Source organism: Gibbsiella greigii, from assembly GCF_039540155.1.
GTDB lineage: Bacteria > Pseudomonadota > Gammaproteobacteria > Enterobacterales > Enterobacteriaceae > Gibbsiella > Gibbsiella quercinecans.
The window spans coordinates 171,722-229,392 of sequence record NZ_BAABEM010000005.1; the positions used below are offsets into that span (position 1 = coordinate 171,722).

Genomic DNA, 57,671 nt, shown 5'->3' on the forward strand with positions numbered 1-57,671 from the left:
CGTGGTTTTACCCGATCCCAGAAAACCGGTTAGAACGGTAACGGGAATACGATTATCTGTGTTCATGCGCCGCCTTCCTTATCCTTTTTGTTTGGTTTTGTTATGTTATAACATATCAAAACACAATCAAGCTAATCTGCATTCTTTTGTTCAGAGAAAAGGGGGCAACAAAGCTATTTTCCTTCGCCTTATCCGGTAGTCTGAGAGGGCGCTGGCTTCCCCGGCACGGGGAAGGGCACATACAGACGAAAAAAAACCGTATCCTGTTGCCAGTGATACGGTTTCTTAATTCCCCGGACACCCTAAGGTATCCCAGGAAGATGAATGGGTGGGGCGTGCAGGATAACTCGCTTTGCTCGCCCTTCGGGCCGTCGCCGCAAGCGGCTCCGTTGCCTCACCAGTGAGGCTCGAACCTGCTGCAGGTTCGAATCGTTAAGTTCGGCACATAGCAAAAAAGCGCCTTTAGGGCGCTTTTTTACATTGGTGGGTCGTGCAGGATTCGAACCTGCGACCAATTGATTAAAAGTCAACTGCTCTACCAACTGAGCTAACGACCCGCAGAAGTGGTGGGTGATGACGGGCTCGAACCGCCGACCCCCTCCGTGTAAAGGAGATGCTCTACCAACTGAGCTAATCACCCACTTCAGGGCTTCCGGGTTTGCATGAGTGATGATGGTGGGTGATGACGGGCTCGAACCGCCGACCCCCTCCGTGTAAAGGAGATGCTCTACCAACTGAGCTAATCACCCTCATACTCAATGCTTAACAAGATGGTGGGCGATGACGGGCTCGAACCGCCGACCCCCTCCGTGTAAAGGAGATGCTCTACCAACTGAGCTAATCGCCCCGTCTTGTTGGAGTCGCATTATAGGGATAGTTCAATGTGAGTCAACGCTTTTTAAAATGATTTCAACCGTTCGCCGCAAATTTAGACAGGCTGCGAACTTTATCGCCAGCGCCGCCGATTATTTGCACTTTAGCGGCGTAATCACGCCGGAATTTAGATGAAATTCCCGCTGGCAACCTTGCGTCGGCGTTGAGGAATTGCCCCGTGGTGATACAATGTTGCCCACTTTTTTCAATTCCGAGCATGTGTCGGCATCCGTCGGCGCGCATTGCGTAATAAGGCAAGTGATCCCAATGAAAATCAAAACCCGTTTTGCACCTAGCCCAACCGGCTACCTGCACGTCGGTGGCGCCCGTACCGCGCTTTACTCCTGGTTATACAGCCGCCACGCGGGTGGTGAGTTTGTGCTGCGCATTGAAGATACCGATCTGGAGCGCTCAACCCAGGATGCCATCGATGCGATTATGGATGGCATGAACTGGTTGAACCTGGATTGGGACGAAGGCCCGTATTACCAGACCAAACGCTTCGATCGTTATAACGCGGTGATCGATCAAATGCTGGAGCAGGGCACGGCCTACCGCTGCTACTGCTCTAAAGAGCGGCTGGAAGCGCTGCGCGAGCAGCAGATGGCCAACGGCGAAAAGCCGCGTTACGACGGCCGCTGCCGCGACAGTCAGTGCAATCACAGCGCTGATGAGCCGCATGTGGTGCGTTTCCGTAACCCGCAGGAAGGCTCGGTTATCTTTAACGACAAAATCCGCGGCCCGATCGAATTCAGCAACCAGGAGCTGGACGATCTGATCATCCGCCGCACCGACGGTTCGCCAACCTATAACTTCTGCGTGGTGGTGGACGACTGGGATATGGAAATCACCCATGTGATCCGCGGCGAAGACCATATCAACAACACCCCGCGCCAGATCAACATCCTGAAAGCGCTGGGTGCGCCGGTGCCGGAATACGCCCACGTTTCCATGATCCTGGGTGACGACGGTAAAAAACTCTCCAAGCGCCACGGCGCGGTTGGGGTGATGCAGTACCGTGACGACGGCTACCTGCCGGAGGCGCTGCTGAACTATCTGGTGCGCTTGGGCTGGTCCTACGGCGATCAGGAAATTTTCTCTATTGAAGAGATGAAAGCGTTTTTCACGCTGGAAGCCATCAGCAAATCCGCCAGTGCTTTCAACACGGAAAAGCTGCAGTGGTTGAACCACCACTACATTAACCACCTGCCGGCGGAACAGGTTGCCGTGCACCTGGCGTGGCACGTTGAGCAACTGGGGATCGACACCCGCAATGGCCCGGAGCTGAAGGATATCGTCAAGCTGCTGGGCGAACGTTGTAAAACGCTGAAGGAAATGGCCGCTTCCTGCGTTTATTTCTATCAGGACTTCACTGAATTCGACGCTGACGCGGCGAAGAAACACCTGCGCCCGGTTGCGCGCCAACCGCTGGAAGTGGTGCGCGCCAAGCTGGCGGCGATCGCCGATTGGTCGCCGGAAAACGTGCATAATGCCATTCAGGGCACCGCCGATGAGCTGGGCGTGGGGATGGGCAAGGTCGGTATGCCGCTGCGCGTAGCGGTAACCGGCGCAGGCCAGTCGCCGGGCGTGGACGTGACCGTGCATGCCGTTGGCCAGGCGCGTTCATTACAGCGTATTGACCAGGCACTGGCCTTTATTGCGGCGCGCGAAGCGCAAGCTTGATAGCCAGTGGTTGTGCCACAAGCCCTGCGGTGCCATCCGCGGGGTTTTTTTATGCCTGCCGGGCAGGCTCTGCCCCCGTTGTCTGCCCAAAAACGGCTTCACAGGGCCAAAAAAGCCGCTGTGGAAGAAGCCATAATTCCTGATAAATATCAGCCTGTTTTAAAAAATAAGTGGCGCGTTTAGTTTTCAAATTACTGAACTGATTTTTTGTATTCTGCTATTTTTTAATCCCCGCCATCTATCGCACTATTTTCCTACTAATCGGGCCGGTGATGACCGGCAACAGTTGATGTGGGAGACAGCAACGATGGAAAACCAATATCACCAACCTCAGAACGGCAATGAAATGCCGCGTTTTGCCGGGCGTGCAACCATGATGCGCCTGCCTTATTGCAGCGGGCCACAGGGCCTGGACGCCGCGTTTGTCGGTATTCCGTTGGATCTGGGCACTTCCCAGCGTGCAGGCACACGTTACGGGCCGCGCCATATCCGCAGCGAATCGGTCATGATTCGCCCTTATAACATGGCCACCGGCGCCGCGCCGTTCGATTCCCTGCAAGTGGGGGACCTGGGGGATGTGCCGATCAATACCTATAGCCTGCTGAAGTCGGTGGATATCATCGAAGACTACTACACCGAGCTTAACAAATGGCCGCTGATCCCGCTGACGCTGGGCGGTGACCATACCATAACCTTACCGATCCTACGTGCGCTGGCGAAAAAGCATGGCCCGGTCGGCTTGATTCACGTCGATGCCCACACTGACACCAATGACGAGATGTTTGGCGAGAAGATCGCCCACGGCACCACCTTCCGCCGGGCCGTTGAAGAAGGGCTGCTGGATTGCAAACGCGTGGTGCAGATTGGCCAGCGCGCGCAGGGATACACCAGTGAAGATTTTCAGTGGGGCGTCGATCAGGGCTTCCGTTTGATCCCGGTCGAACAGTGTTGGTACCAAAGTATGACGCCGCTGATGGCGGACGTGCGCGCCCAAATGGGCGACGGCCCGGTATACCTTTCCTACGATATCGACAGCCTGGATCCCGCCTGGGCGCCCGGCACCGGCACGCCGGAAGTCGGGGGCTTGACCTCAATACAGGGGCTGGAAATTGTGCGCGGCTGCCGGGGGCTGCAACTGGTGGGCTGCGATCTGGTGGAAGTGTCGCCGCCGTATGATATCAGCGGCATGACTGCCCAGATGGGGGCCAATCTGCTCTATGAAATGCTTTGTGTGCTGCCGGGCGTGGCGCAACGATGAGCCAGGTTAATGAGGTTCAGGCCGCGGCGCAGCGCCTGGTGGCGGCATTCGCCCGTAACGACACGCCGGCTTATTTTGCCGCCTTCACTGAAGATGCCACCTTTATCCTGCACACCCTGGAAGCGCCGTTGCTGAGCCGCACCGCCTATTTGGCGCAGTGGACGGCCTGGCAAAACGCGGGCTTCAGCGTGCTGAGCTGCGTTTCCAGCAATGCCCACGTGCAGGTGCATGGAGACGCGGCGGTATTCCATCATAACGTCGCCACCCAGGTCAGTATTGCCGGGCAGGAGAGCCTGTTGAACGAGATTGAAACCATTGTGTTCAGGCGCACGCCGCAGGGCTGGCTGGCCTGCCACGAGCATTTGTCGGCCTGCAACTGAAATAACGGCGCAACCCCTGAAGCAAGCTGAGGTAATTATGTCACAGTCAACCATGTCCATCGAAACCTTCGGGGTCGAGCAAATACCTGACGATCGGCGTGACGCCACGCCGCTGGATCTTTTCCGCCTGACCTTTGGCGGCGCCAATACCTTTGCCACCTCGGTGCTTGGCAGTTTCCCTATCTTATTCGGGCTCTCTTTCCAGGCCGGCCTGATGGCTATTCTGATCGGTGTCGTGGTGGGGGCGCTGATCCTGGCGCCAATGGGGGTGTTTGGTGCGATCAACGGCACCAACAATGCGGTGTCTTCCGGCGCCCACTTTGGCGTTCACGGGCGCATCGTGGGCTCTTTTCTGTCGCTGCTGACGGCGGTGGCGTTTTTTTCGCTCTCGGTCTGGAGTTCGGGCGATGCCCTGATCGGTGGCGCCCGGCGCCTGGTGGGCGTGCCCGAGAATGATATATCGCTTGGCCTGGCCTACGGCGTTTTTGCCGTGCTGGTGCTAACGGTGTGCATCTATGGCTTTCGCTTTATGCTGTGGGTCAACAAAATCGCCGTCTTCGCCTCCAGCCTGATGTTCCTGCTGGGGTGCTTTGCCTTCAGCAGCACCTTTGATTCTGGCTTTGGCGGCAGCCTGGCGTTGGGCGCGCCTGGTTTCTGGGCCGCGTTTATCGGCGCGGTACTGTTGACCATGAGCAACCCGATTTCATTCGGCGCTTTTCTGGGGGATTGGTCGCGCTATATCCCGCGCAGCACCCCCAAGATACGGATTATGGGGGCGGTGTTTGCCGCGCAGTTGGCCACGCTGATCCCGTTCCTGTTTGGGCTGTGCTCCGCCACGGTGGTGGCCACACACGCGCCGCAGTACCTGGCGGATAACAACTACGTTGGCGGGCTGCTGGCCGTCTCGCCGGTCTGGTATTTCCTGCCGGTATGCCTGATCGCGATCATCGGCGGCATGTCCACCGGCACCACCGCGCTTTACGGCACCGGGCTTGATATGTCCAGCATGTTCCCCCGTTTGCTTAGCCGCGTGCGGGCGACGCTGCTGATCGGCGTGGCCGCCATTCTGTTTATTTTTATCGGCCGTTTTGCCTTTAACCTGGTGCAGAGCGTTTCCACCTTCGCCGTGCTGATCGTTACCTGCACCACACCGTGGATGGTGATCATGATTATCGGGCTGGTTGAGCGCCGCGGTTTCTACCACGCGGACGATCTGCAGGTCTTCACCCGCGGCCAGCGCGGCGGGCGTTATTGGTTTCACCATGGCTGGAACTGGCGTGGGCTTGGCGCCTGGATCCCCAGCGCGGGGGTAGGGCTGTGCCTGGTCAATATTCCCGGGCAATTCGTCGGCCCGTTGGGCGAGCTGGCCGGGGGGATTGATATCAGCCTGCCGGTGACGCTGGGCCTGGCGGCGCTGGCCTATCTCACCTTATTACGCATCTTCCCAGAGCCGGCGGCGGTTTACCGCACAGCGCGCAGTACGCCGCAGGCCAGTCTGAATAACCCGGAAATGACGGAGCCGTTGCCATGATTTATCCCCTCTACATAAACGGCCAATGGCGCCAGGGCCGTGGGTCGACCATCACGGTATTCGAACCGGCGCAGGGCCGGCCGTTGGCCGAGGTTTCCAGTGCGTCAACGGAGGATATTGATAACGCTGTGTGCGCCGCCCGAGCGGCGCTCCCGGCCTGGCGGAAAACACCGGCCGCCGAGCGTGCGCGCCTGTTGCGTGGCTTTGCCGAGCAGCTTGGCCAGCGCCAGGCCGCGCTGGTTGAACTGCAGATGCGCAATAACGGCAAGCCGCGCCATGAAGCGCAGGTGGACATTGATGATGCCATCGCGACCTTTGCTTACTATGCCGGCCTGGCCGAAACGCTGGACGCGCGCCAGAACGTTGGCGTTGAACTGCCGGCACCCGGCTTTACGGCACGTCTGCGCTACGAGGCGCTGGGCGTGGTTGGCCTGGTGGTGCCCTGGAATTTCCCATTGGTGACCAGCGCCTGGAAAATTGCGCCGGCGCTGGCCGCCGGCTGCACCGTGGTGTTGAAAACCTCCGAAATAGCACCGCTGGCCGAACTGGAATATGGCGCCATCGCCGATGAGCTTGGCCTGCCGCCCGGCGTGTTGAATATCCTCAGCGGTGATGGCAACGCCGGCCAGGCGCTGTGCCAGCATCCCGGCATCGACAAACTGTCATTTACCGGCAGCACCGCCACCGGCAGTGCGGTGATGCACGCTGCGGCACAGCGTTGCCTGCCGGTAACGCTGGAATTGGGCGGCAAGTCGCCCATCGTGGTGTTCGACGATTGCGATCTGCCGCAGGCCGTGGAATGGATCGTCGCCGGCATCTGTTGGAATGCCGGGCAAATGTGCTCGGCCACCTCGCGGCTGCTGGTGCAGGAGGGGATTGCCGATGCGTTATACGCCCGGTTGGCGGCGGCGTTGCAGGCCCTGCGGGTTGGCGATCCCCACACTGATGATGTCGAAATGGGGCCGATGGTCAGCGAGCGGCAATGGAACACGGTGCAGGCGTATTTTTCCGTTGCGCGCGATGAGCAACTGCAGTGCCTGGCGGGTGGGGAAGCGCTGCCGCCGCACAGCCGGTTGTGGCGGGAGGAAATTTTCGGGCCGGTGATTTGCGCGCGGCGCTTTAGCGATGAAGCCGATGCCGTTCGCCAGGCCAACGACTGCGACTATGGGCTGGTGGCCACCGTGGTTAGCAGCGATACAGCGCGTGCCGAGCGGGTGGCTGATGCGCTGGATGTGGGGCATGTGTGGATTAACTCGCCGCAGGCGGTGTTTGTCGAAACCTCGTGGGGCGGCACCAAGGGCAGCGGTATCGGCCGTGAACTGGGGCCCTGGGGGCTGGCGGCCTATCAATCCGTCAAGCACGTCACCAGCAAGAACCAGGGCGGTTGAACGTCACGTCGCTCTTAGCCACGGGCGGCGTATTTGTGATTAAATGCCCTGATTTGGCGGCTTTTTCAGCGCTTGAAGGTGGAATTCAATTTAGCCGTTGACATGGTTTATCGGGTTTCATATTATGCGCCCCGTTCACAGCACAAAGTGATTGTGGAACGGGGCTATAGCTCAGCTGGGAGAGCGCTTGCATGGCATGCAAGAGGTCGACGGTTCGATCCCGTCTAGCTCCACCAACCTTTCTTCTCTGGCAGGGTTGGTTGATACCGTAAACACCGGTTAATGTGTACCACATCTGTGGGGCTATAGCTCAGCTGGGAGAGCGCTTGCATGGCATGCAAGAGGTCAGCGGTTCGATCCCGCTTAGCTCCACCAAAATTTAGAAAGCCGGCCTTAGGGTCGGCTTTTTGCTTTCTGAATTTCAAACAGGGTGTTTGTCACTCCGCCTGGTTTATCTTCAAGCTTTCTTCTGGCGTACTAAAAAGAAACCCCCTGCAGGCGCTACGCCTGCAGGGGGCAACATCCGTGGTGCAGGGGGCGGTTAGCCCAGAACCAGGCCGGCGATAGAAGCCGACAGGATGCTCACCAGAGTAGAACCGTAAACCAGCTTCAGGCCAAAGCGGGAAACCACGTTGCCCTGGTGTTCGTTCAGGCCTTTGATGGCGCCGGCAACGATACCGATAGACGAGAAGTTGGCGAAGGATACCAGGAACACGGAGAGGATCCCCTGGCTGCGTGGTGACAGTTCGGTCGCGACCTTCTGCAATTCCATCATGGCGACAAATTCGTTGGAAACCAGTTTGGTTGCCATGATACTGCCGACCTGCAGCGCTTCATGCTTCGGAATACCCATCACCCAGGCGAACGGGTAGAAGACGTAGCCCAGAATTTCCTGGAAGCTCAGGCCGAAGATGGCGCTGAACAGGGCGTTGACGGCGGCGATCAGCGCAATGAAGCCGATCAGCATAGCGGCAACGATAATCGCGACTTTGAAACCTGCCAGAATATATTCACCCAGCATTTCAAAGAAGCTCTGGCCTTCGTGCAGGTTGCCCAGATGCAGCTCTTCTTCTTTACTGGTGTCGTAAGGGTTGATCAGGGAAAGCACGATAAAGGTGCTGAACATGTTCAGTACCAACGCCGCCACGACAAATTTGGCATCCAGCATCGTCATATAGGCGCCGACAATCGACATGGAAACCGTCGACATCGCGGTGGCTGCCATGGTGTACATGCGCTTTTCCGACATCTTGCTCAGAATGTCTTTATAGGCAATAAAGTTTTCAGATTGGCCAAGGATCAGGGAGCTTACCGCGTTAAACGATTCCAGCTTGCCCATGCCGTTAATTTTTGAGAGGACGGTACCGATGATGCGGATGATAAAAGGCAGTACTTTGATGTATTGCAGAATACCGATTAACGCAGAAATAAAGACGATCGGGCAAAGCACCTTCAGGAAGAAGAAGGCCAGGCCTTTATCGCCCATACCGCCGAACACGAAATCCGTCCCTTGTGCTGCGAATCCAAGCAGTTTGTCGAACAGTCCTGCGAATCCTTTCACAAAACCCAAACCAGCTTCCGAATGCAGGAAAAAGTAAGCCAGTAAGATTTCAATAACCAAGAGTTGAATGATATAGCGAATGCGGATGCTTTTACGATCGCGGCACACCACCAGTGCCAGGAACGCGACAACCACCAACGCTAACGCAAAGTGCGCAATATGGGACATATTTGCTCCAAATTTGAGGCGGGCTGAGTTTCGGCTGTCATTTTATGTAACGCCGGGTGTAAAAACGAGACTTCCTTGGCAAATATGAGAAATTATACTGGAATTAGTACAAAATTTAGTACGTGAAAGCATCAAGAATCAAGATGTTAATCATTTCGCATGCTATTTGCGTGCCCAGAGGCATGATCGCCGATAAAATTTTGGATAAACAAAATCATTCAGGATGCCTCAAGGCGGCAAGTCAGTAAGTACCCAGGCGTATAGTTCGGTGGGGTTGTAATCGATTACAACAGAATATCGTCTATCTGCCGAAGTTCTGTTTCGCTGAAGCCCTGCTGGGCCAACATGCCGATCGCATCGTCAATTTGGCTGGTTTTACTGGCGCCAATCAATACCGAGGTGATACCGGCGTGGCGCAGCACCCAGGCCAGCGCCATCTGTGCCAGCTTTTGCCCGCGCTGCTGCGCCAGCAGATTGAGCCGCTGCACCTTTTCCAGCTTTTCCGCGCTCAGGCTTTCCGGCTTCAGGAACGGGCTGGCGCTGGCGGCGCGCGAATCCTGCGGGATCCCTTGCAGGTAACGATCGGTTAATACGCCGCCGGCCAGCGGCGAGAAAGCAATCGCTCCCACGCCATCTTCCTGCAGTGCGCCCAGCAGCTCCGCTTCGGCGCCGCGTTCAAACATCGAGTATTTGGGCTGGTGGATAACGCAGGGCGTGCCAAGCTGGCGCAGAATGCGGAATGCGCGGCGCGCCTGTTCGGCCGGATAGTTAGACAGCCCGATATACAGCGCCTTGCCCTGACGCACCAACAGATCCAGCGCGGCCAGGGTTTCTTCCAGCGGCGTGTGCGGATCGGGGCGGTGGTGATAGAAAATATCGACGTACTCCACGCCCAGGCGCTTGAGGCTTCGATTCAGGCTGGCGACCAGATATTTTTTGGCGCCCCAGTCGCCGTATGGCCCCGGCCACATGGTGTAGCCGGCCTTGGTCGAGATAATCAACTCGTCGCGGTAAGGGCGCAGATCGCTGTTGAGGATACGGCCAAACGTTTTTTCGGCGGAACCGGGCGGCGGGCCGTAGTTATTGGCCAGATCGAAATGCGTAATGCCCAGATCGAAAGCGTGGCATATCAGGCTGCGCGCCTGTTCGTTGGGGCTGGTGTCGCCAAAGTTGTGCCATAGCCCAAGGGAAACGGCGGGCAGCTTTAAGCCGCTGTGCCCGCAGCGGCGGTAGGTCATATCCTGATAACGGAACGCATTTGCCTGATACACCATCATTTCTCTCCTGTTAAATCGGCAACCGCCAGAGTGTATGCGTTTACACCGGGGTCGGAATGCGTGCGCGATCACGCTTGAACACGCTGGGATTATTAATGTTTTTAATGCGGTTGCCGGTTTGCCTGCCGGGCGAGCAGGGATGTAACGCCTGCTTGCCAGTGGCTTTTTGCCGGGAATGTTCGAAATTTGCGTCAGAACTCTGATACTTACTACTGATGACTGTTACTGCGCTGGCCTGTGGCCGCTGCGGTGTCTTGCAAAAACCGTAACTTTCCGGGCTTGGGATCAGATGCGTGGGCAGCCGAAACCTATTTGATGACAGGTGAGGCGCATGAGTAATAACTATACGGTAGCTGACTACCTTCTTGACCGGTTGGTCGAGATAGGCATTGATCATTTTTTTGGGGTACCAGGAGATTACAATCTGCAGTTTCTCGATCATGTGGTCGCGCACCCGCATATCGCCTGGGTAGGGTGTGCCAATGAGCTTAACGCCGCTTATGCCGCCGATGGCTATGCGCGTTGTAAGCCGGCGGCGGCGTTGCTGACCACGTTTGGCGTAGGCGAGTTGAGCGCGGTAAACGGCGTCACCGGTAGCTATGCCGAATACCTGCCGGTGATCCACGTGGTGGGCGCGCCGTCGCTGCGGGTGCAGCACGCGGGTGAGTTGGTGCACCACTCATTGGGAGATGGCGATTTTGGTCACTTTGCCCGCATGGCGCAGGAAGTGACCGTGGCCCAGGCCAGCCTGACCGTGGAGAACGCCGCAAGCGAAATCGATCGCCTGTTGGCCACCGCCCTGTTTGAACACCGCCCGGTGTATTTGCTGTTGCCGAGCGACGTGGCTGAAGCGCCGTTGCCAGTGGTTCATCCGGTGCCGTTGGCGCAGCGGCAACCCACCCTGTGTGAAGCCGCGTTGCAGGCGTTTATCGCCGCCGCGCGGGAAAAATTGCAGCCGGCGCGCCGGGTTTCACTACTGGCGGATTTCCTTGCCGAACGTTTTGGTGCGGCGCCGCTGCTGGCGCAGTGGCTGCAACAGGTGGATATGCCGCACGCCACGTTGCTGATGGGCAAAAGCGTGTTGGATGAGCGCCATCCTTATTTCGTGGGGACTTATGCCGGCGCACCCAGCGCGCCGCAGGTGAAGCAGGCGATCGAAGGCGCCGAAGTGGTGATTAACGTCGGCGTGCGCTTTTCCGATGCGATTACCGCTGGTTTCAGCCACGATCTGCCGGCCGAAAAATGTATCGATATTCAGCCGTTTGAAGCGCGGGTCGGCCGGCAGCTGTTCAGCCAACTTCCCATGCATGCCGCCATCAAGGCGTTGCATCAGCTCACGCTGGAACTGGCGCCGCGCTGGCAACTGCCGGTGATCGCGCGCCCGCCGCTGCCGGATCCCGGCACGCCACGCTTGGATCAGCAAGGGTTCTGGTGCCAGATGCAGGATTTCCTGCGGCCGGGAGATATTGTTCTGACCGAACAGGGCACGTCCAGCTTTGGCGCCGCGAGCCTGAGCCTGCCGTCCGGCTGCCACTTTATCGTCCAGCCGCTGTGGGGCTCGATTGGCTATACGCTGCCGGCGGCGTTTGGTGCCGGTATGGCGCAGCCGGAGCGCCGGGTGTTGCTACTGATCGGCGATGGCTCCGCGCAGTTGACCGCCCAGGAGCTGGGATCGATGCTGCGTTACGGGCTGAAACCGATCATTTTCCTGATCAACAATGACGGCTATACGGTTGAACGGGCGATCCACGGGCCGCAGCAACCCTATAACGACATTGCGCCGTGGAACTGGGCGCAGTTGCCGCAGGCGCTGGCCGGGGAGCAGCCCTGCAAGATCCTGCGAGCGAGCGATCGGCAACAGCTGCGCCAGGCGCTGAGCGAAGCGGCGGATTGTGCGCAGTTAGCGTTTATCGAAGTGGTGCTGCCGAAGATGGATATTCCACCCCTGTTGGATATGGTGTCTCGCTCCATGAATGCACGCAATTCGGCGATCTAGGCGCTATCCAGCAGTTGCTCCAGTAGCCAATACCCCGCCGGCCCCGGCGGGGTGAGTTTCGACCATACCACATCCACTGAGATCATCTTCGGCCAGCCGCGCGGGCGCAGCTCGGTCAATTTTTCATGGCTATATTGCCGCACCAGCCAGCGCGGCAGTACCGCCCAGCCAAAGCCCTGTTCCGCCATTTCCAGCAGCATCAGGTAGCTCGGCGCCGACCACACCGGCCCGCCCGGCCTGGCGGCTTCGGTGCCGGTATAGGTATTCAGATACAGTTGGCGGGTGCGGGCCAACTGCTCCGGGGTGGGGGCGGAAAGCTGCGCCAGTGGGTGCTGACGGGCAACGAACAATCCCATTTCTGTTTGGTTAGGCAGACGGGCGAAGGCGATATCCGGCGGGTAGTTTTTCTGCGTTTCGACCATGCCCAGGTGGGCGCGGCCGCTTTGCAGCAGATCGAGCACGTCGCCATCTTCCGCGATCATGCACTCCAGTTCAATATCCTGATAGCGCTGTTCGAAATTCATCATCATCCGGTCATGGTGCTTGGGCTGGTAGGTATCGGAAAAGACGATGGTCAGGCGTGGTTCGACATTGCCCGCCAGCCGAATGCTTAGCGCGTCAAGCCGTTCGCTGGCGGCGAGGATTTCCTGCACCTGGTTGAGCACCTTGCGCCCGGCGGCGGTCAGCACCGGCTGGCGCCCCTGGCGATCGAACAGCGTCAGCGCCAGATCGGCTTCCAGGTTGGCGATGGCGGTGCTGATGGTGGACTGGCTCTTGCGCAGCTTGCGGGCCGCCGCGGAGAACGAGCCAAGGGCGGCGGCCTCGACAAACGCCTGTAATGCTTCTGGGGAATAACGCATGATCTATCTACTATATCGATGGAACCTATTTTTAACCTACCCGAAAAAGCGATGATAATCACCTGACTTTAAACTCTAATATACCCAAAATAATTCGAGTTGCAGGAAGGCGGCAACGCAGCGAATCCCCAGGAGCTTACTGGAGTAAGTGACTGGGGTGAGCGAGGAAAGCCAACACACCTGCAACTTGAAGTATGAAGGGAATAGTCAGAAAACAGGTGATGTATGCAACTGCAAAACAAGTCTTTCATTGAGCGTATTATTCATGCCGTCGGCTTCGAGGCCATTGCCTTGTTGATCTTCGCCCCGCTGGGCGCGTGGCTGCTCAACCGCCCGATGCTGCAGGTTGGGGCGTTGGCGGTGATGCTGTCGACGCTCGCGATGGTGTGGAACATGGTCTACAACACCGCGTTCGATCGCCTGTGGCCGGTAAACCGGGTGGCGCGTACGCTGAAAGTGCGGGTGTTGCATGCGTTTGGCTTTGAAGGGGGCTTTGTATTGATCGGTGTGCCCATCGCGGCCTGGATGCTGGATATTCCCCTGCTGCGGGCGTTTATACTGGAGATCGGCTTTTTCCTGTTCTTCCTGCCGTACACCATGTTCTACAACTGGCTGTATGACACCGTGCGCCAGCGCTGGTTCGAAGCGCGCGCACCGATCAACTCGGGCACGAAATAAGGCATCGTCAGCCTGGCATGCCTCAGGTAAGATCGGCGGTATATTCGATGGAGCCGAGGGGAGAGTAATGAAAGTATTGGGCCTGCTGGGCGGCATGAGTTGGGAGTCTACCATCCCGTATTACCGCATGATCAACGAACAGGTGAAGGCGCGGCTAGGCGGCTTGCATTCGGCCAAACTCGTGCTCTATAGCGTCGATTTTCAGGAAATTGAGCGGCTGCAGCACCAGGGCGACTGGGCCGGCGCCGGCCAACTGTTGGCCGCTGCGGCCGCATCATTGCGTGCCGCCGGCGCCGAGGCCATCGTGATCTGTACCAACACCATGCACAACGTGGCGGACGTGATCGAACAGGCCAGCGGCCTGCCGTTGATCCACATCGCCGATGCCACTGCGCAACAGGTGCGCCAGCAAGGGATCCGCCGCGTCGGGCTATTGGGCACACGCTTTACCATGGAGCAGGATTTTTATCGCGGGCGCCTGCGGGACCAACATGGCATTGAGGTGGTGACGCCGGCGGCGGCCGACCGCGAGATTGTGCACCGCATTATTTATGATGAGCTGTGCCGCGGGGAGATCCGCGACGCTTCGCGCGAAGAATACCGCCAGATTATCCACCGCCTGGAACAGCAGGGCGCGCAGGGGATTATCTTTGGCTGCACGGAAATCGGCCTGTTGGTCGGGGCGCAGGATGCGGCGGTGCCGGTGTTCGACACCACCGCCATCCATGCGCACGCCGCCGCGGAGTACGCGCTGGCCTAGTCGTCGTGGGGCGGGCGGCGCGTGTTAATCAGCATCAGCGGCTTGCCCGCCAGCACCAGCCAGGCGGGCAGCATCACCAGGCATAATACCGGCAACAGGTGCAGATCCGGCACCACGGCGAGCGCGACAAACAGGCTTAGCCACCCCTCACGTGTGACTACCAGCGCCAACCCCATCACGGCGCAGGAAATGGTGATCGCCGCCGGCACGGCCGGCACGTGCGCATGCAGCATCAACCCTAGCGCCACACCGATGAACAGCGCCGGGAAAATCCGCCCGCCGCGAAAGCCGCAGGCGGCGGCGATCACTAACGCCGCCAGTTTCGCCACGGTGATCGCCAGCAGCGTGTGAACCGACAGGCTATCGTCACCGGCCAACCGCTGTATCTCATTCATCCCGCTAAAAAGCGTAAGATCGCCACCCACCAGACTCAATCCCCCCAGCGCCAGGCCGGCTAAACCCAGCCTCAGCACCGGGTTGCGCAGCGTGTTGAATACGCGGTGCACGCGCGGAAAACACCAGACGGCGATCATACCAAGCGCGACGGCGATCAGCGTGACGATAGCACCGCTGAAAACATCGCCCAGCCGGGGCGTATCGTAGGGCGCGAGCGTTAAGGCGAACTGTGGGGCGGCAAAGGCTTGCGCGGTGAAGGCGCCGGCCGCGGCGGCCATCAGCGGGGCGAACAACCGTTCCCACAGCGGCGCTTCGCTGGCGTTGCCCAGCGTTTGCGCAAAAATCAGCGCTACCGCCACCGGCGTGCCGAACAGGGCGCCGAGGGTGCCGGCGGCGGCGAGGATGATCCAGTCCATCTTCGGTACATTGGGCAACAGGCGGCTGCCGAGCGCGGCCGCCAGCGCGATGTTAATGGCGGTGATAGGGTTTTCCGGCCCCAAGCTGACGCCACCGGCCAGGCCGAGCACCATCGCCAGCACCAGGCCGGGCAACGCGCCAAGCGGCAGCGGCGGGCCGATCAACGATTCAGCCGCCGGATCCGGCCCGGCGTGTCCCGGCAGATAACGAATAACCAGCCCAACCGCCATACCGGTTGCCGGCAGGATAATCAGCGGCCAGCCGGCGCTGCCGGGCGCAATGTGCAGCAACGCAGGGAGATGCTGCCATAACAGAGATTGCAGCGCGCCGGTGGCGGCCAGCAACATCATCAAAACCAGACTGGAGGCGGCGCCGATGACGACGGCGGGCAGGGCGAACGCCAACATGGCATAGGCGCGGGGATGCAGCATGCAGGCTCCTTGTTAAGCGGACAACGGAGTGTTGAAATACCGGCGTGCGCACCCGGCATTCGCCGGCGGCGCAAAGTGATAATACCTGCCGATTGTGCCAATGTTGTCTCACGGTTAACAACCAAACCCACGGCGTTTTTTTGCCGCAATTTGTTTCAATCCGCAGCGGGTAGCGATTTGCTGAACCGTTTTTGTGATCTGGATCGCTATTGGATGGTTGGTCTGCGGATGGTGATTGTTGTTTTCGCGGCGGGATTTTACAGTGTGGGGAGTTAGGGGCTTTATTTACTTTGCGGAGAACACACTGATGACCTATGCCCTCGTTGGGGATGTCGGCGGTACCAACGCTCGGCTGGCGTTATGCACCGTGGCGACGGGTGCCATTACCCAGGCGAAAACCTATTCCGGCCTGGAGTTTGATAGCCTGGAAGCGGTTATTCGCCAATACCTGAAAGAACATGACGTGGCGGTGCAGGATGCCTGCATCGCCATTGCCTGCCCGGTCACCGAAGATTGGGTGGCCATGACCAACCATACCTGGGCATTTTCGATCAAGGAAATGAAGGCCAATCTGGGGCTGAATCATTTGGAAGTCATCAATGATTTTACCGCGGTGTCGATGGCGATTCCGATGCTGGGCGATGACGACGTGATCCAGTTCGGCGGCGGCCAGCCGCAAAAGGGCAAGCCTATTGCGGTCTATGGCGCCGGCACCGGGCTTGGCGTGTCCCACCTGGTGCACGTCAACCGGCGCTGGGTTAGCCTGCCGGGCGAGGGCGGCCACGTGGATTTTGCGCCGAACAGCGAAGAGGAGGATTTGATCCTTGAGGTGCTGCGCGCCGAAATCGGCCACGTTTCGGCCGAGCGAGTGCTCTCGGGGCCGGGGCTGGTGAACCTCTACCGGGCGATCGTTAAAGCGGACAACCGCCTGCCGGAAAAACTGGCGCCGAAAGACGTCACCGAGCGTGCGCTGGCAGACAGCTGCACCGATTGCCGCCGCGCGCTGTCGCTGTTTTGCGTGATCATGGGGCGTTTTGGCGGCAACCTGGCGCTGAATCTCGGGACGTTCGGCGGCGTTTATATTGCCGGTGGCATCGTGCCGCGCTTTATGGCGTTTTTTAAGGCTTCGGGCTTTCGCGCCGCATTTGAGGATAAAGGGCGCTTTAAGGATTATGTCCACCCGATTCCAGTGTTCATGATTACCCATGCGCAGCCGGGGCTGCTGGGCGCCGGCGCCCATCTGCGCCAGACGCTGGGGATGCATTTGTAACCGCTGGCCGTTACCCAAAAGAAAAAGGATGCCGCCGTTTGGCCGCATCCTTTTTTTTGGCGGGTTCGAATCAGGCGTTAGCCTGCGCCAACTGCGGGCGTTCGCCGCTTTGCGTTTTGTCGCTGCTGCCGTGCGGCGCCTTAATGAACAGCGTAATCAGCAACGAGGCGATGGACAGCGCCGTAATCACAATAAAAGTGGCGTGGAAGCCGCCGAAGTATTTGGCGATGAAAGAACCCGCCATGGCGCCCAGCCCAAACCCCTGATAAATGATGCCGTAGTTCTTACTGTGGTTTTTCATCCCGAAGAAGTCACCGATAATGGCCGGGAAAACGGTAATGTTGCCGCCGAAGCAGAAGGCCACGGCGCCCACGCACAGGAAGAAAGCGGTATGGCTGAGGTGGAAGACGCTCAGGGCAACCACCGCCAGAATGGTAACCAGCATAGTGAAGCTGATCACCCGCATGCGGCCGACTTTATCCGACAGTGTGCCCAGGATGATGCGGCCGGCGGTGTTGCAGATGGCCACGGCGGAAACGGTGTTGGCCGCGGTGGCCAAATCCATGCCGGTCAGTTGCACACCCATGTCTTTGACAATGCCGATCAGGTACAGGCCGCTCATGCAGGCGCTAAAGAAAATAGCGAACAGCAGATAGGCTTCTTTGGTCGCCAACATTTGGCGCACGCTGTAATCACTGTGCGGTGCGCTGGATTGGCCCGCTGCACTCTGGGTGCTGGCCGGCTCTTTCAACCACAGCGAGCCGAAAACGATCAGCGCCATAATGATCGCGCCCCAGTAGAAGAATGCCGCAGACACGCCGGCGCCGGCGATCAGCGCGGAGTTCACGTATTTAAACAGCAGGCTGCCACAGCCGAACGCGCCGACCGAAATGCCTGAAATCAGCCCTTTGTTGGCTGGGAACCATTTGATCAGGTTCGATAGCGTAGAAATATAGGCGATCCCCACCGCCAGGCCGACGATCACCCCGGCTAGCAGGTAAATCATGGTCAGTGAGCTGACGTAGGCGCTGGCGATCAACCCCAGGCCAACCAGCACCCCGGCCGCCAGGGTCAGGTTGCGGATGCCGAAACGTTCTTGCAGCTTGCCGGCAAACAGCGTGGAGAACGCCAGGAAGAAGCTGGTGATGGAGAACGTGGTGGCCACATCGCCCAGCCCCCAGTGGAACTTATCCACCAGCGGTTGGTTGAACAGGCTCCAGGTGTAGATAGTGCCCAGGCCCATCTGGCAAATGATGGTGCCAAAAACGATTAAGCTACGATTTACCGGTTTGATGCTCATCGGCCGGTCTCCTTCCTCTGTAATAACGCGCCGGAATAGCGGCGGGTGGTTCGGGGCGGGTAGCCTGCGAAAGCCCCGCGGTATGGGCTTATTATAAAGGGGGCGTCGGTATGGAATGCCGGTTCGGGAATGAGCTGCCGCCGCAGAGGAATGAAATGCATCAGAGGCTGCATGAAGTGCCGATTTTGGGCCGAAAAGGGCGCGAAATACCGCCGTTGACATGTGATCTACATCAAACATATCAACAATTTATTGGGTGCCGGCGGCGGTGAATTGTATGAAAAATGTGAAGATTGGGGCGCTAAGACGTAAATTGGTATTGTTCCTATAGAGCGGCGCAGGGGGCCGCTCTATGTTGTCTGCAACCGGACCATGTCCGCAATGCAGGAGTAGAAAGAATGAAGAAAGTATTGCTATTACTGGCCGTGCTGTTGCCATGGCCAATGATCAGCCATGCGGATATCTCCATCGGTGTGAGTGTGCCAGGCGTATCGTTGCATATCGGCGATCGCGATGACCGTGGTTATTACTGGGACGGGGGGCGCTGGCGCGAGCCCGGTTGGTGGCACCGGCATTATCCGCCGCGTGACGGCTATTATTATGCGCCGCCGCCACGTGTCTATTACGTGCCGCCGCCACCGCCGCCACGTGGATGGCGTGATCGCCCGCCGCACCGGGATTATCACGACCACGATCATCACCATGATCGCGACGATCGCCGTGGTCCGCCGCGGTAGTAACGAATTAGATGCGCATTAATTTGCGGAACTCTTTCACTTTGCTGCGGCTGACCGGCACCTCAAACTCCAGGTCGCTCAGCCGCAGAATATAGGTGTTGTTGAACCACGGAACGATCTCGCGGATTTTCGATAAGTTGACGCAGTAGGAGCGGTGGCAGCGGTAAAAATGTTCTTCCGGCAGCCTGCTGTAAAATTCGGTGATGTTCATTGGCATGACGAATTCTTCACGCCGGGTATATACCCGCGTGACCTTTTCATCAGCGGCGGCATAGTAGATATCGTTGATATCCGTCACGATGATGCGTTCATCTTTCACCAGGTTGATGCTGTGACCGCCACGGCTGGCCGGAAGGGCTTGTTCCGCCGCGCTGGCGGCCTGCCGGCTGTGCAGCGCCTCAAGTTTTTGCAGCATGGTGACGATGCGTGCCTCATGGTACGGTTTGAGGATGTAGTCAAAAGCTTCGATCTCGAAGGCTTCAACCGCATGTTCCTTGTAGGCGGTAATAAAAATAATCGCCGGGCGGTGGGCGAATTTACTGATGTTCTGCGCCAGCAGCACTCCGTCCAGCGAGGGAATATTGATATCCAGGAAAATGGCGTCCACCTGGTGGTTTTGCAGGTATTTCAGCACGTCCAGCCCATCTTCAAAGGTGGCTTCAATGGTGATATTGCTGTGCTTTTTTATCAGGTAGCTCAACTCTTCCTGCGCAAGGAATTCATCTTCGACAATAATGGCTTTCATGGTTGTTCCCCCGCGGTTTCTGCCTGCAGTTTGCTGCCGTTTCTGGTGACATAAAACACAATTTCGGTGCCCGGTTCCAGGCGGCGGATACACAGCCCCTTGCCGTACAGTAGTGAAACCCGGTGGTGCACGTTCAGCAGGCCGATGTTGTGGCCTGGCACTTCGTTGCGCGCAACGCGGTCGATCACCTGCTGCTCAATACCATTGCCGGTATCTTTTACCGAAATCCGGATGCATTCCCCCTGATCTTTCACCGCGATCACCACCACCCCTTTCCCCTTGCAGGGCTGGATGCCGTGAACGATGGCGTTCTCTACCAGCGGCTGGATCAGCAGGCTGGGGATGCGCACCGAAATATCATCATCAATGTCGTAAATCACCGTCAGCTTGCTGCCGAAGCGCGCCTGTTCAATTGCGATGTAGTCCTGGATTTGGTGCAGCTCTTTGCGGATATCAATAAATTCGTCGTTTAATTCAAGATTGTACCGCAGGTAGCGCGACAGGTTGATAATCAGCTGGCGCGCGGTATCCGGGTTCAGACGAATTGACGAGGAAATGGCGTTCAGCGCGTTGAACAGGAAGTGGGGGTTGATTTTGCTTTGTAGCGCGCGCATTTCCGCTTTATCCGCCATTTGGCGCAGGTGTTCAATGCGCGAAACTTCCATCTGGGTGGAGATGATTTGCGACAGGCCGACGGCCATGACCTTCAGCGTATTGGTGATCTGGTGCGCGTGGCAGTAGTAAATTTTCAGCGCACCGGACACGTTGCCTTTTTCCCACAGCGGGATCACCAACTGCGAGTGGATCTGCGGCGTGGCCGGGTTTTCCAGGTTGTTTTTGATGATGATTTTGCCGTGCCGGATGCTTTCGCGTGTTACGCGGCTAAGCCCTTCGCGCCCGATGGGGTAGGCCTCCTGACCAACCCCAACGTAGGCCAGCACCTGGTGCGTATCGGTCATCGCCACCGCGTCGGCCTTGATGTCATGGCGGATAATTTCACAGATGGTGGCCAGCGCTTCGCTGTTAACGTTGCGGAAATAGGGCAGGGTTTTGCGTGCGATATCCAGCGCCAGCTTGGCCTGGCGGGCGGCGATCACTTCTTTTTCATCTTCCACGCTTTGCACCAGCAGCACGATCAGGCCGATACACACCGTGCCCAGGATCATCGGCAGCGCAATCTTGGAAACGATATCCAGCCCGAGCGATGTGGGGGTTGCCCACAGCACAATCAGCAGCATAGTCAGGCTTTCGCACAGCATGCCGCCGACGATCCCGGCGCGCCAGCGCTGCTCTTTTTTCACCTTCAGGTTGATATAGCCGGCGCTGATGCCCGCGATAATGCTGGTGATCAGGCAGGGCACAGACGTAATGCCGCCAATATCAATTAAATAGCGATGCAGCCCGGCGATCACCCCGGTGATGATGCCAACCCACGGGCCGAACAGAATGCCGCCGGCCATGATGGCGATCACCCGCACGTTAACCAGCGAGCCTTCAACGTTGATGCCGGAATAGGTACTGAACAGGGCGAACAACGAAAAGATGGCCGTGACCGCCGCCAGTTCCAACGGCGTGTGTTCTTCTTTCTGCAATAGCTGGCGGAACAGCCGGGTGCGGGTGAGGAAGAACAGGCAAATCAACATCAGGGCGGCGCGATCAAACACCGCAAGCAGCATTTCAAAAAACGGGTGCACAGGGCGCTCTCGCTGTAGCAAAAAGAGAAAGCGAGTATATATGAGAGCGTGCGGCGGGCAAACCGCCGCACGGTGCGGGTTATTGCAGGCCGGCCGTATTTTGCCCAACGGCGTTCGTTTTCCCGCGCGGGAACACTTCACTGTGCAAAAATACCATATCGTCGGCGGCCTATCGCAAATAGAGGAAGCCTTAGTTAAGAAAAGGGGATGTAGTTTTTGCCCGATTGGCTGCGCTTTTCCATCACCGTATCGCACCGCTTACCTGCGGAAACGCCATCCCGCAGGCATGACGTAATGTTTCCTGCCACGCTAATAACAGGTAATTACTCACAAAGTCCGGTTATGTTGTTGTTTTACGGGTGTTAGTCAGTCTTTGCGATTATTGAGGTAATAAATAAATGCTATTCATACGGAACTTCCTCTTTTAGTTTCTGCCAGTGCGCTCATATAAACGTTGCGTTGGGTATGGCTGCCGATGACCAGCCTTGAGGCGTGCCGGCGTGGACATCGTGACAAGGTAAAATTATGTTTCTGGGGCTCGACAGCCCAGCCGCGCTGGGTTATGTTCAATTTCCGGCCACGAAAACGGTGGCCAGCGTCGCTCGGACGGTCCGGGCGCTAACGTATCCCCCGAGGAACCTATGGCTGATAATCACAGTCCGCGTCGTTTTACGCGCATCGAACGTCTCCCCCCTTACGTATTCAACATCACCGCCGAACTGAAGATGGCTGCGCGCCGGCGTGGTGAAGACATCATCGACTTCAGCATGGGTAACCCCGACGGCCCAACGCCGCCGCATATTGTGGAAAAACTCTGCACTGTGGCCCAGCGTGACGACACCCACGGCTACTCGACTTCACGCGGCATCCCGCGTCTGCGCCGCGCGATTTCGCGTTGGTATCAGGATCGCTATCAGGTTGAGATCGATCCGGAAAGCGAAGCCATTGTCACCATCGGCTCAAAAGAAGGGCTGGCGCACCTGATGCTGGCCACGCTCGATCATGGCGATACCGTGCTGGTGCCAAACCCGAGCTACCCGATCCATATATACGGCGCTGTGATCGCCGGCGCCCAGGTGCGCTCGGTGCCGCTGGTGGAAGGCGGTGATTTCTTTGGTGAGCTGGAGCGCGCCATCCGCGAGACGATCCCGCGGCCGAAAATGATGATCCTCGGCTTCCCGTCCAACCCAACGGCGCAGTGCGTCGAGCTTGATTTCTTTGAGCGCGTGGTGGCGTTGGCGAAGCAATATAACGTGCTGGTGATCCACGATCTGGCCTATGCCGATATCGTTTACGATGGCTGGAAAGCCCCGTCGATCATGCAGGTGCCCGGCGCCAAAGACATCGCGGTGGAGTTCTTCACGCTGTCGAAAAGCTACAATATGGCGGGTTGGCGCATCGGCTTTATGGTGGGCAATCAGGAATTGGTCAGCGCGTTGACGCGCATTAAAAGTTACCACGACTACGGCACGTTCACCCCGCTGCAGGTGGCGGCCATCGCCGCCCTGGAAGGGGACCAGCAGTGCGTGCTGGATATTGCCGAGCAGTATCGCCAGCGGCGCAACGTGTTGGTGAAAGGGTTGCATGAAGCCGGTTGGATGGTGGAAAACCCGAAAGCCTCGATGTACGTGTGGGCGAAAATCCCGGAACCTTACGCGCACATGGGCTCGCTGGAGTTCGCCAAACGCCTGCTGGCGGAGGCGAAAGTCTGCGTGTCGCCGGGCATCGGCTTTGGCGATTACGGCGACGATCACGTGCGCTTTGCGCTGATCGAAAACCAGGATCGCATTCGCCAGGCGGTGCGCGGGATTAAAGCGATGTTCCGCGCAGACGGGCTGCTCAAGCCAGGGGCGAAACACAGCATGGCCGCCGCCGAGAAATAATTGGCCGCCAGCGGCCGGCAATAAAAAACCCCAGGGGGCTAACCTTGGGGTTTCTTGCATTTGAAAGGGGCTGAATGCCCCTTGCCTGGTGATTAGCGGCTCAGGAGACCATAAACATGAAGGTGCCAACCCATGCAACCAGCATAAACGACACGCCCATCAAAAAATATTTCACGGAATAACTCCCGTTTGGAGTTCCTCGCCAGCAACGATCCCGATTGTTGTGCTGAGATTTTATGGGTTTTCGCGGCCTGCCGGTGGTTGTTCAAATCAGGAACAACAATGCCTGCGGCTGCAAATCACCCTGTTGCCGTGTTTCCTTGTCCTTGAGGTTAACGTGAGCCACGGCAGGATCGGCGCTAATGTACTCTCAATGCCGGAATGATTTCAATACTGTGTATTTGATCACATTTATTGATGGTTTCTTAACCGTTTCTGCCCGATGGACTGTGTGCTAGTCGTGATGGGGCGGCTTGCGGCGCAACAGATTCGGCGGCAGAAGCAGCGCGCACATTATCGCTATCAGGCTAATGAGCGGCAGCCAGTGTGCCAGCGGGCCGGGGGAGTAATTCTTAAGCACTGCGCAGCCATAGCACACCAGGGCAATCGGCCAACCGGGAAGGCCAATGTGATTAAAACGCCAAGCGATTTTGGCGATGAACCAGATCACCAGGCCGTAACAAAACAACGACCACGCCAGGATGCACAGCAGATATAACAATACCGAGAAAAACGCGGCGATATCGCTTTGCATCGGTGCGCGAAAAGCATTTTTGTCCAGATAAGGCGACAAGAACGACAGCAGTGCGAAGCCGATAATGAACACCATCAGCGAGATTGCAAAGCGCCTGCGGGGAATACGGCCGTGGTACGCCGCTTTGGCGATGTGTCTGAGATCTTCCAAAATAACCGTCCATTGTTATGAGCACTGTGATGACAGGTGGCGCAGCCTGCGCCAGCCGGTATTTTATAGCCAGCGGGGCGGGCGTCAACGTGGCAACAATGCTCATTTATCTAAAGTTGAGGTTTGGCCCTATCGCCGGCGGCAGAATCCAGTTTGTTCACACCGAACAATGCATTAACATAACGCTTACTCTCACTGGCATGGCTACGATGGATATCCGATGCGTCACTTGGCTGCTCTTTTACCTTTGATCACCTTGCTGGCTGCCTGCAGCAGCAATCCGAAACCGACTATCGCCTCCCCGCAAACGGCGGCGGCTAAAAACGGGGGCTTTCTGCTGACGCCAGAGCATAGCGTTAGCCCGCTGAGCGGGGATTTCGCCGCTAATCCGGCGACGGAACGCTTTATCGATAAAATGGTGCGGGAACATGGTTTTGAGCGCCAGCAACTGCACGACGTGCTGGCGCAGGCCAAGCAACTGGATTGGGTATTGCGCCTGATGGATCAGCAGGCGCCGACGGCGCTGCCGCCATCCGGCCCGAACGGCGCGTGGCTCCGCTACCGCGGCAAATTTATTACGCCGGATAATGTTCAAAACGGCGTAGTGTTCTGGAACCAGTATCAGGACGCCCTGCAACGTGCCCAGCAAATATATGGGGTGCCGCCGGAAATTATCGTCGGCATTATTGGGGTGGAAACCCGCTGGGGGCGCGTGATGGGGAAAACGCGCATCATCGATGCCCTGGCGACTCTGGCCTTTGCTTACCCGCGCCGCGCCGAGTTTTTCAGCAGTGAACTGGAAACATTCTTGTTAATGGCCCGTACAGAGCAGGACGATCCGTTGGATCTGCGTGGCTCGTATGCCGGCGCCATGGGCTATGGACAATTTATGCCTTCGTCATTCAAAAACTACGCGGTTGATTTTAACGGCGATGGTCATATCAACCTGTGGGATCCGGTGGATGCTATCGGCAGCGTGGCCAACTACTTCAAGGCGCACGGCTGGCAGCCAGGCGCCGGCGTGGCGGTGGCCGCCAATGGTCAGGCGCCCGGGTTGGCAAACGGCTTTAAGACACGCTATAACGTGGCCGCCCTGCGCGAGGCCAGTTTAACCCCACAGAGCCCGCTGGCCGGGGAGCAAGAAGTGAGCCTGCTGCGCCTTGATATGGGCAGCAGCTATCAATATTGGTTTGGCTTGCCGAACTTCTATGTGATTACCCGCTATAACCACAGCACCCACTACGCCATGGCGGTATGGCAACTGGGTGAGGCAGTCAGCCGCGCCGCCCGCGGGGTGAATTAAACTGGGTTATTGCGTTATCCTTCCTGCAATGTATAAAACACGCCAGCCCCTCGGGGGCTGGCTAATCCTATTCCAGCCTGCCGCTCGCCAGCGTGATGAACGTGATGAAGATGTGCGGTAAGTCACCTTTTGCTTGAATAGCGTAATTATTTGCGCCAAATCAAAACCCGCTTCGTGCTACCATTGTCATACAAAATAAAAGGTCTTTTAGCCATTTAATTTACGTGGGTAATACGTGTCCACATTGTATGAGCTTCATTTGAATGTAAGCATGGAGGAGCCCGATGCGGGTAAGCAGAAGGCAGTTTTTTAGGATTTGTGCCGGCGGGATGGCGGGTACAACCGTCGCCGCCCTTGGATTCACCCCCTCAATCGCGTTAGCCGAAACACGCCAATATAAACTCTTGCGTTCAAAAGAAACCCGAAACAACTGCACCTATTGTTCAGTGGGCTGCGGGGTGATCCTCTATAGCATGGGGGATGGGGCCAAGAACGTGCGCGAGAGTATCTTCCACGTGGAGGGCGATCCGGATCACCCCGTGAGCCGCGGCTCACTGTGCCCGAAAGGGGCTGGGGTGCTGGATTATATTCACAGTGAAAACCGGCTGCGCTATCCGCAGTACCGCGCGCCCGGCACCGATCGCTGGCAACGCATCAGTTGGGAGGAGGCGATTGAACGCATCGCCCGCCTGATGAAAGACGATCGCGACGCCAACTTTGTTGAAAAGAATGCGCAGAACGTTACCGTCAACCGCTGGACGACCACCGGCATGTTGTGCTCTTCGGCCGCCAGTAATGAAACCGGGCTGCTGGATCAAAAATTCACCCGCGCGCTCGGCATGGTGGCGATCGATTGCCAGGCCCGTTTGTGCCATGGCCCGACGGTTTCAGCCCTGGCGCCCACCTTTGGCCGCGGTGCGATGACCAACAACTGGGTCGATATTAAAAATGCCAACCTGGTGTTGATCATGGGCGGCAATGCGGCGGAAGCGCACCCGGTGGGATTTAAATGGGTGATAGAAGCGAAAACGCAAAATGACGCCACCGTGGTGGTGGTGGATCCGCGCTTTAACCGCAGCGCCGCCGTGGCGGATCTCTATTCGCCGATCCGCGCCGGATCCGACGCCGCTTTCCTGCTGGGCGTGATTCACTATCTGATTGAAAATAATAAAATTCAATCGGAGTACGTGAAGAATTACACCAATGCCAGCTTCCTAGTGCGGGAGGATTATACCTTCCACGATGGGCTGTTCAGCGGTTACGATGCAGAAAAACGGCAATATGACAAACACACTTGGTTCTATCAGCTTGATGCACAAGGCTATGCGCGGCGTGATAGCACGCTGACCGATCCGCGCTGCGTGTGGAACCTGTTGAAACAGCATGTCAGCCGTTACACGCCCGAGCTGGTCAACCGTGTTTGCGGCACACCGCAAGACGACTTTCTGAAAATCTGCGCGTTATTGGCCGAAACCTGCGCCCCCGACCGCACCGCAACCATTCTGTACGCTCTGGGGTGGACGCACCATTCCGGCGGCGCGCAGATCATCCGCTGTGCGGCGATGGTGCAGCTGTTGTTGGGCAATATCGGCATGCCTGGCGGCGGGGTCAATGCGCTGCGCGGCCACTCGAACATTCAGGGCTATACCGATCTGGGCCTGCTCTCCACCAACCTTCCCGGCTATATGCCGTTGCCTTCTGAAAAGCAGGCCGATTACCAGAGCTATATCACGCAAATCACGCCGGCCAGCCTGGGGCAGAACGAAGTCAACTTTTGGCACAACACGCCCAACTTTTTCGTCAGTATGATGAAAAGCTTTTGGGGCGATAAGGCCAGTGCGCAAAACCAGTGGGGCTATGACTGGCTGCCGAAGTGGGATCGCCTGTATGACGTATTGACGCAGGCGGAATTGATGGCTCAGGGCAAAATGAACGGCTATATCGTTCAGGGCTTTAACCCGTTGGCGGCGTTCCCGGATAAGAATAAATCGGCGCGGGCGCTGGCGAAGCTGAAATACATGGTGGTGATCGATCCGCTGGTGACGGAATCCTCCAATTTCTGGCAGAACCACGGCGAGATGAATGACATTAATCCGGCGGATATCCAGACCGAAGTGTTCCGCTTGCCGTCCTCCTGCTTTGCCGAAGAAGACGGCTCGATCGCCAACTCCGGCCGTTGGCTGCAGTGGCACTGGGCTGCGGCGGAGCCGCCGGGCGAGGCGTTGCACGACGGCAAGATTATCGGCCGCCTGTTTACCCGGCTGCGCGACATGTACCGCCGGGAAGGCGGCGCCAACCCAGAGCCGGTGCTGAATATGGCCTGGGATTATCATGATCCGGCCGATCCCACCCCAGAAGAGATCGCCCGCGAAGCCAACGGCAAAGCCCTGGCGGATATTACCGATGCCGCCGGCAATGTGGTGGTGAAAAAAGGGCAGCAGATTAGCGCGTTTTCCCAGTTGAAAGCGGACGGCTCAACCAGCAGTTTCTGCTGGATTTATGCAGGGAGCTGGACGGAGCAAGGCAACCAGATGGATAGCCGCGACAATAGCGATCCTTCCGGGCTGGGCTGCACGCCAGGCTGGGCCTGGTCATGGCCGGCCAACCGCCGCATTTTGTATAACCGTGCATCGGTGGATCCGCAGGGCAAACCCTGGGATGCCAAACGCGAAATCATCCGCTGGGACGGCGCCAAATGGGTGGGGTTTGACGTGGCAGATTACAGCCAGGCCGCGCCAGGCAGCGGCGTCGGGCCGTTTATTATGAACCAGGAAGGCGTCGGCCGTTTGTTCGCGCTGGATAAAATGAACGACGGCCCGTTCCCGGAACACTATGAACCGGTTGAAACGCCGATCGGCACCAATCCGCTGCACCCGGCTGTGGTTTCCAACCCGGCCGCGCGTATTTTTGCTGACGATTTGCAAAATATGGGGCGTGCGGAGGAGTTCCCCTATGTCGCCACGACGTATTCGATCACCGAACTGTTCCGCCATTGGACCAAACATGCGCGGCTAAACGCCATTGTTCAGCCGGAGCAGTTTATCGAGATTGGCGAAGCGCTGGCTAGCCGCAAAGGTATTGCTCAGGGCGACGAAGTTCGCATCTCGTCCAAACGCGGTTTTATCAAGGCGAAAGCGGTGGTGACCAAGCGTATTCGGCCGCTGCTGATTAACGGCAGTGAGGTGGAAACGATCGGCATTCCTTGCCACTGGGGCTTTGAAGGTGAAACCCGCAAGGGGTTCCTGGCGAATACTCTGACACCGTCGGTGGGCGATGCCAACTCGCAAACGCCGGAGTATAAGGCTTTCTTAGTGAACGTGGAAAAGGTGTAAGGAGCCGAATTTATGTCCATGCAATCCCAAGACATTATCAAACGTTCGGCCACCAATGCGATGACGCCGCCGCCGCAGGCCCGTTCCCATAAGGAAGAAGTCGCCAAGCTAATTGACGTTTCCATCTGCATTGGCTGCAAGGCTTGCCAGGTGGCCTGTTCGGAATGGAACGATATTCGTGACGAGGTGGGGCACTGCACCGGCGTTTACGATAACCCGGCCGATCTGAGCGCCAAATCCTGGACGCTGATGCGCTTTAGCGAAACCGAACAGAACGGCAAGCTGGAGTGGCTGATCCGCAAAGACGGCTGTATGCACTGCGCCGAGCCGGGCTGCCTGAAGGCTTGCCCTTCGGCCGGGGCGATTATCCAGTATGCCAACGGCATTGTGGATTTTCAGTCTGAGCACTGCATCGGCTGTGGCTACTGTATCGCCGGTTGCCCGTTCAACATCCCGCGCCTGAACCCGGACGATCACCGGGTATATAAATGCACCCTGTGCGTCGACCGCGTTACCGTGGGGCAGGAGCCGGCGTGCGTGAAGACCTGCCCAACCGGCGCCATCCACTTCGGCAGCAAACAAGACATGCTGGATCTGGGGGCGCAACGGGTTGCGCATCTGCAAAAGCGCGGCTATGCGAAGGCCGGCGTTTACAACCCGCAGGGCGTGGGCGGCACCCATGTGATGTACGTGTTGCACCATGCCGATCGGCCGGAGCTTTATCACAACCTGCCCAAAGAGCCGCAGATCGCTATGCCGGTCAACCTGTGGAAAGGCGTGTTGAAACCCCTGGCGGCCGCAGGCTTTATCGCCACCTTCGCCAGCCTGATTTTCCACTACATCGGCATTGGGCCAAACAATGAGACCGAGGATGACGATGAGGAGAATGGTCATGAGTAAAAGCAAGATGATTGTTCGCACCCGGTTCATCGATCGCGCCTGTCATTGGACGGTGGTGATCTGCTTCTTCCTGGTGGCGCTCTCGGGGATTGCGTTGTTCTTCCCCACGTTGCAGTGGCTAACGGAAACCTTCGGCACGCCGCAGATGGGGCGCATTCTGCACCCGTTTTTCGGCGTGGTGATTTTCCTGGCGCTGGTGTTTATGTTTTTCCGCTTTGTAAAACATAACATCCCGGAAAAGGAAGATCTGCCGTGGATCAAAGGCATCGTCGAGGTGTTGAAAGGCAATGAGCACAAGGTGGCGGACGTCGGCAAATACAATGCCGGGCAGAAGATGATGTTCTGGAGCATCATGAGCCTGATTTTTGTGCTGCTGGTTACCGGGGTGATTATCTGGCGGCCGTATTTTGCGCCGTTCTTCCCGATTATGTGGATCCGCATTGCGTTGTTGATCCACGCCACGGCGGGCATCGTGCTGATCCATGCCATTTTGATTCATATGTACATGGCCTTTTGGGTGAAAGGTTCGATAAAAGGCATGATTGAAGGCAAGGTCAGCCGCCGCTGGGCGAAGAAGCACCATCCGCGCTGGTATCGCCAGATCGAAGCCAAAGAAACACAGGAAGAAAAGGGCGGGGTGTAAGCGCCTGCTCCGGTGCCGGGTTCGCCGTTGCCCGGCACCGTATTCACTTCAGCCCGGCGTATTTGCGCGGGCCGCGCCTCGTTTCACAATTCAGTCAATACTCGCCCAATTTCGAATGAAAATTCGCCCATATTTGCTAGAATGGCTGTTACGCGAAATTTTTATTTTATTTCCACATGAGCACCGCCATGCCGAATAATCAAACGCAACTGTCTCTACTTCAGGAAGATATCCGTAGCCGTTACGATACGCTGAGCAAACGTCTTAAACAGGTCGCGCGCTATATATTAGACAACAGCAACAGCGTGGCTTTTGATACGGTGGCATCCATTGCCCAGCATGCCGACGTTCCTCCGTCGACGCTGATTCGCTTTGCCAATGCTTTTGGCTTCAGCGGTTTCAACGAGATGAAGCAGGTTTTCCGCCAGCACCTGATGGAAGAGACGGTCAGCTATACGGAGCGCGCTCGCCTGTTCCGCCAGACTTCCGTACAGGAAGGGAACGCCGCGCCGGAAAAACCGGCAGAGATCCTGAACGTTTTTTCCATGGTGAACACCCAGGCGCTGCAACAGCTCCCAGCCCAAATCAAGCCGGAAATGCTCGATCAGGCGGTCGCGTTGCTTTCGCAGGCGGAAAATATTTATGTTATTGGCCTGCGCCGTTCATTCAGCGTCGCCAGCTATTTGACCTATGCCCTGCGGCACCTGGAACGCCGGGCGTTCCTGATCGATGGTCTTGGCGGCATGTTCTCTGAGCAATTGAGCATGGTCAGCCCTAATGATGTGGTGATCGCCATCAGTTATTCGCCTTATGCCCAGGAAGCCATCGAACTGGTGGCGCTGGGGGCGAAGCGCGGCGCGCGCCAGATAGCGATTACCGATAGCCAGGTTAGTCCGCTGGCCGCTTTCAGCGACGTGTGTTTTGTGGTGCGCGAGGCGCAGGTGGATGGCTTCCGCTCCCAGGTCGCTTCCATGTGCCTGGCGCAAACGCTGGCGGTTTCCCTGGCGTTGACCAACGTTGGCTAATTAATCTGCTTGATGCTGTGCCAAACCCGTACGTGCGGTAGGGCAGCGCGGTGATCCATTAGAATCATCGCGTTGCCCGGCACGCAGCGCTATTTTAATTCAGCGGTGGTAGCGTGCTTGCCGCGCAGCTGTTGCAGTTTAAGCGTGGCGATATGTTCAATATCTTCCAACGATACGCCTTTGGTTTCAGGCACGTAACGGGCGATGAAGATGTAGCAGACCAGGTTAAAGACCACGAATATCCACATCGAGAAGGCCCCGCCGAACTGGGCCTGTAAAAAGGCGTTCTCGTTGATAACCGGGAAAAACTGCGAAATAAGAAAATTGGCGATCCACATCAGGCTAACCGCCAGCCCCATACCAATGCCTTTGATTCTTTCCGGGAATATTTCAGAGATGAGCACCCAGCACCCCACGCTCCAACTGGCGGCGAACAGCAGCATAAAGAACAGCATGCCGAAGATGGTGATATAGCCGGTGTCATGGTTATACAAGCCATAGGAGGCGATCAGTAGACCAATGATTGATCCGATGGTGCCTATTTTCATAATTGGCAAGCGGCCGTGGCGATCGAACAGGATCATACCGATAACGCTGCCTACCCCGTTACATACGGCGATAAAGATCGTTTGAAACATCACCGTGTTGGGGCCACTGCCGCTGCTTTGCAGAACCAGCGGCGCATAATAGTTCATAACGTTAACGCCGGTAAATTGCTGAAGCACGGCGATGCAGCAGCCGACGATTAAAATGTATTTCAATACCGGCGATGCCCGCAGGCTGAGGTTTTTCGCTTCGCCTGGCTCTGTTTTTTGGCTGCGCATGGTGTCGAATACACCGCGAACTTCGCTGGCGCTGTAGCCGGGATAAACCCGCGCCAACACCTGAAGCGATCTTTTCTCGCCTTTGTTATTCCTGGCGCACCAGGCAGGGGATTCCGGCAGAAACAGCGTGATCACCAGCATCGCGATAGAAGGCACCAGTTGGGTGAGCAGCATCGTGCGCCAGCCATGCTCTATCAGAAGCGTTTCCGTCATCGCTTTGCCAATCATGAAATTTACAATAAAAACAATTACCTGACCAAGCACGATTGAGATGTTGTAAATGCCCAACGCTTTGCCGCGGATAGCTGCTGGGGAGAGCTCTGACATATACATGGGCGATGCGGTGCCCGCCATGCCGACAGCGAAACCGCAAAGAATACGTGAGACGGAGAAGGCGGTGAAACTTTCCGCCAGCCCGGAGCCAAGCGCAGAGACGATAAAAATCGCCGCCATGATCAACAGCGCTGTTTTGCGCCCCCAGCGATCGGCGATCTTACCGCCGGCCAGCGCGCCAAAAATACAGCCGACAATCACGCTGGATACGGCCCAACCGGTTTCGGTTGGATTGAGGCTATAAAATTTCTGTATCGGTACCACCACCCCGGTAATCACCCCGGTTGAATAACCGAACATAAGGCCCCCCAGTGCGGCTACACAGCACAGTATGTAGACGTACATAGAGTTATATCTGATGTCGTTCGACATTTTCATTAATCTCCGTATAGGCAACCCAGATGGGTAGCGGTGATATAAATTTACTTTTTTAATGGAATCTATGATCTTTTTTTATCAATTATGAAATAAATATTTTTTTATCTGGATCACGAAACCACCAAAATGTGATTTTGTTTCTGGAAAGGTGGCGGTGGTGAAGTGCAGCCTACGGTAGCGATTGGTGGGTGCTAGCCTGGATGGTGTTAGCCTGTGGCCACTGACTACTGCTTTCCCTTAGCTCGGCGTTTGGTGCTGGTTTATGCCTTGCCAACTGATGGAGGGCAGGGAACGAACCGGTACGCTGTTTGTCATGTTTGACCATTGCGCTGCGGTGTAAGTTATCGCCGGCGGATATGCGTGGTTGCTGTCTTTTTCGGGTGCATTTCCTTGCCAGACCGTTTTCCCCACTTTTACTTAAATAGAATTTAATTTTCATTAAAATTCAATAAATCTCTCTCAATTTTGCCACCTAATCCTGCTACTTGGTCGTTTAACTATGAACTTGTTGTTTTTATTTTTAATAAATTCAATTGGTTAGTAAGATATTGCTTTGTGACCCCCTAAAGTTTGTGAGTCTGATAACAAAACAAATATTTTATTATTAATCTTATTTGAAATAAAAGTTATGTTTAGCCTGTTCTGATGAAACACCTTGGGGGGTTAAAGCTAAATGATGTTTTCTGTTGTTTTTCATGATGTTCCTGTTTTAACCCTCGTTTTGGGCGCAGTAAGTAAAGACCAACACTTGGAGTTCTTATGTCATCCACAAAACATCAACATAAGACAGGGTACATATTGAGTATCTGTGGTATCGCAGCACTCGGCGGCATCCTGTTCGGTTACGATACGGCGGTTATTTCCGGCGCTATCGGTTCTTTAACGTCTTACTTCAGTCTTACACCCAGCGAAACCGGCTGGGCTGTCTCTTCGGTCATCCTGGGGTGTGTGGTGGGGGCGTTTGCCGCCAGTATCCTGACCAAACGCTATGGGCGCAAAAAAGCGCTGATTATTTCCGCCCTGCTATTCACCCTCTCTGCCGTTGGTACCTCAATAGCCGCCACGTTCACGCAATTCGTTATCTTCCGCATTATTGGCGGGCTGGCGGTTGGGCTGGCGGCAACCGTGTCGCCGATGTATATGTCGGAGGTGTCGCCGCGCGATATGCGTGGGCGCGCATTGAGCATGCAACAGTTCGCCATCGTCTTCGGCCAGATACTGATCTTCTATGTGAACTATAAGATTGCCAGTCTGGCCACCACGGAGTGGCTGATTGATATGGGGTGGCGCTATATGTTCGCCTCCGGCGTTGTTCCCTGCGTGTTGTTCTGCATCTTGGTCTTTCTCATTCCCGAATCGCCACGCTGGTGTGTGATGGTGGGGCGTGAAAAAGACGCTCTGGCGATCCTTACCCGCATGTCGAATGCGCAACACGCGGAGAACCTGCTGCAGGAAATCAAAGAGTCTGTCAGCATCGATCAGCAAGACAGCGTACAAAAGCTGAACTTTAAGGATAAAAATGTGCGCTACATCCTGATGATCGGTTGCTGTATCGCCATGCTGCAACAGGTTACCGGCGTTAACGTGATGATGTATTACGCGCCGATGGTGCTGCGTGAAGTGACGGGCAATGCGCAGGAAGCCCTGTTCCAGACGATTTGGATCGGTGTTATACAGCTTGTCGGCTCGATCATCGGGGCGATGATCATGGATAAAATGGGGCGCCTGTCGCTGATGCGTTTTGGTACCCTGGGCGCCATCGTTGGCCTGTTGATCACCTCATTTGCTTTATACACCAAGGCAACCGGCTATCTGGCGCTCTTCGGGATGCTATTTTTCATGGTGTTCTATGCGCTGTCGTGGGGTGTCGGCACCTGGGTGCTGGTATCGGAGATTTTCCCAAACCGTATGCGCTCGCAGGGCATGAGTATTTCCGTCGGTTGTATGTGGGTGGCCAATTTTGTGGTGTCGCAGGGCTTCCCGATGATTAATGAGCATCCGTACCTGTATGCGACCTTCCACGGCGCTTTCCCGATGTGGGTATTTGCCGCATGTTGCGGCCTGTGTTACTGGTTTATTTGCCGCTATATCCCTGAAACCAAAGGTATCTCGCTAGAGAAAATGGAACAGATTGTTATGGCCAAGCAGTATAAGAGCAACATTTAGCCGCGTTAAGCATGCGTTCTGAACCAGCGGGGAAACCTGTTGATTGCAACGTGTTAAGTAACAAATCAGGCGGGTGTCTGGGCCACGGCGAAGCAGGTTTCGCTATCGGTTCCGTTACCCGTCTGATTTGTTGGTTTTCGCTGCTGGATAATTCCACCGGTACAGATCTTTCCATACATGCTCGCCCGTTGACGGGCGGCAACATTGGCAACCCCTTTTCCCGCTGGCTGAACACACACTGGTCGCCAGGCTAGCGGCGCAAAAAAGCCCATGGAACATGATGAATGAGCCATGGGCCGCCAGGTGGAGCAATAGTGAAGCGGTTGTTTATTTGCCCTGCGGCGCCCGCGGGTAGGCCGCAGAGTTCACCCAGGCGTGATCTTTCTCCCAGCTGAACTTCCATTGGCGCACTGGCCCGGCCATGACATTCAGGTAGTAGTTATCATAGCCGGCAATGGTCGCCACCGGGTGGTAGCCCTTGGGCACCTGCACCACATCGCGATCGTAGGCCGCCATACAGACATCCAGGCTGCGATCGTCGGTATAAACGCGCTGCAGGCAGAAGCCCTGCGGCGGATCAAAACGGTGGTAGTAGGTTTCCTCCAGGTAGGTTTCCACCCCTTCAATCGGCGTATCGTGCTTGTGGCTTGGGTAGGAGCTGGTGTCCCCTTCATCGGTATAGACTTCGACGACCAGCAGGCTATCGGCCGGCCGATCATCCGGCAAGATATTGTGCACCAGCCGCCGGTTACGGCCTTTCCCCCGCAGTTCCACGCCGACCTGATCGGGCGTAATTAAACGCACGGGCAGGCCGCCGTCACCGGGGGCGCTGCATACCGCCAGCTCCAGCTCCGTGTCGGCGGTAACCTGGGCCGGGCTATGGTGGGGTAAATACACCGAATAGGCCGGGATGCGTTCAAACGGGCTCATGCGTTGGCCGATGTGTTCAAAGGTGCCGGCCGCGGTGGCGATGCTTGCCAGGCCGGAAACCAGGACTAAGCAGCGTTCTCGGTCGTCTGCGGGCAGGTTCAGCTCTTGCCCGGCATTCAGGCGGTAAACCTCAAAGCCGACGTATTCCCAGCCCGCACTTTGCGGCGTAATGTTTTGGATACGCCCTTTACCTTCGGGAGGGCATTTACTGAGCAAAGTTGCCATACGTTCCTCCTCTGTATCTGCTGGTTAACCCAGCGTTGGCATACTGAATTCGGAAACGGTCTGTTGGCCGCTGGGCCAGCGGACGGTCGCCGTCTTCATTCGGGTATAAAAACGCACGCCATCCGGGCCATGTACGTTTAACGCGCCGAAGACGGAGCGCTTCCAGCCGCCAAAGGAATGGAAGGCCATGGGTACCGGCACCGGGATATTCACACCAACCATACCAGCTTCGACGGCCTGCACGAATTCCCGCGCACAGTGGCCGTTGCTGGTGAAAATGGCGCTGCCGTTGCCAAATTCATGGCCGTTGACGGTGCTGATGGCGGTTTCATAATCGGCTACCCGCACAATCCCTAACACCGGGCCAAAAATTTCCTCTTGATAAATGGTCATGGCGGGCGTGACGTGATCGAACAGCGTGCCGCCGACAAATAACCCTTGTGGGTGACCATCCACCTGATAATCCCGACCATCAATCACCAGCGTCGCGCCTTCACTTACCCCTTTGTCGATATATCCCACGACTTTTTGCTGATGCGCACGGGATACCACGGGGCCCATTTCGTTTTCCTGCTCACCACGCAAATCGCCGGGGCCGATACGCAGTGCGGTGATGAGCGGTTTCAGCCTGGCGATCAGCTTATCGGCGGTATCGTCGCCGACGGCCACGACAATCGGCAGCGCCATACAGCGCTCACCCGCTGAGCCAAAGGCGCCGCCCATGATGGCATTGACCGTGGCGTCCAGATCGGCATCCGGCATGACGATAGCGTGATTTTTGGCCGCGCCAAAAGCCTGAACGCGTTTCCCGTGGGCGCTGGCCGTCTTATAGATGTGTTCCGCCACGCCGGAGGAGCCAACGAAGCTGACCGCCTGGATGCGTGGATCGCGCGTCATCAGGCTGGCTGCTTCATTGCCGCAATGCACCACGTTGAATACGCCATCGGGCAGCCCCGCTTCCTGCAGCAATTCTGCAAGGCGTATCGCCGCAGAAGGCACCGGCGCAGGCGGCTTGAGCACAAAGGTATTGCCGCAGGCCAGCGCGATGGGGAACATCCACATCGGCACCATCGCCGGGAAGTTAAATGGCGTAATGCCTGCAACCACGCCGAGCGGTTGCATTAATGAGAAGCTGTCTACGCCTGAACCCACATTGGCGGAATACTCACCTTTGATCAGATGTGGGATGCCGCAGGCAAATTCCACCACTTCCAGGCCGCGCGTGATTTCACCCTGTGCGTCAGAGTACACCTTGCCATGTTCGCTGACGATAAGCTCCGCCAGAGCATCGCGATGCTGTTCCAGCAGCGCCTTGAATTGAAACAGAATGCGCGCCCGGCGCAGCGGGGTGGTTTTACTCCAGGCTGGAAAAGCCTGGTGCGCATAGCCGATGGCCTGTTGCATTTCTTGTTCGCTGCTTTGCGTCACCAGCCTGATCGTTTTTCCCGTGGCCGGGTTGGTCACGGGCAGCGTTTCATTGCTGCTGCTCAGGCAGATCTTGCCATTGATAAAATTACCGACTGTTTCCATCTGTATTTACCTTTTGAACCATAAACTGATGAAGTGACTTGTCCTTCGCTTACCGGCTGCGGGCCAGGTATGCCAGACAGTATTTGCCAGGCCCAGTCCGATGGCTTTTACTGTAAAATTATGGATTAAATGTTTCAAATATTTTTTTATGGAATTTTATTTTAATGTGATCCAAACCGAGTTTCGTGGTTTAGTCGGCTGATATAGCAGGCGTTATATTGTTTTGTTTTTTTTAATTTATTGATTTTGTTTAATTTATTTTTTATGTTTGCGATTTCCCCCACGCAGGGGGAAGGTAAATGTTCCCCGTGGTCTGATTTTTATGATCTGCATATCAGTTTCATTTGAAAATTAATGGTAGAAAAATTCAACCGAAATGGCGGGGTAGGTGGAGGGTAAATAGCCTGAACCCAGTGTGGCCGCGGGTTTGGGCATGATGAAACGATAGTTCTATTTCTACACCGCGTTATGCCTGATCGGGCTACCGCCGCGTAACGGGCGGTTATCGCTTTGCTACGGCAAGGGGCGCCCAGGCAGCGCCGATGCCGAATGCCGGTAAACCAGAGGAAAATGATGATGCGTCAATGTTTCTGTCAGAGTGGCCGTGAAATCAAATCCCAACCTTTTCTGGCCTATGCCAGCCGGGTCAGTGAAAACGCCGGGCCTTTTTCCCGTTTCATGCATATGCACCCAGAAACCGTCGAGATCATTCTGATCACTGACGGCGAAGGTGAATACTTTATCGGTAACCGCACCTACCCGGTGCGCCAGGGCGATCTGGTGATTTATAACAGCCAGGTGGTGCATGATGAATATTTGGAAAAGGATCGGCCGATCGGCACGATCTGCTGCGGCATTAATAACCTGTCCCGGCCTGGGCTGCGGCTGAATGCATTGATCCCTGACGATGTGGTGCCGGTCTACCCGCTGTACCACCATTACGACACTATCTTTATGCTGATGAACGCCACGTTTATGATCCTTAACCACGGCGCAGTGAACGGCCCCGCGATGGCGCAATCGCTGATGAAAGTGCTCCTGGCATATATTGACAGCAATATCCTGCCGCAGCCCGATGGGCGTGCCGCTCGCCGCGGTGAAAGCCTGCCGGCCTGTATCAAAAACTATATCGATCTCAATTTTCACGAGCCAATCCGGCTAGAAACCCTGGCCCTGCGGTTTAATGTCAGCCCGTTTTATGTCTCGCATGAGTTCAAAAAACGCTACGGCTATTCCCCGATGGACTACCTGATCAAGCGGCGCTTGGGCGAGGCGCAGTCACTGTTGACTACCGCCGAGGGGGGCCGTGAAAAAATCACGTCGATCGCTTACCGCGTAGGTTTTAGCAACCTGAGCCACTTTCAGAACTATTTTAAGAACAAGGTAGGCAAAACGCCGGGGCAGTACCGCAAAGATTACCGCAAAGCCAATCTGCGGGCGTGAGTCGGCGGCCGTTGGGCCGTGTACATACTCGTCATACTTCACGTTGCAGGTGCGTTGGCTTGGTAACTCGGCCCACCCTGGGCCTCACCGCTTCGGGGCCAGTGCGAGCACTGTTCAAAAACGCTTTAGCATTTTTGGCCTGCCACTCGAATTGTTCAGAGTATAGCTATTCATTAAGGGCGAGCGTTTCGCCCTTTTTTACGCCCTCGCGAACGCGGCCGTGCCGGCAACGCAATATCGTAAACTTGCGCGGGTCTTTTTGTGATATGAATCGATATTTCCCCGATTAAACACAGCAAGATAGATAAAGTTTTTCTACGTAAAAAAAATAAAATTGAATCATCGTAGATACGGGCGAATGAATACATTCTCTCGTGAAATAATTCCAGCGCGTCATTTAATCCTTATTAAACAGGAGTGGAACACCATGTATAACGTGAGTAAAGAGATAGCGTGGGCCATCGCGCCTATTGGCTGGCGCAATGATGATATTCCGGAAATAGGTAAGGAAAATACCTATAAGCAAATTTTAAGCGATGCACGCATCGCCGGCTTTTCCGGCACGGAGGTTGGCGGATGCTATCCACAAGATCCGAATGAATTAAATAAGGAACTGGCATTGCGGGAAATGAAAATTCCTGCACAATGGTTTTCCTCTTATATTATTCGTGACGGGATCATCACGGCAAAAAAAGCATTTGAAAAACATTGCGCGTTTTTGGAAGCGGTCAATGCGGATGTGGCCGTGGTGTCGGAGCAGTCTTACAGCATTCAGGGCACGGACAAATGCGTTTATACGGAAAAGCCGTATTTTAATGATGACGAATGGGCTTTGCTGTGCCAGGGATTGAACGAACTGGGCAAAGTGGCGCAAAAGCACCATCTCAAACTGGCCTACCACCACCACATGGGAACCGGTGTGCAAACGCTGGCGGAAGTGGATCGCCTGATGGCAGGGACTGATGCAAAATATGTACATCTGCTGTATGACACCGGCCATATTTATGTTTCCGACGGCGAAGTCATGCCGCTGTTGAAAAAGTATTTCGAGCGCATTGCACACGTACATTTTAAAGATGTCCGCAATGAGCAACTGCAGGCTTGCCGCGCCAGCCATAAATCATTTCTTGGTTCTTTTTTAAATGGATTATTTACCGTCCCTGGCGATGGGGATATTAATTTTGAAGAAGTATTAGATTATTTGGTTGCACATCAATACCACGGATGGGTCGTTGTTGAAGCAGAGCAGGATCCAAAGGTTTATAACCCGCTCGAATATGCAATAAAAGGTCGTAAGCATATTAATGAATTACTGCGTAAATATCTTTAATTTAACATGAGGTATATCACCATGTCATTAAAAGCAGGTATTGTCGGTATTGGTAAAATCGGTTCCGATCATTTGAGAAGACTGGCCAATACGGTTTCCGGGGTGGATGTGGTTGCCGTCTGCGATATTGTTGAAGGCAGGGCCCAGGCGGCGTTGGATAGCATTGGCCTAAAGGCAAAAGACTATAAAAACTATCAGGATCTTATCCGGGATAACGATGTGGAAGTGGTGGTCATCACCGCTTCTAACGAAAGCCATGCCGATATTGCGGTTGCGGCGCTCAACGCCAATAAATATGTGTTTTGTGAAAAACCCCTGGCGGTGACTGCACAAGATTGCCTGCGCGTGATCGAAGCAGAGCGCAAGGCCGGCAAGCGTATGGTGCAGATTGGTTTTATGCGCCGTTACGACACCGGCTATGTTCAACTCAAGCAGATCATCGACAGCAATGAAATCGGGCTGCCGCTGATGGTGCATGGCCGCCATTACAACGCTAGCACGGTGCCGGAATATAAAACGCCGCAGGCGATCTATGAAACGCTGATCCATGAAATCGACGTGCTGCACTGGTTGCTGGACGATGACTACAAGAACGTCAAAGTTTACTTCCCACGGCAGTCAAGCCTGGTGACCAGCGATAATGGCAAACTGCGCGATCCGCAGGTGGTGGTGATGGAGACCACCAAAGGCGTCAATATCGTGGTGGAAGTGTTCGTCAATTCCCAGTATGGCTACGACATTCACTGCGATGTGACCGGCGAGAAGGGGATGGCGGAACTGCCTACCGTTGCCAGCGTGGCGGTGCGTAAAGGGGCCAAATACAGTACCGATATTCTGGTGGACTGGAAGCAGCGCTTTATTGAAGCTTACGATATCGAATTCCAGGATTTCTTCGATCGTCTTAACGCCAATCAGCCACCGGCCGGCCCGACCTCTTGGGACGGCTACCTGGCCGCCGTGACCGCCGACGCCTGCGTGAAATCACAGCAGACCGGTAATACCGAGCTGATCGAACTGCCGGAAAAACCCGCCTTTTACCAATAAACCTCAGGTAAGGATGGGCGTGGTGCCCATCCTGTTTTCTTTGTTGTTAACCCGAGACTCCCTCCTATGAACGGCAGAATTATTACCTCTGACTGGCTAAACCAACGCTTCCTGGTTGAGCGGCCCGTGGCGTTTCGCCGCCGGGATAGCGGCGGCCAGCAGACGATCAATGTCTTTCCACAGTATCTGCAGCAGCGCATTGATGGGTTTGGCGGCAGCTTCACCGAAGGCGCCGGCGTGGTGTACAACGCCTTGCCGCTGGCGCAAAAGACGCAGTTATTACAATGGTATTTCGGCCCGCAGGGCCACGGCTATAGCCTGGCGCGCATACCGATTCAAAGCTGTGATTTTTCACTAGGCAACTATGCCTATGCTGAATGTGCAGCGGACATTACGCAGGGGCGGCTGGCGTTCGAACGTGATCGGGCCAACCTGATGCCGTTGATTCGCGATGCGCTGGCCGTTAACCCTGCACTGGTGTTGATGGCATCGCCCTGGAGCCCGCCGGCCTTTATGAAAACCAACGGCAGTATGAATGGTGGCGGCCAACTGCGGCGGGAAGAATATGGGCCGTGGGCGGAGCTGATAGCACAGTACCTGCTGGAATATCGCCGCATGGGCATCGTGATCCGTTTGTTATCGGTGCAGAACGAGCCGGTGGCCGTTAAGCCGTGGGAGTCTTGCCTGTACAGCGTGGCGCAGGAAACCGAGTTTGCACTACAGCATTTGCGCCCGGCACTGGCGCGCCACGGTTTGGATGATGTCGCGATCTATATCTGGGATCACGATAAGGATGGTTTGGTGGAGTGGGCGGAACAGGCCTTTGCCGATCCAGCCGCCCTGGCGGGGCTGGATGGACTGGCTTTCCACTGGTACACCGGCGATCACTTTTCCCAGATCCAACATCTTGCCCGGCGCTTCCCCGATAAAAAACTGCTGTTTTCCGAGGGGTGCGTGCCGATGGAAACGGGTGCCGGCAGCCAGGCCCGCCATGCCGCCACCTATCTGCACGACATGATTGGCAATTTCAAGGCGGGTTGCACCGGCTTTATCGACTGGAACCTGTTGCTGAACGGCACCGGCGGGCCCAACCATCACGGCAATCTGTGTGAAGCGCCGCTGCAATATGATGCGCAGACAGGCCAATTGCGGCGCAACCATTCTTATTACGCCATCGGCCATTTCAGCCGCTATGTGCGCCCCGGCGCACGCGTAGTGCTGTCGTCGGCTTACGATGCGGCGCTGGAAGAGGTGGCTTTCACGAATCCAGGCGGTGAACGCGTGCTGGTGATCTATAACCGCGATGAAAAAATACGCTCTTGCCGGGTGGTGGAGGGCGAATGGGAAACGGCGCTGCAGCTTGCCCCCGGCAGCGTATCCACACTGGTCTGGGCGAGTTAAAAGGAGGCGACCATGAAACTGGGGTTTAATCAGGCAACCTGTCTGGGGTGCTCGACGCTGGAGCAGGATATTCACCTGGCTGAAGCGTATGGCTATGACTATATTGAGATCCGCCTGGATATGCTGAGCGCTTATCTGGTGCAGCATTCGCTGGCAGAACTGGCGGCGTTTTTCGCGACCAGCCATCTGCAGCCCTACGGCTACAATTCGCTGGAAAACATCAATTTTTGTGATACGGCCATGTGGCAGGAAAAGCTCGATACGTTGGCTTTCGCATGCACCGCCGCAAGCAGCGTCGGCGGCGATTGTTTGGTGGTGGTGCCGACGATTTGTCCGGGGCAACGTTGGCCGCTTAAGGATGTGGTGCGCGATTCCGTCCGGCGCCTGAACGAACTTGCCGATTATGCCGATGAGTACGGCGTGCGTTTAGCCTTCGAGCCGATTGGCAGTGTCGGTTGCTGTGTCGGCAGCCTGCCGTTGGCGCTGGAAATTATCGACATTGTCGATCGCCCAAACGTTGGCCTGGTGGTTGATGCATTTAATCTGTATCTGCACGATCAATGGCGACAGCCATCGCTGTTGCGCCAGGTGCCGGTTGAGAAAATCTTCGTCTACCATATTGATGATGCGGATGATTTGCCGCTGGAAAGCCTGGACCACTGCCACCGCCTGTTTCCTGGCAACGGCGTTATTCCGTTGGCGGCGCTTAGCCGCGAACTGCAGGCGATGAACTATAACGGCATCTGTTCGCTGGAACTGTTTAATCCCGGTTATTGGCAGATGGCGGCGCGCGATGTTTTTGATATCGGCGCACGTAAAACCCGGCCCTTCCTTAACACCCCGCGTTAGTCGCCCTCCCTATGCGCCGCCGCAAACCGCCGCGGCGCTTGTATCCTTTGCCAACGCATCCATACGGTTATGTTCTGCGCAAGATCAATATAACGCTTTCGTTGCTGACTTTCGTTTAACGGGGCCGGGAGAGGAAGAGGCAGGAAAGCCGCTATCAGCACAAAAATGGCTGACGGCGGCCGGGGAACTAGCGTTGAGCGCCAGGGCGGAATTCCCGCCAGTAGCCAATCAGCGTTAGGTATTTTTGTTTCACTGCGGAAATGAGTTGTTCGTCGGTGATTTGCTGCGCCAGCCAGCGGCGCGATGGTTCAGCGAAGATGGTGCGCCCTACGGCAAACCCTTTCACCCAGGGGACATCCGCCGCGGCGGCAAAACCGGCCTTCAGTGTGCTTTCCGGCGCATCAAGGCCCAGAATCAGGATACCGCGGCAGTCGGGATCGTACTGGTCGATAAGCCGGGCAATGGCATGCCAGCTTTGCGCGCTTTGTGCCGGCAGTTTCCACCAGTCTGGCTGAATGCCCAGTTGGTAAAAGTGCTCGACAATTTGGGCATAGTAGCGCTCATCCTGGTCGGCGGCGTTTGCCGGCAGAATAATTTCCAGCAGCAGTTCATGGCCGGATTTGCAGCAGGCGTGGTAGACCTCATCGATCAAGGCTTCCTGCTGTTGGCGCAGATCGGCGTTATCCTGTGGGTGATAAAACAGCAGGCATTTCACCACGTGCTCCAGCGGCCAGTCGATCAGTTGCGAGCCGATGTCACCATGCTCCAGGCGCAGTGGGCGTGAGCCGGGCAGCTCGATCGGGCGGCCGATCCACCATCCCTGGCCGGTTATCGCATTAAGCGCCGCCTGGCCGAAGGTGGTGTCAGCCAGAATGCCGCTGTTATGCTTTAATCCTGCCTGGCCGGCGGCCTGCTGTGCGGCTGCCAGCAACAGGGTTTTCAGGCGCGGGATCGCCTGCTCGCTGGCGCCGACTTCATGCGCCATATCCACCAACTGCTTGCGGTGATCGAAAGCAAACACGCACAGCTCCGGCCACGCTTGCTTACGCGTGGTGACGCGGTGCAGGTGATTAAGACGCGGGTCTTTGTCGGGTTGGCGAATTGTGTGCTCGCGCAGCAGGTAATCGTCCAGCTCTTTTTTCGTCGGCATCGCCGGCGCACAGCCATGGCGCGATACCACCAGCGCCCCGCAGGCGTTGGCGTAGCGGCAGGCTTGCTCCCAACCTTCATCGTTAATGTAACCACGCAGCAGGCCGGACATAAAAGCATCGCCGGCGCCGAGCACATTAAGCACTTCCACGCGCACCCCGCTGTGCAGTTTCACCTGTTGCCAGTTCGCCGGGATGGCATCTTCAAATACGGAACACCCCAGCGCGCCGCGTTTGCAGACTAACGTGGCGCCGGTATGTTCCCGCACCCGGCGTAAGGCCGCCAGAGTATCGGTACTGCCGCCAGCGATGTGGAACTCCTCTTCGGTGCCGACAATCAGATCAAAATGGTGCAATACCTCTTGTAGCTGGCGGGTGACCTGTTCGGAAGCGATGTAACGTGTTTCCCCATCGCCCAGGGAGGTCAACCCCCACAGCACCGGCCGGTAGTCGATATCCAGCGCCCGACGCAGGCCGTGTTTCTGCGCGTATTCCAGCGCCGTTAACACGGCGGCGCGGGTGTTCTGATGCGAAAGGTGGGTGCCGGTAATAGCCAGCGCGCGCGCCGAAGCGATGTAATCTTCATCGATATCCTGCGGCGTTAGCGCCATATCGGCGCAGTTGTCGCGGTAGAAGATCAGCGGGAAGGTTTCCTGATCCTTAATCCCCAGCAGCACCAGTGCGGTAAGCCGCTGTTTATCAACGATCAGATATTGAGTGTCGACGCTGGCGCGGGCCAGCTCTTCGCGAATGAAACGCCCCATGTGTTCATCCCCGACCCGGGCCAGCATACCGGAGCGCAGCCCTTGGATCGCCGTGCCGTAGGCGACGTTCCCGGATGAGCCCCCCAGGTATTTGGCAAACGTCCCCATATCCTCGAGCCGTGAGCCAATTTGCTGGCCGTACAGATCAACAGCGATCCGCCCCAGGCAAATAACGTCCAGCTTTTTTTGTACGTTGTTCATTGATCAAATCCTCAGCAGAAGATGGCGTGTTTTTACTCATGTTAAGGATTTTTTATTTCATTTTCAATATAAGTGAAACGTACTTGCGTATGTTTGTTTTGATGGAGATCACAAAAATCGTCAATGGCATTGCGCAGCCGATCGGGGCGTATGGCTACGTTGTTTTTTATTTAATTTGTTGTATTTTATTTAATTTATTTGTTTTCAATTACATTGAAACCCCTTTGGACATCCACGAAACACCCGCATGATGATTTTTTCATCATTTTTTTGATCCTCTTCCCATAAATGAAATTTTAATTCTATATAATTCAAAAAACGAAAAGTTCAGATATATAATCGCACTCGGCTATGAAACCTTTATTCTGGGGCCGGAGTGCTGCGCTGGCAGGCGCACCGTTGAACGGCGAAAAAGCGGGTGGAACTCATGAAAACAACTCGGTTGACCATGGCGCAGGCGTTAGTGCGCTTTCTTGATAATCAGTACATTGAAGTTGATGGGCATGAAATCAAATTCGTTAAAGGTATTTTCGCGATTTTTGGCCACGGCAATGTGATGGGCCTGGGGCAAGCGCTTGAAGAAGACTGTGGGCAACTCAGTGTGCACCAGGGAAGAAACGAACAGGGTATGGCGCATGTTGCCACGGGGTTTGCCAAACAGCAGTTGCGCCGGCAGATCTTCGCCTGTACGTCATCGGTGGGGCCTGGCGCGGCCAATATGATCACCGCGGCCGCCACCGCGACCGCCAACCGTATACCGCTGCTGCTGCTGCCCGGCGATGTTTACGCCACACGCCAGCCGGATCCGGTTTTGCAGCAGATAGAACAGGAACACGATCTAAGCCTGAGCACTAACGACGCATTTCGGGTGGTGAGCCGTTACTGGGATCGCATCAGCCGGCCCGAGCAGTTGATGAGCGCCTGTATCAACGCCATGCGCGTGCTGACCGATCCGGCAGATACCGGTGCGGTAACTCTGTGCCTGCCGCAGGACGTTCAGGGGGAAGCCTATGATTACCCGGAAAGCTTCTTTGCCAAGCGGGTTTTCCGCCTGGAACGGCATGCGCCCACGGTCCCAATGCTGGCGGATGCGTTGACGCTGGTGGCCACGCGCCAACGGCCGCTGATTATCTGCGGTGGCGGCGTGAAGTACTCCCAGGCGGAGCAGGCGCTGTTGCAGTTTGCCGAGCGCTTCCAGTTACCGATCGCGGAAACCCAGGCGGGGAAAGGGGCTTTGGCTTCTGAACATCCGCTGAACGTAGGCGGGATTGGCGAAACCGGCGCGCTGGCGGCCAATCTGCTGGTGCGCGAAGCGGATCTGATCATTGGCGTGGGGACCCGTTATACCGATTTCACCACCGGTTCGAAATGGATGTTCCAACACCCGAATGTGAGCTTTCTGAATATTAATGTCAGCCGCTTTGACGCACTCAAGCTTGACGGCGTTCAGCTGCAAGGAGATGCCCGCGTTGCGCTGGATATGCTGAACGAAGGGCTGGCTGAACGGCAATATCATGCGGCCTGGGGTGGACAGATCGCCGATGCCCGCAGGCAATACCTGGCTGAAGTCCAACGGGTATACGCCGTTGAATATACCGGTGCGGAGTTCATTCCTGAAATTGATGATCATTTGGATCGGCAACAGGTGTATGCGGAGTTTCATGCGCTGACCCGTTCTTTCCTTACCCAATCCCGGGTACTTGGCATATTGAACCATTCGCTGCCGGAGAATGCTCTGGTCGTCGCCGCTTCCGGTAGCCTGCCGGGCGATCTGCAGCGTGTCTGGCAAAGCCGTGGCGGCAATGACTACCACGTTGAGTATGGCTATTCCTGCATGGGCTACGAAGTTAATGCGGCGCTGGGCGCCAAAATCGCACAGCCGGAATGCGATGTGTATGCGTTGGTGGGGGATGGTTCTTTCATGATGCTACATTCCGAGCTGGTGACCTCGGTGCAGATGGGGAAAAAGATCACGGTCGTTCTGTTGGATAACATGACCAATGGCTGTATCAACAATTTGCAGATGGAACACGGCATGGATAGCTTTTTCACCGAGTTCCGCTTCCACAGTGAAGAGAACGGCCGCCAGGAAGGGGGATTGATTCCGGTCGATTTCGCCAAAATAGCCGAAGGCTATGGCTGCAAGAGCTACCGTGTGACGACGTGGGAACAATTACACCACGCGTTGGAAGATGCCCGGCACCAGGCGGTATCAACGTTGATCGACATAAAAGTGTTGCCCAAAACCATGGTGCATAAATATCTGAGCTGGTGGCGGGTGGGCGGCGCCCGGGTATCGCGCAGCGAGCGCATTCTGGCGGTGGCGCGCATGCTGGATGAATATATCAACCAGGCGCGGCAATATTAACCGCAGGCCGGAAACCGGGTTAAGCGTAAAGTTCATGGCGTTTCCCGCGCCGGAGTATTAGCAGAGAATTAACGCCCGTGCTGTCAGCAAGCACGGTAGCGTACTGCTTCTGAAAACTATTGGAATGTATTTCTATCTGGCCATTATAAAAAAGCAAAGGGGTATTCATACCTGCGTAGATTAACGTGGGTGTGTGGATTATTCATTGGCTATTAATGTGTCTCTAATTAAATGATGTTCGCTGAGTTATTCTTGCCTGCATTTTTTATTTTTTACATCAGGGTAAAAGTTTAACTTTAAAATTGGTAATTTAAGGGGTTGTCATGAAAAAGCTTCGTTGTGGTGTTATCGGATTGGGGCGAGTGGGTAAAATGCATATAGAGAATATGCTAAAAATACCCGAGTTGGATATTATTGCCGTATCTGATTTTTTTGTCGACAGTATCGGTGGCTGGCTTGATACGCTGAATATTGGCGTGCGTTATAAAGACTACCGGGAACTTTTGGCAAGATCTGATATTGAGGCCGTGTTTATTTTTACTTCCACCGATACGCATGAGCAGATTATCACGGCGGCAGCCGAGATGGGCAAGCATATCTTTTGCGAAAAGCCGCTAAGCATGAGCACGGAGGAAGAGGGGGCGCTAGCCGTATTGCGTACGGTTAAACAGGCCGGAGTGAAATTACAGTTGGCCTTTAACCGGCGGTTTGATCCGCAGTTTCGCCAGCTGTATGACATGGTGCGTGCAGGCAAGATTGGTCAGCCGCAAATCGTTAAAATTTCCTCTCGGGATCCCGATCTGCTGCCGCATGATCTGATCAAGAAAATCGGCGGCCTGATCTTTGACTTCACCATGCATGATTTTGATATGGCTCGCTTTATGATGGGGGATAATATCAGCGAAGTTTTTGTGAAAGGGGCAACGTTAATAGATCCCACCTTACAGAATATTGGTGACGTAGATACCCTGGCGATTATTCTCACCTTTGAAAATGGCGGCTATGCGTTGATCGACAATAGCCGGCGTGCGGTTTACGGTTATGATCAACGGGTGGAAGTTTTTGGTTCCAGCGGCATGGCATACGCCGATAATATCAATAACTCATCGATTAAATACTTTAATAGCGAAAACTGCCAAACCAGAAATCCATTTCCAACCTTTCATTCCCGTTATCGGGCCGCTTATTTAGCCGAGATTACCTGTTTTATTCGCTCGCTAATGGATAACGAGCCTATTGCCTGTACTGGGGAAGACGCATTTATTGCACAACGCGTGGCTATCGCGGCGCAACGCTCATTACAAAGCGGCTGCCCGGTTAAAGTGAATAGCGACGTTCTCTTGCCATAACGGGTTGAGAATCGTGGAGGAAAATAGTCGAGAGTTGCAGGAAAACCGCCGCCAGCGTTTAGAACAACGTCTGTTTTGGCTCTGAAAAAAGGCGGCCAGGTATGAGTCATGCGGCAGTGTGGCGTATTTCAGGAACTTAATTTGCGAAAGGATTGGAGCGTGTAAGGCATGCCAACGCACCTGCAACATGAAATCTGGCGAGTATATCTATAAATCTCAGTACATTGACGCGCGATTACCAGCCGGGTGTGCTCCGTATTCGCACGGTCAGCATTTAGGGTGATAATGATGAAAGAATTGCAGGCAGGCTCAATGGATTTTGCACCTATTACGCCGACGAAATTCATCTGGAGTTACATCGGCACATTTTTATTCATGCTGGGCGGCTGTATCGAAAATAGCTGGCTCTCTGCCTGGCTGAGCGGCCAGGGGTTTGAACAGACCAGCGTTGCCAATATTTTTGCCGGTTATGGCATTGTGGTGGCGCTGACTTCCTGGTTATCGGGGGTGTGCGTCGATGTTTTTGGCCCCAAGAAAGTGATGATCGTGGGGTTTATCGTTTATGCGCTCTCTTCGGTGGTGTTCATCCAGTTTGCGTTGCCCAGCCATAATTTTTTGGCCATGTTGTTTGCCTATATGTTGCGTGGCGCAGGCTACCCCTTGGTTTGCTATGCCTTCCTGGTGCGCCTGACCATCCAATTGGACAAGCGCTCGCAAGGGATCGGCACTTCCTGGTTCTGGGTGGTGTTTAACCTGGGGTTTACCATTCTTGGCCCGGTGTTGGCCGCCAGACTGATCCCGCAAATTGGTCATATCAACGTGCTATGGCTGGGCATGGCGGGGGCGGTATTGGGTATGGTCTGTATGCTGTTTCTGGAGCGTAACCCGTTCGTGCTGCAGCCGCGCAAGATGCCAGTGTTCCGTGAGCTGCAGGCCGGTATCGCGATTATGTTTGAGCGCCCGCGCGTCGGCCTGGCGGTGATTGTGAAAACCATCAATGGGCTTGGTACCTTTGGCTTTGTTGTTGTTTTGCCGCTGTTCCTGCTGGAGAAAAATTTCACCATGGAAGAGTGGGCCAGCATCTGGGGCATTACCTTTATTTCCAACCAGTTTTTCAATATTGTTTTTGGTTGGTTGGGCGACAGGATTGGGTTTCGCCGCACGATTCAAATTTTCGGCAGTATTCTTACCGGCGTAGCGACGCTCATCGTTTATTGGACACCGATGATTTGGGGCCATAATTACCTGGCATTCATGCTGGCGATGAGTCTGTGGGGCGCCGGGCTGGCGGGTTTTGTGCCCATGACGCCGCTGGTGCCGATGATGGCTCCCGATAAAAAAGGGGCGGCCAACTCGGCGGTGAACCTGGGATCGGGGCTGGGCAACTTTGTCGGGCCTGCCATTGTGGCGCTGCTGGCCGGGTTTGGCACCGCAGCGGTGATGTACACCATGTCCGCGCTGTATTTTTTGAGCGCCATCATGGTTCAGTTCTTGATCGTCCCCGGTGAGAAGCGCTAATCGGTGTTGCCCGGGTTGTTCCGGCGCGAGCGTGAATGGAGACAGAGCATGGATTCGGTGTTGATCTCTCTGCCATGTTTTTTCACACTGCCCTTTTTAGTGAAAATAGCAGTGTTGACGAGCGCTATTATTGCAGCTAAGAGAGAAACAGATTTTCTGTAGACGAGCTGCACTGGCCATCGGCAGCGTGCTGGCGCCGGAGAACTCCGACTGGGTGACTGGCATTTTTCCGGCAACCCATTTCTTTTTAATTAGCCGTTATCAGTCAATTTAGTTTTTCGTTTTTTTGGTAAGAAAATAGCTTAATTAAAAATCCCAGTGATGATTTATGGGTTTTATATTTATCTAGAAAATGAATCATGATGTGCATATTTTACAAAAACGCATCAATATTGATTTTAATCAATATTGGATCAATTTATTGCCATTCGCCTGACATTTAATTTACTGATGGTGGATATTGCTACTTTGTATGCAAATGATAGTCATTTGTGCGTAGTTTTTATGGTGGTTGCATTATGATTTAATAGCGTAAAATAATAGAAAGTTCTTATTTTTTTAAATTTTTCAGATCAATGATCCATATTATTGATCTTTTATTAGTATTTGTTCTAATATCACCCATGTTGAAATTTGGTTCAAAAAACCATCACATGGCGATATGAAGAGGGATCTATGAGCGAAAACAGCTTCCAGAATGAAGTGCCAAAAGCTCGCGTTAATCTGAAGTTAGACCTGCATACCGGCGGAGCGCAGAAGAAAGTGGAACTGCCGCTGAAATTGTTAGTGACGGGCGACTTCAGTAATGGCAAAGAGTCGCGGCCATTATCTGAACGTGAGAAAGTGAATGTCAATAAAAACAACTTTAACAGCGTGCTTGCAGAATTTAGCCCATCCTTAAATCTTTGCGTTGAAAATACCCTGGCCGGTGATGGCGCCGAGGAAAATATTCATCTCGCTTTTCGTGATATGAAAGATTTCGAGCCGGAACAGGTCGCCCGCCAAATCCCCCAACTGAAAGCCATGCTTGCCATGCGCAATCTGCTGCGCGATCTGAAATCCAACCTCCTGGACAACGCCACCTTCAGAAAATCTTTTGAGGCCATATTACGTGACCCGGCGCTGAGCGAGGAGTTGCGCGCTGAACTGTCTGAACTGGCTCCGAAAGACGCCTGATAATTCCACGGATCAACACGAGAGAATGCTCATGTCTGTACAAAATACGACAGCGTCTTCCGGCGAAACCCTCGTTCGGGAACGTTCTGAAGCGGGCGGCGTATACGCCTCCCTGTTTGAAAAAATCAATCTCAAACCGGCCACGCATTTAAGCGATATCAGTATCTGGCAGGATGAAACCGCCATGGCAGAAGCCGGGGCGAATGAACGTATTACCGCCGGTGTGCAGGTGTTTTTGGATCGCCTGAAACAGTCCGGCCAGAAGGTTGATAAGCTCGATAAAACCTTAATCGATCACCAGATTGCTGAACTGGATTACCAGATTAGCCGCCAGCTTGATGCCGTGATGCACCATGCGGAATTTCAGACGGTTGAAAGTCTGTGGCGCGGGCTTAAACACCTGGTGGACAACACGGATTTTCGCCAGAACGTGAAGCTGGAAGTCCTCGATCTCGCCAAAGAAGAGTTACGCCAGGATTTCGAAGACTCGCCGGAAATCATTCAGAGTGGGTTGTACCGCCAGACGTATATTGCCGAGTACGATACGCCAGGGGGCGAGCCGATTGCGGCGGTAATTTCGGCATATGAATTTGACGCATCCGCCCAAGACGTGGCGCTGCTGCGTAACATCGCCAAAGTTTCCGCCGCCGCCCATATGCCGTTTATCGGCGCCGCCGGCGCTAAATTCTTCCTGAAGGAGGATATGGAACAGGTGGCTGCCATTAAAGATATTGGCAATTACTTTGACCGCGCCGAGTACCTCAAATGGAAATCCTTCCGCGAGACGGACGACAGCCGTTATATTGGCCTGGTGATGCCGCGCGTGTTGGGGCGCCTGCCGTATGGCCCAGACACCGTGCCGGTGCGCAGCTTCAACTATGTGGAAGAAGTGAAAGGCCCGGAACACGAGAAATACCTGTGGACTAACGCCTCGTTTGCCTTTGCTTCCAATATGGTGCGCAGCTTTATCAACAACGGCTGGTGCGTGCAGATCCGCGGCCCGCAGGCCGGCGGCGCGGTTCAGGATTTGCCGATTCATCTGTATGACCTGGGCACCGGCAATCAGGTGAAAATCCCCTCTGAAGTGATGATCCCGGAAACCCGTGAGTTTGAGTTCTCCAATCTTGGCTTCATTCCGCTGTCTTACTACAAAAACCGCGACTACGCCTGCTTCTTCTCAGCGAACTCCACCCAAAAACCGGCGCTGTACGACACTCCTGACGCGACGGCCAACAGCCGCATCAACGCCCGTTTGCCGTATATCTTCTTGCTGTCGCGTATCGCTCATTACCTGAAGATTATTCAGCGTGAAAACATCGGCACCACCAAAGACCGCCGGCTGTTGGAGCTGGAACTTAACACCTGGGTACGTGGCCTGGTGACCGAAATGACCGATCCAGGCGACGAGCTGCAGGCTTCTCACCCGCTGCGCGATGCCAAAGTGATCGTCGAAGATATTGCAGACAATCCAGGTTTCTTCCGCGTGAAACTGTATGCCGTGCCGCATTTCCAGGTTGAAGGGATGGACGTCAATCTGTCGCTGGTTTCCCAGATGCCGAAGGCCAAAGCCTAAGTAAAGTAAGGCAGGAAGCCGATGAAGATTTTTCGTCCGTTATGGGAGGACGGGGCCTTTCTGGCCCCGCAACAGTTTCAACAGCAGGCGCAGTGGGATGCGTATGTGAGCGACATTGTTGCACGGATGGGGCTGGCCCATCCGTGGGGAGTTATTGCTGCAGAATTCGATGACGCTGGGCTGGCATTATCCCGCCTCAATGCAATCCGCATCGTAGCGCGTTTCCCGGATGGCACACTGGTCGATACTGATCTGGCCGATAATTTGCCTCCTGTCTGTGATTTGTCTGCCGCATCCGGCCAGGATGCGGTGGACGTGCTGCTCGCTTTGCCGTTGCTCAGTGCCAATGGCGGTAATCTGGATGACGGGCAGGATAGCGATCGCCCACGCCGCTGGAAGGCTGAGCGTATGCAGGTGCAGGATCTGGCCGGAGCCGAACGTGGCGAACTGGCTATCCTGCGCCATGCTATTTCGTTGCGCCTTTCCTCACAGGAAAATACTGCGTATCTGACCTGCCCGGCCACACGGCTTGTGCGTAATGCGCAGGGGCAGTGGAGCCGGGATACTTCTTTTATCCCGCCGTTACTCTCGCTGTCTGCGAGCCCTGCGCTGGCGATGGCGCTGGGCGACTTGCTGAAACGTCTGCAGGCAAGACGCCAGCGCCTGATGGCCATGCGCCGTGAAAGCAATGAGCGGATGGCGGATTTCGCCGTTGCGGATGTTTCCCTGTTCTGGTTGCTGAATGCCCTGAACAGCGCGGAGCCGGTGCTGGCAGAGCTTTTGCAGGCGCCTGCCCGTCATCCCGAGCTGTTGTACCGGGAACTGGCACGCCTGGCCGGCAGCTTGCTGACGTTCTCACTTGAACATGATGTCAGGGATATTCCGGCTTATCAGCACGATGCGCCGGAGCAGGTATTTCCGCCATTGCTTACGCTGCTCGACAAACTCCTTGAAGCCAGCCTGCCTTCCCGTGTGGTCAGTATTCAACTTGAGCATGAGGATCAGATTTGGAAAGGCTCGCTGCACGACGCCCGTTTGCGTGAAGGGGCTGATTTCTACCTCTCGGTGCGCTCCCCGATGCCAAATCATGAGTTGCAGATCAGGTTCCCGCAATTGTGTAAGGCCGGCAGTTTTGATGACGTTTCCGATGTGGTGAACGTGGCGCTGAGCGGCATGGTCATCAAGCCGCTTAGCCACGTGCCGGCTGCTATCCCGTTGCGTCTTGAGAACCAGTATTTTGCGTTGGATCTCTCGACGGATGCGGCCCGGGCGATGCTGGACGCGGGCAGCTGTACCTTCTACACCCCGCGATCGCTCGGGGATGTGAAACTGGAACTTTATGCGGTGCTGCGTACATGAATAGATCCGATCTTAGCCAGATAGAACGTATTTTTTACCCCGGCTGGCTGATGGCCAGCCAACTGCGCGGCGGGCAGAAAGTACATGATGGTGAACGTTTGTATCGCCGTGCTTGCCATCTGGTGGAAAGCGCCCGTAAAGCATTGGCCGATGCCGGTTACAGCGAGGCCAGCCGGGAGCATATGATTTATGCGCTGTGTGCGCTGCTGGATGAGAGCGTGCTTAACCGTGGCGTGGATGATGATGGTTATCTGTTCTGGCGGCGTGATCCATTGCAGGCGCGTTTTTTTGGCACTCTGAAGGCGGGTGAGGAATTGTGGGAGCGGATCCGCAATATTCTTAAGGAAAACTCGCCGGATACGGCCGTGCTGACTTGTCTGTACCGCACCCTGCAGTTGGGGTTTGTCGGGCAGTACCGCGCACAAAATGACGAACGCCGCGAGGATGTGGTGCGCACGCTTGGCGAGCGGGTTCCGCCATTTACTCTGGCGCAGGACGCGCCGATTGTTGTACGGGCGTCACGTCTGCGCAGCGGTCGCCGTCTGTATTGGTTGTCGTGGATTGCCGGGATAGCCGTGCTGGCGGCGCTTTGGTTTTTCCTCTCTTCTTCCCTCACCGACATGGTGAGCCAGACTATCAGGCCGGGGTAAGCGATGCGTGATGTTTACCGCGCCCTGTTGACCACACTGGTAGGGCTTCTTGTCCTGTGGCTTGTCCTGGGATTCTGGCCGTTTTCCGTGGGCAGCCGGGTGGCGCTCAGTTTACTGGTTGTTCTGGCTTGCGGTGTGATGTTGTGGCGACAGTGGCTGGCGACACATGTACGGCATGAAGCGGTTCGCAGCATCGCGGATGGCAGCCTGCCACCTGAAGATTTTCAGGGGGCCGTGATTCTTGTCTGTGGCGACGGCTCCCCTCTGTTTGAAGCCGCTTCCCGGCACCGTGAAACTCGCCAGGGCTGGTACTTGCAGGTGCTGGATGCAGAACAGCTTCCTTTGTTGGCGCAGCATCTGAGTCTTGTGCGCCCGGCGCTGATCTCGCAGGTGTCCGTGTTGCTGGCTGTACAGCCTGAACGCCATACCTGTGCGGATGATTTTACCCAAAGCCTGCGGGGTTGGCTGCGTGCCGCGGTGCAGTGTCGCCCGTGGTTCAGCGGCTTACCGCCTATATGGACGGTGACCTGGGTTTCACCGCCAGGGGCTTGTGCGGGGGAAGAGCCTGCCTGGTTTGTCTCCGTCAATAACAGCGCCGGTCTGCAGGTTTATCGGCCAGGGCAGGGGAACCTGCCACTTGCGGACTGGATAACAGAAAGCGATGCATCGGAGCATCTTACCCGTTTGAGCCAGGCGCTGTGGCTCGACAGCCTGTTGGGCTGGCAGGCCAGTAGGGTGAACAGTCTGTTGGCTGTACGTCAGGGGGAGTTGCCCGCACAGAAGCCCTGTGCGCAGGCCTTTTGCATGGCGCCAGTCAATGGCAAGAGTGGCAACCTTTGGCAACAACATATAACCGATATCACGGCGTTGGCGCCGGCCAGCATTGGCCCGGCGGATACGCTGCCGCTACCGGAGCTACTGCTTTCCTGTTTGCCGCGCCGTCGTGGGATCAGCAGCAGGATGGTGTTCTGGCGGTGGGTTGGGTTGCTGGGCGGCGTATTTCTTGCACTGGCGATGCTGGCCTCGTTTATCAACAATCAGCGCCTTATCCGTAGCGTGGGTGATCATCTTGCGCTCTACCATCGCCTTAGCGGCGAGCCACCAGAACCTAAGTTTCAGGCACAGCAACACCTGCGTGCTGACGCACGCCTGTTGGATGACTGGCTGCGCCGGGGAGAACCGCTGCGTTACCGCATGGGCTTGTATCAAGGGGGGCGCCTGATCGCGCCGGTAGAAACTGCAATCAGTGACTGGGCACCGTCGCAGACACCTCCACCGGTGATTAACAAAATCGTGCAGGGGCTGAAGACTATCCGCCTCGACAGCATGTCGCTGTTTGATTCCGGCCAGTCTGCGTTGAAAACCGGTTCGACCAAAATGCTGGTGAATTCTCTGGTGGGCATTAAGGCCAGGCCGGGCTGGCTGATTGTGGTGGCCGGGCACACCGATAACACCGGCAACCCGAAGCTAAACCAAACGTTGTCGCTCGAGCGCGCCGAAGCGGTGCGTGACTGGATGCGTGATACCGGCGACGTGCCGGAAAGCTGTTTTGCGGTGCAGGGCTATGGCGCGAGCCGCCCGGTCGCAACCAATGACACAGCGGAAGGCCGTGCGCTCAACCGCCGTGTCGAAATCAGTCTGGTACCGCAGGCGGATGCCTGCCAGATACCGGGCAATACCCTGGCGTCATCGCAGGATGATGACGCATCACAACACAAT

The 57,671-nt window shown here is 55.8% G+C and carries 45 protein-coding genes and 6 tRNA genes (2 of these 51 running past the window's edge); 32 read left to right on the forward strand and 19 right to left on the reverse strand.

The features are described from left to right. The 6 genes from AC559G_RS02685 to AC559G_RS02710 form a co-directional block, all read right to left on the reverse strand. Positions 1–66: the beginning of a CobW family GTP-binding protein gene (locus tag AC559G_RS02685; RefSeq protein WP_498911105.1), read on the reverse strand. 1,284 nt of this gene lie to the left of the window's left edge; the window shows 66 of its 1,350 coding nt (coding positions 1–66); the start codon lies at positions 64–66; its stop codon lies beyond the left edge, outside the window. A gap of 415 nt (positions 67–481) precedes the next feature. Beyond that, positions 482–557, reverse strand: a tRNA-Lys gene (locus AC559G_RS02690). A 7-nt stretch (positions 558–564) separates the two neighbouring features. Next, positions 565–640, reverse strand: a tRNA-Val gene (locus AC559G_RS02695). A 33-nt stretch (positions 641–673) separates the two neighbouring features. Next, a tRNA-Val gene (locus tag AC559G_RS02700) sits at positions 674–749 on the reverse strand. A gap of 22 nt (positions 750–771) precedes the next feature. After that, positions 772–847: transfer RNA gene (locus tag AC559G_RS02705), tRNA-Val, on the reverse strand. 62 nt (positions 848–909) lie between these two features. Next, positions 910–1,092, reverse strand: coding sequence for a hypothetical protein (locus AC559G_RS02710; RefSeq protein ID WP_462614062.1), 183 nt, complete (start codon positions 1,090–1,092; stop codon positions 910–912). A gap of 48 nt (positions 1,093–1,140) precedes the next feature. Between AC559G_RS02710 and gltX the strand changes: the two genes are divergently transcribed. The 7 genes from gltX to AC559G_RS02745 all read left to right on the forward strand — a co-directional run bounded on the left by gltX (position 1,141) and on the right by AC559G_RS02745 (position 7,488). Then, complete coding sequence (gene gltX / locus AC559G_RS02715; RefSeq protein ID WP_438599569.1) at positions 1,141–2,556, forward strand: glutamate--tRNA ligase; 1,416 nt, start codon at positions 1,141–1,143, stop codon at positions 2,554–2,556. A gap of 307 nt (positions 2,557–2,863) precedes the next feature. After that, positions 2,864–3,814 (forward strand): agmatinase, encoded by a 951-nt coding sequence (gene speB / locus AC559G_RS02720; RefSeq protein ID WP_498911108.1) that lies wholly within the window; start codon positions 2,864–2,866, stop codon positions 3,812–3,814. After that, positions 3,811–4,194, forward strand: coding sequence for a YybH family protein (locus AC559G_RS02725; protein ID WP_462614061.1), 384 nt, complete (start codon positions 3,811–3,813; stop codon positions 4,192–4,194). Before speB ends, AC559G_RS02725 begins: the two co-directional genes overlap by 4 nt. A 37-nt stretch (positions 4,195–4,231) precedes the next feature. Further along, positions 4,232–5,725 carry a purine-cytosine permease family protein gene (locus AC559G_RS02730; RefSeq protein WP_498911110.1) on the forward strand — a complete coding sequence of 498 codons (1,494 nt, stop codon included), beginning with the start codon at positions 4,232–4,234 and terminating at the stop codon, positions 5,723–5,725. Further along, on the forward strand, positions 5,722–7,113 hold the full coding sequence (locus AC559G_RS02735) for an aldehyde dehydrogenase family protein (RefSeq protein WP_498911112.1): 1,392 nt from the start codon (positions 5,722–5,724) through the stop codon (positions 7,111–7,113). The genes AC559G_RS02730 and AC559G_RS02735 overlap by 4 nt, the downstream gene beginning before the upstream one ends. A gap of 160 nt (positions 7,114–7,273) precedes the next feature. Continuing rightward, positions 7,274–7,349 (forward strand) — tRNA-Ala (locus AC559G_RS02740). Between the two features lie 63 nt (positions 7,350–7,412). Continuing rightward, positions 7,413–7,488 (forward strand) — tRNA-Ala (locus AC559G_RS02745). A 166-nt stretch (positions 7,489–7,654) separates the two neighbouring features. On the opposite strand, the gene AC559G_RS02750 is transcribed toward AC559G_RS02745, so the two are convergent. Further along, a complete protein-coding gene (locus AC559G_RS02750; RefSeq protein ID WP_095847866.1) occupies positions 7,655–8,842 on the reverse strand; it encodes a NupC/NupG family nucleoside CNT transporter in 1,188 nt (395 codons plus the stop codon). Positions 8,843–9,126: 284 nt separating this feature from the next. Beyond that, the gene (locus AC559G_RS02755; protein WP_498911273.1) at positions 9,127–10,116 is read right to left on the reverse strand and encodes an aldo-keto reductase family protein; all 990 of its coding nucleotides are present in this window, start codon (positions 10,114–10,116) and stop codon (positions 9,127–9,129) included. A gap of 334 nt (positions 10,117–10,450) precedes the next feature. On the opposite strand from AC559G_RS02755, the gene AC559G_RS02760 reads away from it, so the two are divergent. Further along, complete coding sequence (locus tag AC559G_RS02760) at positions 10,451–12,115, forward strand: alpha-keto acid decarboxylase family protein (RefSeq protein ID WP_498911115.1); 1,665 nt, start codon at positions 10,451–10,453, stop codon at positions 12,113–12,115. Here the strand turns inward: AC559G_RS02760 and AC559G_RS02765 are convergent. Further along, complete coding sequence (locus AC559G_RS02765) at positions 12,112–12,975, reverse strand: LysR family transcriptional regulator (RefSeq protein WP_416260581.1); 864 nt, start codon at positions 12,973–12,975, stop codon at positions 12,112–12,114. The genes AC559G_RS02760 and AC559G_RS02765 overlap by 4 nt on opposite strands. Before the next feature lie 225 nt (positions 12,976–13,200). Between AC559G_RS02765 and AC559G_RS02770 the strand changes: the two genes are divergently transcribed. Then, complete coding sequence (locus tag AC559G_RS02770) at positions 13,201–13,653, forward strand: multidrug/biocide efflux PACE transporter (RefSeq protein WP_095847870.1); 453 nt, start codon at positions 13,201–13,203, stop codon at positions 13,651–13,653. A gap of 67 nt (positions 13,654–13,720) precedes the next feature. Then, positions 13,721–14,413, forward strand: a complete 693-nt coding sequence (locus AC559G_RS02775; RefSeq protein ID WP_095847871.1) for an aspartate/glutamate racemase family protein — start codon at positions 13,721–13,723, stop codon at positions 14,411–14,413. On the opposite strand, the gene AC559G_RS02780 is transcribed toward AC559G_RS02775, so the two are convergent. Continuing rightward, positions 14,410–15,657, reverse strand: coding sequence for a voltage-gated chloride channel family protein (locus tag AC559G_RS02780; RefSeq protein WP_498911118.1), 1,248 nt, complete (start codon positions 15,655–15,657; stop codon positions 14,410–14,412). The genes AC559G_RS02775 and AC559G_RS02780 overlap by 4 nt on opposite strands. A 304-nt stretch (positions 15,658–15,961) precedes the next feature. Here AC559G_RS02780 and glk point away from each other — a divergent pair, with 304 nt between their 5' ends. Beyond that, on the forward strand, positions 15,962–16,927 hold the full coding sequence (glk, locus tag AC559G_RS02785; protein ID WP_121554527.1) for a glucokinase: 966 nt from the start codon (positions 15,962–15,964) through the stop codon (positions 16,925–16,927). A gap of 70 nt (positions 16,928–16,997) precedes the next feature. Here the strand turns inward: glk and AC559G_RS02790 are convergent, their stop codons facing one another. Continuing rightward, positions 16,998–18,227 carry an OFA family MFS transporter gene (locus tag AC559G_RS02790; RefSeq protein WP_498911120.1) on the reverse strand — a complete coding sequence of 410 codons (1,230 nt, stop codon included), beginning with the start codon at positions 18,225–18,227 and terminating at the stop codon, positions 16,998–17,000. 398 nt (positions 18,228–18,625) lie between these two features. Here AC559G_RS02790 and AC559G_RS02795 point away from each other — a divergent pair, with 398 nt between their 5' ends. Continuing rightward, on the forward strand, positions 18,626–18,964 hold the full coding sequence (locus AC559G_RS02795) for a DUF2502 domain-containing protein (RefSeq protein ID WP_498911122.1): 339 nt from the start codon (positions 18,626–18,628) through the stop codon (positions 18,962–18,964). Between the two features lie 7 nt (positions 18,965–18,971). Here AC559G_RS02795 and AC559G_RS02800 read toward each other — a convergent pair whose 3' ends face one another. Continuing rightward, positions 18,972–19,709: a LytR/AlgR family response regulator transcription factor gene (locus AC559G_RS02800; RefSeq protein ID WP_498911124.1), complete on the reverse strand. Its 738-nt coding sequence runs from the start codon at positions 19,707–19,709 to the stop codon at positions 18,972–18,974. Next, positions 19,706–21,385, reverse strand: a complete 1,680-nt coding sequence (locus AC559G_RS02805) for a LytS/YhcK type 5TM receptor domain-containing protein (RefSeq protein ID WP_498911275.1) — start codon at positions 21,383–21,385, stop codon at positions 19,706–19,708. Before AC559G_RS02805 ends, AC559G_RS02800 begins: the two co-directional genes overlap by 4 nt. Before the next feature lie 659 nt (positions 21,386–22,044). On the opposite strand from AC559G_RS02805, the gene alaC reads away from it, so the two are divergent. Then, entirely contained in the window at positions 22,045–23,286 is a 1,242-nt protein-coding gene (gene alaC / locus AC559G_RS02810) for a pyridoxal phosphate-dependent aminotransferase (RefSeq protein WP_498911126.1), read from the forward strand. 100 nt (positions 23,287–23,386) lie between these two features. Here alaC and ypdK read toward each other — a convergent pair whose 3' ends face one another. After that, positions 23,387–23,461, reverse strand: a complete 75-nt coding sequence (gene ypdK, locus AC559G_RS02815) for a membrane protein YpdK (RefSeq protein WP_438597611.1) — start codon at positions 23,459–23,461, stop codon at positions 23,387–23,389. A 279-nt stretch (positions 23,462–23,740) separates the two neighbouring features. Further along, entirely contained in the window at positions 23,741–24,190 is a 450-nt protein-coding gene (locus AC559G_RS02820; protein ID WP_498911128.1) for a DUF805 domain-containing protein, read from the reverse strand. Positions 24,191–24,410: 220 nt separating this feature from the next. Here AC559G_RS02820 and mltB point away from each other — a divergent pair, with 220 nt between their 5' ends. From mltB to AC559G_RS02845, 5 genes are all read left to right on the forward strand, one after another. Then, a complete protein-coding gene (mltB, locus tag AC559G_RS02825) occupies positions 24,411–25,493 on the forward strand; it encodes a lytic murein transglycosylase B (RefSeq protein WP_498911130.1) in 1,083 nt (360 codons plus the stop codon). A 284-nt stretch (positions 25,494–25,777) separates the two neighbouring features. After that, the gene (fdnG, locus tag AC559G_RS02830) at positions 25,778–28,825 is read left to right on the forward strand and encodes a formate dehydrogenase-N subunit alpha (protein WP_498911132.1); all 3,048 of its coding nucleotides are present in this window, start codon (positions 25,778–25,780) and stop codon (positions 28,823–28,825) included. Between the two features lie 12 nt (positions 28,826–28,837). Next, complete coding sequence (gene fdxH, locus AC559G_RS02835) at positions 28,838–29,725, forward strand: formate dehydrogenase subunit beta (RefSeq protein WP_498911134.1); 888 nt, start codon at positions 28,838–28,840, stop codon at positions 29,723–29,725. After that, on the forward strand, positions 29,718–30,368 hold the full coding sequence (gene fdnI / locus AC559G_RS02840; RefSeq protein ID WP_498911135.1) for a formate dehydrogenase-N subunit gamma: 651 nt from the start codon (positions 29,718–29,720) through the stop codon (positions 30,366–30,368). The genes fdxH and fdnI overlap by 8 nt, the downstream gene beginning before the upstream one ends. A 188-nt stretch (positions 30,369–30,556) precedes the next feature. Further along, the gene (locus AC559G_RS02845; protein ID WP_498911137.1) at positions 30,557–31,393 is read left to right on the forward strand and encodes a MurR/RpiR family transcriptional regulator; all 837 of its coding nucleotides are present in this window, start codon (positions 30,557–30,559) and stop codon (positions 31,391–31,393) included. 89 nt (positions 31,394–31,482) lie between these two features. Here the strand turns inward: AC559G_RS02845 and AC559G_RS02850 are convergent, their stop codons facing one another. Next, on the reverse strand, positions 31,483–32,922 hold the full coding sequence (locus AC559G_RS02850; protein ID WP_416260574.1) for a sugar porter family MFS transporter: 1,440 nt from the start codon (positions 32,920–32,922) through the stop codon (positions 31,483–31,485). 765 nt (positions 32,923–33,687) lie between these two features. Between AC559G_RS02850 and AC559G_RS02855 the strand changes: the two genes are divergently transcribed. Continuing rightward, the gene (locus AC559G_RS02855) at positions 33,688–35,094 is read left to right on the forward strand and encodes a sugar porter family MFS transporter (protein WP_498911139.1); all 1,407 of its coding nucleotides are present in this window, start codon (positions 33,688–33,690) and stop codon (positions 35,092–35,094) included. Between the two features lie 327 nt (positions 35,095–35,421). On the opposite strand, the gene iolB is transcribed toward AC559G_RS02855, so the two are convergent. Together iolB and AC559G_RS02865 are read right to left on the reverse strand one after the other, a co-directional pair. After that, on the reverse strand, positions 35,422–36,249 hold the full coding sequence (gene iolB / locus AC559G_RS02860; protein ID WP_498911141.1) for a 5-deoxy-glucuronate isomerase: 828 nt from the start codon (positions 36,247–36,249) through the stop codon (positions 35,422–35,424). 24 nt (positions 36,250–36,273) lie between these two features. Continuing rightward, complete coding sequence (locus AC559G_RS02865) at positions 36,274–37,779, reverse strand: CoA-acylating methylmalonate-semialdehyde dehydrogenase (protein ID WP_498911143.1); 1,506 nt, start codon at positions 37,777–37,779, stop codon at positions 36,274–36,276. A 627-nt stretch (positions 37,780–38,406) separates the two neighbouring features. Here AC559G_RS02865 and AC559G_RS02870 point away from each other — a divergent pair. The 5 genes from AC559G_RS02870 to AC559G_RS02890 all read left to right on the forward strand — a co-directional run bounded on the left by AC559G_RS02870 (position 38,407) and on the right by AC559G_RS02890 (position 43,846). Further along, positions 38,407–39,222: a helix-turn-helix domain-containing protein gene (locus AC559G_RS02870; protein WP_438597612.1), complete on the forward strand. Its 816-nt coding sequence runs from the start codon at positions 38,407–38,409 to the stop codon at positions 39,220–39,222. 427 nt (positions 39,223–39,649) lie between these two features. Next, entirely contained in the window at positions 39,650–40,552 is a 903-nt protein-coding gene (iolE, locus tag AC559G_RS02875) for an IolE/MocC family protein (RefSeq protein ID WP_498911145.1), read from the forward strand. Between the two features lie 21 nt (positions 40,553–40,573). Continuing rightward, a complete protein-coding gene (iolG1, locus tag AC559G_RS02880; protein ID WP_095847887.1) occupies positions 40,574–41,596 on the forward strand; it encodes an inositol 2-dehydrogenase IolG1 in 1,023 nt (340 codons plus the stop codon). A 66-nt stretch (positions 41,597–41,662) separates the two neighbouring features. Continuing rightward, positions 41,663–42,997 (forward strand): glycoside hydrolase family 30 protein, encoded by a 1,335-nt coding sequence (locus AC559G_RS02885; protein ID WP_498911147.1) that lies wholly within the window; start codon positions 41,663–41,665, stop codon positions 42,995–42,997. 12 nt (positions 42,998–43,009) lie between these two features. Then, positions 43,010–43,846, forward strand: coding sequence for a sugar phosphate isomerase/epimerase family protein (locus tag AC559G_RS02890; protein WP_498911149.1), 837 nt, complete (start codon positions 43,010–43,012; stop codon positions 43,844–43,846). 187 nt (positions 43,847–44,033) lie between these two features. Here the strand turns inward: AC559G_RS02890 and AC559G_RS02895 are convergent, their stop codons facing one another. Then, positions 44,034–45,959: a 5-dehydro-2-deoxygluconokinase gene (locus AC559G_RS02895; RefSeq protein WP_498911151.1), complete on the reverse strand. Its 1,926-nt coding sequence runs from the start codon at positions 45,957–45,959 to the stop codon at positions 44,034–44,036. 427 nt (positions 45,960–46,386) lie between these two features. On the opposite strand from AC559G_RS02895, the gene iolD reads away from it, so the two are divergent. From iolD to AC559G_RS02935, 8 genes are all read left to right on the forward strand, one after another. Further along, positions 46,387–48,327, forward strand: a complete 1,941-nt coding sequence (gene iolD / locus AC559G_RS02900; RefSeq protein ID WP_498911153.1) for a 3D-(3,5/4)-trihydroxycyclohexane-1,2-dione acylhydrolase (decyclizing) — start codon at positions 46,387–46,389, stop codon at positions 48,325–48,327. A 323-nt stretch (positions 48,328–48,650) separates the two neighbouring features. Further along, positions 48,651–49,676 carry a Gfo/Idh/MocA family oxidoreductase gene (gene iolG / locus AC559G_RS02905; RefSeq protein WP_498911155.1) on the forward strand — a complete coding sequence of 342 codons (1,026 nt, stop codon included), beginning with the start codon at positions 48,651–48,653 and terminating at the stop codon, positions 49,674–49,676. A 288-nt stretch (positions 49,677–49,964) separates the two neighbouring features. Further along, entirely contained in the window at positions 49,965–51,194 is a 1,230-nt protein-coding gene (locus AC559G_RS02910) for an MFS transporter (protein ID WP_498911278.1), read from the forward strand. A gap of 675 nt (positions 51,195–51,869) precedes the next feature. Next, the gene (gene tssB / locus AC559G_RS02915) at positions 51,870–52,370 is read left to right on the forward strand and encodes a type VI secretion system contractile sheath small subunit (RefSeq protein WP_095847893.1); all 501 of its coding nucleotides are present in this window, start codon (positions 51,870–51,872) and stop codon (positions 52,368–52,370) included. A 25-nt stretch (positions 52,371–52,395) separates the two neighbouring features. After that, positions 52,396–53,943: a type VI secretion system contractile sheath large subunit gene (gene tssC / locus AC559G_RS02920; RefSeq protein ID WP_498911158.1), complete on the forward strand. Its 1,548-nt coding sequence runs from the start codon at positions 52,396–52,398 to the stop codon at positions 53,941–53,943. Positions 53,944–53,964: 21 nt separating this feature from the next. Continuing rightward, positions 53,965–55,302, forward strand: coding sequence for a type VI secretion system baseplate subunit TssK (gene tssK, locus AC559G_RS02925; protein WP_498911160.1), 1,338 nt, complete (start codon positions 53,965–53,967; stop codon positions 55,300–55,302). Further along, complete coding sequence (gene tssL, locus AC559G_RS02930; protein ID WP_095847896.1) at positions 55,299–55,952, forward strand: type VI secretion system protein TssL, short form; 654 nt, start codon at positions 55,299–55,301, stop codon at positions 55,950–55,952. The genes tssK and tssL overlap by 4 nt, the downstream gene beginning before the upstream one ends. 3 nt (positions 55,953–55,955) lie before the next feature. Beyond that, positions 55,956–57,671, forward strand: the 5' portion of a protein-coding gene (locus AC559G_RS02935; RefSeq protein WP_498911162.1) for an OmpA family protein. The gene runs 9 nt beyond the window's last position; 1,716 of the gene's 1,725 nt are visible here — the first part of the coding sequence; its start codon is at positions 55,956–55,958; its stop codon lies beyond the right edge, outside the window.

Bases quoted from the DNA above. Each gene is read 5' to 3' on its own strand.
- AC559G_RS02710 (WP_462614062.1), bottom strand. From the start codon at position 1,092: ATGCTCGGAATTGAAAAAAGTGGGCAACATTGTATCACCACGGGGCAA.
- gltX (WP_438599569.1), top strand. From the start codon at position 1,141: ATGAAAATCAAAACCCGTTTTGCACCTAGCCCAACCGGCTACCTGCAC.
- speB (WP_498911108.1), top strand. From the start codon at position 2,864: ATGGAAAACCAATATCACCAACCTCAGAACGGCAATGAAATGCCGCGT.
- AC559G_RS02725 (WP_462614061.1), top strand. From the start codon at position 3,811: ATGAGCCAGGTTAATGAGGTTCAGGCCGCGGCGCAGCGCCTGGTGGCG.
- AC559G_RS02730 (WP_498911110.1), top strand. From the start codon at position 4,232: ATGTCACAGTCAACCATGTCCATCGAAACCTTCGGGGTCGAGCAAATA.
- AC559G_RS02735 (WP_498911112.1), top strand. From the start codon at position 5,722: ATGATTTATCCCCTCTACATAAACGGCCAATGGCGCCAGGGCCGTGGG.
- AC559G_RS02750 (WP_095847866.1), bottom strand. From the start codon at position 8,842: ATGTCCCATATTGCGCACTTTGCGTTAGCGTTGGTGGTTGTCGCGTTC.
- AC559G_RS02755 (WP_498911273.1), bottom strand. From the start codon at position 10,116: ATGGTGTATCAGGCAAATGCGTTCCGTTATCAGGATATGACCTACCGC.
- AC559G_RS02760 (WP_498911115.1), top strand. From the start codon at position 10,451: ATGAGTAATAACTATACGGTAGCTGACTACCTTCTTGACCGGTTGGTC.
- AC559G_RS02765 (WP_416260581.1), bottom strand. From the start codon at position 12,975: ATGCGTTATTCCCCAGAAGCATTACAGGCGTTTGTCGAGGCCGCCGCC.
- AC559G_RS02770 (WP_095847870.1), top strand. From the start codon at position 13,201: ATGCAACTGCAAAACAAGTCTTTCATTGAGCGTATTATTCATGCCGTC.
- AC559G_RS02775 (WP_095847871.1), top strand. From the start codon at position 13,721: ATGAAAGTATTGGGCCTGCTGGGCGGCATGAGTTGGGAGTCTACCATC.
- AC559G_RS02780 (WP_498911118.1), bottom strand. From the start codon at position 15,657: ATGCTGCATCCCCGCGCCTATGCCATGTTGGCGTTCGCCCTGCCCGCC.
- AC559G_RS02790 (WP_498911120.1), bottom strand. From the start codon at position 18,227: ATGAGCATCAAACCGGTAAATCGTAGCTTAATCGTTTTTGGCACCATC.
- AC559G_RS02795 (WP_498911122.1), top strand. From the start codon at position 18,626: ATGAAGAAAGTATTGCTATTACTGGCCGTGCTGTTGCCATGGCCAATG.
- AC559G_RS02800 (WP_498911124.1), bottom strand. From the start codon at position 19,709: ATGAAAGCCATTATTGTCGAAGATGAATTCCTTGCGCAGGAAGAGTTG.
- AC559G_RS02805 (WP_498911275.1), bottom strand. From the start codon at position 21,385: ATGCTGCTTGCGGTGTTTGATCGCGCCGCCCTGATGTTGATTTGCCTG.
- alaC (WP_498911126.1), top strand. From the start codon at position 22,045: ATGGCTGATAATCACAGTCCGCGTCGTTTTACGCGCATCGAACGTCTC.
- mltB (WP_498911130.1), top strand. From the start codon at position 24,411: ATGCGTCACTTGGCTGCTCTTTTACCTTTGATCACCTTGCTGGCTGCC.
- fdnG (WP_498911132.1), top strand. From the start codon at position 25,778: ATGCGGGTAAGCAGAAGGCAGTTTTTTAGGATTTGTGCCGGCGGGATG.
- fdxH (WP_498911134.1), top strand. From the start codon at position 28,838: ATGTCCATGCAATCCCAAGACATTATCAAACGTTCGGCCACCAATGCG.
- fdnI (WP_498911135.1), top strand. From the start codon at position 29,718: ATGAGTAAAAGCAAGATGATTGTTCGCACCCGGTTCATCGATCGCGCC.
- AC559G_RS02845 (WP_498911137.1), top strand. From the start codon at position 30,557: ATGCCGAATAATCAAACGCAACTGTCTCTACTTCAGGAAGATATCCGT.
- AC559G_RS02850 (WP_416260574.1), bottom strand. From the start codon at position 32,922: ATGTCGAACGACATCAGATATAACTCTATGTACGTCTACATACTGTGC.
- AC559G_RS02855 (WP_498911139.1), top strand. From the start codon at position 33,688: ATGTCATCCACAAAACATCAACATAAGACAGGGTACATATTGAGTATC.
- iolB (WP_498911141.1), bottom strand. From the start codon at position 36,249: ATGGCAACTTTGCTCAGTAAATGCCCTCCCGAAGGTAAAGGGCGTATC.
- AC559G_RS02865 (WP_498911143.1), bottom strand. From the start codon at position 37,779: ATGGAAACAGTCGGTAATTTTATCAATGGCAAGATCTGCCTGAGCAGC.
- iolE (WP_498911145.1), top strand. From the start codon at position 39,650: ATGTATAACGTGAGTAAAGAGATAGCGTGGGCCATCGCGCCTATTGGC.
- iolG1 (WP_095847887.1), top strand. From the start codon at position 40,574: ATGTCATTAAAAGCAGGTATTGTCGGTATTGGTAAAATCGGTTCCGAT.
- AC559G_RS02885 (WP_498911147.1), top strand. From the start codon at position 41,663: ATGAACGGCAGAATTATTACCTCTGACTGGCTAAACCAACGCTTCCTG.
- AC559G_RS02890 (WP_498911149.1), top strand. From the start codon at position 43,010: ATGAAACTGGGGTTTAATCAGGCAACCTGTCTGGGGTGCTCGACGCTG.
- AC559G_RS02895 (WP_498911151.1), bottom strand. From the start codon at position 45,959: ATGAACAACGTACAAAAAAAGCTGGACGTTATTTGCCTGGGGCGGATC.
- iolD (WP_498911153.1), top strand. From the start codon at position 46,387: ATGAAAACAACTCGGTTGACCATGGCGCAGGCGTTAGTGCGCTTTCTT.
- iolG (WP_498911155.1), top strand. From the start codon at position 48,651: ATGAAAAAGCTTCGTTGTGGTGTTATCGGATTGGGGCGAGTGGGTAAA.
- AC559G_RS02910 (WP_498911278.1), top strand. From the start codon at position 49,965: ATGAAAGAATTGCAGGCAGGCTCAATGGATTTTGCACCTATTACGCCG.
- tssB (WP_095847893.1), top strand. From the start codon at position 51,870: ATGAGCGAAAACAGCTTCCAGAATGAAGTGCCAAAAGCTCGCGTTAAT.
- tssC (WP_498911158.1), top strand. From the start codon at position 52,396: ATGCTCATGTCTGTACAAAATACGACAGCGTCTTCCGGCGAAACCCTC.
- tssK (WP_498911160.1), top strand. From the start codon at position 53,965: ATGAAGATTTTTCGTCCGTTATGGGAGGACGGGGCCTTTCTGGCCCCG.
- tssL (WP_095847896.1), top strand. From the start codon at position 55,299: ATGAATAGATCCGATCTTAGCCAGATAGAACGTATTTTTTACCCCGGC.